The sequence below is a fragment of the Herbaspirillum sp. B65 genome (assembly GCF_000333555.1).
GTDB lineage: Bacteria > Pseudomonadota > Gammaproteobacteria > Burkholderiales > Burkholderiaceae_D > Herbaspirillum > Herbaspirillum rubrisubalbicans.
Genome location: NZ_BADI01000508.1, coordinates 1 through 42,341 on the forward strand (window position 1 = coordinate 1; position 42,341 = coordinate 42,341).

Genomic DNA, 42,341 nt, shown 5'->3' on the forward strand with positions numbered 1-42,341 from the left:
GCACTGGGCATGGATGTGCTGGGGGTGGAATTTGCCGCGCATATCGCGCAACAAGCCACGGCCAGCGGCATCCCGACCATCGGCAAGTTCTTCGAACGTGATCTGGCCAAGGAGATCCTGGCCTCGCAGGGACCGGCACGCGTGATCACGGCCAACAATGTGTTTGCCAATATCGATGATCTGGGCTCCTGGGTCGACGGCATCAACACCTTGCTGGCCGAGGATGGGGTATTCATCTTCGAGAGCTATTACCTGGCCGACCTGATCGAGAACATGGTGTTCGATTTCCTCTATCACGAACACCTGTCATCGTTCTCGGTGCGCCCCATCCAGGCGCTGTTCGAACGGGTCGGGCTGGAACTGACCGCCATCGAACGCGTGGCCACCAAGGGTGGTTCGCTACGCTATTTCGTCCAGCGCCCCAATGGCCCGATACAAAAAGACGGCTCGGTTCAGCAGTTGCTGGATGAGGAACAAAGCAAGGGCATCTACCGCAAGGAAACTTATGTTGCCTACGCGGCCAAGATCGACAGCTTGAAGCAGCAGACCCTCTCCTTCCTGCGCCAGGCCAAGGCCGAGAACAAGACCGTGGCGGGCTTCGGCGCCTCCATCACCGGCACCACGCTGATCTACCATTTCGAGCTGGGGCAATACCTCGACTATCTGGTCGATGACAACCAGGCCAAGCAGGGACGATATAGCCCTGGCTGGCATCTGCCGGTGCTGCCGTCCTCAGCGATCTATGAGCGCAAGCCAGATTACGTGCTGGTGCTGGCATGGCGTTTCGCCGATCCTTTCATCCAGAAACATCAGGCTTACCTCGACCAGGGAGGGCATTTCATCGTGCCCGTCCCCACCTTCAGAATCGTCTGAAATGGGTGAATCACATTACCTGGTCGTCGGCGGCAGCAAAGGGACCGGCCTGGCATTGGTAGAACACCTGCTGGCAGACGGGCAGCGCGTCTCGGTGCTGGCGCGCAGCGCTTGCGCACTGCCGCCGTCACCGCTGCTGACATGGCTGCCGGTGGATGTGACCGATACCGTCGCCTTGCATACAGTTCTGGACGCGTGCGTAGCCGGCCAGGGCAAGATCGATAGTGCCGTCTTCATGCAGCGCCACCGGGCCCGTGACGATGCCTTCGAAACCGACCTGGCAGTGGCACTCACAGCCACCCGCGCCACCATTGACCATCTGGTTGCACAGAAGCATTTCAGCGGTAGCGTGCAAGGCAATGGCATCGTCATGGTCAGTTCGATTGCGGACCACTACATCGCCCCTGAGCAGGATCTGGGCTATCACGTCAGCAAGGCCGGACTGGTACAACTGGCTCGCTTTTATGCCTTGCAGTTGGGGCCGCTGGGGTTGCGTGTCAATGTCGTGTCGCCCTGCGTGGTCATCAAGGAAGCAGCCCAGGAGTATTACCGCCAGAACAGCTGGATCACGGACCGCTTCGAACACTTCATACCGTTACGTCGTGCTGGCTCCTCGCAAGACATCATCAACGCCATCCTGTTCCTGACCGGGGCGCAGAGTAGCTATATCACCGGCCAGAACATCGTGGTCGATGGCGGCCTGACCTTGCGCAGCCATGAATCGATCATCAGGGATTTCCCTCAACACTGACAGCAGCATCAGCACACAGAAGCCGCCCGGCAATGGACCGGATGAGGCAAGGCATCGGAGGATCAATTGGACAGTTCGTCTACCACTGACATCGCAGAAATCAATAAGGCCAGGGCCTTGGCAGGCAAGGACGCGCGCATCGTCTTCGTCGCGGGCAACTTCAACACCGTGCACCCCGGCCACTTGCGCTTGCTCAAGTTCGCCTCCGAGTGCGGTGATTTTCTGGTCGTCGGCGTAGCGGGCGACCATGTTCCCGGTGCTCTGCTTCCGGCCCAACTACGTTTTGACGGCATTACCGCAATCAGTTTCGTCGATCATGCCTTCGTGATGACCTCGTCGCCCGAAGAGATCATTCGTGCGCTCAAACCCAGCATCGTGGTCAAGGGTGACGAACATGAAACCCGATTCAATCCGGAACAAGCTGCCGTGGATGAATATGGCGGCAAGCTCATGTTCAGTTCCGGCGAGATGCGCTTTTCCTCGATTGATCTGCTCAAGCGCGACATCCTGGAGCCCAACCTGTCTTCCATCGTGTTGCCGCGCGATTATCCTGAACGTCATGCGTTGACGATGAAGGATTTGCGCCAGACCATGGAAAAATTCAAAGGCCTGCGGGTGGCGGTGCTGGGCGACCTGATCGTGGATGAATATGTCAGTTGCGAAGCGCTGGGCATGTCGCAGGAAGATCCGACCCTGGTGGTTACCCCGATTCTGCAGGAACGTTTCATCGGCGGCGCCGGTATCGTGGCCTCACATGCCCGCACGCTCGGGGCGCAGGTCAATTACTTCTCGGTAGCAGGCAAGGATGCCGCCGCCGACTTCGCTCGCGAAAAACTCAGCGAATATAAAGTCACGGCCACCATCTTCGAGGATGAGAGTCGCCCGACTACGCTCAAGCAACGCTTCCGCGCTGCCGGCAAAACCCTGCTGCGCGTGAGTCACCTGCGCCAGCACGACATTGAACAGCGTCTGGCCCAACGCTTCGTCGATGCGGTCAAGGCCAAGCTGGATGCCTGCGACCTGGTGATTTTTTCCGATTTCAATTACGGCTGTCTGCCACAGGTGGTGGTGGACCAACTGGTTGCTGCCTGCACCGAACGCGGGATTCCCTTTGTCGCCGACAGCCAGTCATCGTCGCAGATGGGCGATGTCTCCCGCTTCAAGGGTGCCATGCTGCTCACCCCAACCGAACGCGAAGCACGATTGGCCGTGCGGGACTACAGTTCCGGTCTGGTCGTCCTGGCCGAGAAACTGCGCCAACGTTCGCAGGCAGAAAACATCATCCTGACCCTGGGAGCGGAAGGTATCCTGGCGCACGCCCAGTCGGAAGGCGAGTTGGCTTGGCTCACCGACCGCTTGCCGGCCTTCAACAGTTCGCCCAAGGACACCGCCGGTGCCGGCGACAGCTTCCTCACCTGCACCTCGATGGCCATGACGGTGGGCGCAGACATCTGGCAGAGCATGTATCTGGGATCGATTGCCGCTGCCTGCCAGGTCAGTCGCGTCGGCAATATTCCTTTGTCGGCAAGTGATCTGATGCAGGAGTTGGCTGACCAGCTTTGAAGCATCGGGTGATAAGGCTTTGGCGTGCACCTTATACCCTATCAGCGCTGGATCTTGTCAGCCGGCCATGACCCGTAATCTCGGTACCGTCGATACCTGACTTGGGCGTACATCGGCCTTGAAGCGCTGGACGGCCAGAAAGTCGACGATTTCGCGAGCAACGATTTCCTTATCGTTATCAAGCGTAATCATGTGGTAACTATTCTGCAGAATGACTTTCTTGCGGCACTGAGCACCAATCTTTGCCTCTACCAGATCGGCACTTTTGCGGCTGGCTACATCGTCTTGGGCAGCATGAACGATCAGCGTCGGCGTTCTTACGTCGCCCAGATGACGGTCATCGAGATGCTCTCCAGGTTGATCAGTGTACGCGGCGCCACACGCTATCTGCTCAGTGACAACGGCCCGGAATTTTTCAGTGCTGCCTTGCTTAAATGGGTGAAGGGACAAGGGATAGAATGCGCCCTGGTTGATCCGGGCCAGCCCTGGCAGAATGGGACAACAGAAAGCTTCGACGGCAAATTCCGTCACGAATGCCTGACCATGGACTACTTTACTTCACCAAGAGTAGGTAGGGGACCATCACCATCAACCCAGATGTTCTGACTAACGTCGCCGCCGGTACTGGTGTGTTACTGGATCAATGTCCAGCCCTAACTGGTATCCGATGCCCTGTAAGAGCAGGTTTTGCCCCTCTCCGCGAATGCCAAAGGTCTCGCATCTTGCCTTAAAAAGGAAATCCGAATAGGCAACAGCTAAAGCTGCTGCTACCCGAGAGGCATCTGCACATACATCGAGTTTTACTTCACTCCACTGTTGCACCAGACGGGAGCTTTCGAACTCATGCTCTGGGTCATAGAACACCGAAATGATGAGTTGGTCTTGGTGCGTGACAGCGACCATGCCTGAGGGCATCAATGCGTCGTGAACTTCACCTTCGCAAACCGTGGATCCAAACACGTGTGCGAACCATCCGCCCGGAAGGCTGGTTGGCAATACCAGTGTGGAACCCTCACGAGGCACCGGTTCTTCACTGGAAAACCTCTTGAAATCGTTTCTGAAGTCCTCGAGTGTAAAGACCAAGTGGCGAGTATCAAAGTCTCCTGGAGCTTTTGGATGGTGCTTGTTCTGAGCCATACGCCAGTGACAGAGCATCATCCCCACGGAGATCTTCTTTTGCCAAAGATGGAGTTCATCCAGCGACGCCTGCCCTTGCTTGACGCGATTCTCCAGTACGCCGAATGCGCCGTTGGCCGTCAGATCAGCTCGCGTGCGAAACTCTTTTATCACGGCCAGACTTTCCGGCCACCCCATTTCAATGTTCCGATAGTTGAGTTCGTAATCGTCGATCAACCAACGAGGAATTACGTGCTCACCGTTTTTGGTTTTCTTGACTGGCGCGCCAGTGAAGAGACACATCTCATCAAAATCATCACGCTCAAAGTCATCTTTACGCATTACCGAGGGAGTGGTCATATTCTTCCGTTCCTACATTCATTAACAACCAGTAGGCTGCTATGCCATGCAATAATTGCAGCCGCTCTATTTGTAGGGTTTCAGCTGCTTCACAATCTCGGCGAATTGAGACTTCCACTGGAGATGCCCCGACACTAGCTCGGTACAGTCGAAATTGAAGATCTTGTCGTGCTCCAGATGTATCGGCCAATACCCAATCGGCTTGCTCTGCAAGCCATTAGCACCCTGATATAGATATCGAAGTACGGTGTCTTCGCTAGAGTGACAGTTGTATATCTTTCCCTTTACTGCTCGCGCCGCCTGCTCCCAACCTTCATCATCTTTCTCGCCTCCACCAACCGCCCCACCCAGGAGATAGACATTTTCGATGCGTGGCTTGTCCTGAGTCGCGAGAGCCTTCAACGTAAAATACACCGCCCGAGCGCCAAGTGAGTGACCTGCCAAGGTAAACTTCCAACCGGGTGTCCGAGCGATCGCATCAGCCAGCATGACCCCGGTCATTTGGGCTTTTACCATGGTCCGGTGCCAGGGATTTGCCACTAGATCCGTCAAGCTGTTGAGAATAGAAAACGGCGCTATTTTCTTTCCTGCCGTCTTCAACGCCTGCTTGGCTAAACCTTTGGCAAACTCAAGACCTGCTGCCTTCGGTGCAATAGCGACAAGCTGCCCTAGCTTGCGTAATGCATGGGCCTCCCAATCAGTGTGATACCAACTATTTTTGGGGAAAACCATCTGAAGCTGCTCTCTCCAATCGTCAACGTTACTCTCGCCCTGAGATAGAAAACCATTTAAGACAATGATGGCGTGCTTGTTCCCATATTGGATCCGACTAATATCGAAATGCCCTACCTGGCCAAAATAACTGTTGCTCACCACTGCACCTTGATAAGCACCCAAGGCAGCCCCGGCCGCCGAGACAATAATGGTCCCTCCAGCCATCGTTCCTCCACCAATCGCAGCCAATGATGCACTGGTCAACGCCGCGCCCGAAAGGCTACTAATCGCAGTCCCGGTTCCAGCAGCACCAAGTAGACCCGCGCTGCCCAAAGCACTTGCCAGCGCTGGCCCTGCTGCCAATACGGCTGGGGTGAAGACAGCAATGCCACCAGCGACGCCCACCCCAATCTTGGCAGCTCTCGCGACGTTGATAGAACGACGTTCGAATATCTTTTTATATTCGTTGATGTCATTCAATTTGACATTCAAAGACTCGAACGCAGCAATGGCACCGTTATGTTCGGCACATAGATGATCGCTGCTTTCCGAAGAGCTACGCGCCATGTTCTGACAACCCGGCACACGACATTCAATCGAACGATCGCAACAAGTTCCACATTCGTAGACATTGCGACTAATAACATTTCTCTCAGAAAGAAAGTGGTGCGTTTTTTTATAACACCAGGAGCAATAGCGATTATCCAAGCTGGTCATATTTATTCTGCTTCTTATCTATCAAGCATCCCTCGCGCCCCGTGAGGCCCATCTTTTCGCAACCGTTGATGAGACCCAATTCAAGGCACTTTCGGAATTCGAAACCGTATCGCTTGTATTGAGCTTAAGTTCCCTTGTATCACTTTGCGTCTTGTGATTCCCCAGGCCCCTATTTACTCATATTGAGTCTTGGTTAAGCGTCATTATTATGATTGAAAATTAAGTCGAATTGCCAGGACCATGTTGAGGATTGAACGTGTAGCAGCGAATAAGCCTGTGTGGGGGCATCCCCACACTGCCCGCAATTTCGGTCCGGTTTTAGCTTCTCAAGAACGATAGGGAGAGCGTTTAACGCCGCTTTAGCATTGCGACCTAGGTAGATATCAGCATCCTCGCTTGGTCCGAGTTCCCTGTGAAAATGACGGCCATGAGGGCGTTTATTGGCTTCCCATAGAGAAATGAAGAACAAAAGATCACACCATGGTCAGGAATTGATATCGCGCAAAGTATCCATCTCACAACGCCCCCATACTGTTTCCCAGCAGAATGCGTTGCTGTTTTTACAATTTTGTATCTGGCGTGGCGCTGGATTGGTAGAGAAGGGCCGCTCGGCTACTTCCATCCGCTTTGGGCGTGCAAGCCTATTTTTGCCGCAGTGAATAGGAAACATAACGCTGCCAAATGGCAAATTTATGCTTCACTTTTCAGATGGAGTAAGGAAGTCGATAAGAAGTGGCGCGGCTGGCGGGGATCGAACCCACGACCCTTGGCTTCGGAGGCCAATACTCTATCCACTGAGCTACAGCCGCGCTGATGGGGAGAACCCCGGAAAGGCCTGAAGGATACCGTCTTTCCAGCGGGACGTCCATGGTGGCGGCGGTTTTTCCGTGTCAAACGGAAAGCATTGTGACTATAATCAAGAGTTCGGCGAGAGAGCGCAATGAAAGCCCTGCCTGATCCTAGTCCACGCAATGCCAGGCGATAAGGCGATACAAAGGGAACCGACGTTTTCCGCCCCAATTTCGAGGAATCATTACGGAGGGACGCCAATGAGCTCAGCTCAGCATGAACACGAGTCAGCAATCAGGACTCCCAAACAATTGATCGCAGCCGTGGTCGCAGGTTTTATGGTCCCCATCGTGTGCATCGTGCTGCTGGTGCAGTACGTGACCAATGGCCAGAAAACCGGGGCCGGCTCCGATAGCCAGACGCCCGAGATGATCGCGGCCCGCATCAAACCCGTCTCCGACGAAGGCTTCACCTTCCGTGATGCCGCCGGTCCCAAGCAACTGCTCTCCGGTGAAGAAGTCTACAAGACCACCTGCGCCACCTGCCATGGCGCTGGCCTAGCCGGCGCCCCCAAGGTGGGCGACGCTGCTGCCTGGCAGGCGCGCATCGCGCAAGGCTATGACACCCTGGTCTCGCACGCCATCAACGGCCTGCGCGCCATGCCGGCCAAGGGCGGCAACCCGGACCTGGACGATGTGGAGATCCAGCGCACCGTGGCCTACATGGCCAACCAGTCCGGCGCCTCCTTCAAGGAACCGGAAGCCAAGGCCCCTGCTGCCGCCGACGCCGCAGCCAAGTAATCGCTGCCATTGCTGGGCCGGTTGTTCTGGCACGGACAAAAAAATCCCCGAATCGGATTCGGGGATTTTTCATTTCTGGCCTCTGGCCTGGCTTCTGGCGACACGCAACTCAATAACGCTGCGGCGGGGGATAAGCGCCCGGCGCATAGCCACCCGGAGGCTGCTGGGCCGGCGCTGCCGCCTGTTGCTCGGCCACGAAGATTTCCACGCGACGGTTCTTGGCTCGGTTGGCGTCGCTGGTGTTGGGCACCAGCGGTTCATGCGAGCCACGACCCATGATGGTGAAGCGGTTGGCGGCCACGCCGCGCGAGGTCAGGTAATCGCGGGTGCGGGCGGCACGCTCTTGCGACAGCGGGTCGTTGATCGCATCGCTGCCGGTATTGTCGGTGTGGCCCACGATGGTGACGGTGGTGGCCGGATTCTCCACCAAGGTGGCGGCGAAGCGGTCCAGCACCGGTCGCATTTCCGGCTTGATGTCGGCACGCCCCGTATCGAAGGAAATGTCGCTGGGGATTTCCAGCTTCAGGCGGTTGTCGGCGGTCTGAGTGACTTGCACGCCCGTGCCTTGGGTAGCCTGTTCCATGGCGCGCTTCTGGTTTTCCATCCGGTTGGACCAGATGTTGCCGGCCACCGCGCCAATGGCGCCGCCGATGGCCGCACCACCCAGTGCGCGGCCGCCACCGCCGCCACCGGTGGCCGCACCGATGATGCCGCCGATACCGGCACCGATACCGGCGCCAGTGGCCGTGCCGCGTTGCGTCGGGCTCATGTCGGCACAGCCGGAGAGCGCCAGTACGCCGGCGATCGCTGCAATGGAGAGTTTTTTCATGTCATGTCCTTTCTTGCCTTGTCAGTCTTGTTGTCCAGGCCATGGGCCGGTGTCCTTGAGAACGCGATCTGGCCAATATGTTCCTGTCGCGCTTGGTCGATATGCAACAAAGGCACCCGGAACCCGGATGCCTTTGCAGAAAACTTCATACGATCCCATCGGCGGCCGCGCCAGCCCCCATCAGTCGGGGGGCAGCGAATTTTCCTTCATATCCACCTCTTCCGGCGCGTTACCACGCTGGCTGAAGTAGTACGCCAGCCCACCCACCGCCGCCATCACGCCACCCAACAGCATGGGCTTGCGCAACCAGCGGCGCGACAGCAGCGAGGCGCCCGTCATCAGCAGCGGCATGACCGTCTGCAGATTGACGCTGCCCAGGCCGCCGGCGCTGATGGACTTGATCGACTGCACCGTCTTGCCGCCACCGAACAGCGAGACCGCAAAATGGCCCACGCGGCTCAAGGCGCCCTTGGCCAGCGACTCGGCGCTGAGGTTCTCGCGCACCACTTCGCGCGCTTCCATCACGCCCAGCCGGTACAGCGCACCTTGCGCCAGCACCTTGCGCTTGCGTTCCTCGTGGGTCATGCCGTGATCCGGGTCTGTCATGCGATCCTCACTGAAATTGTCCATCACAACAGCGCATCGCGGTCCTTGCGCAGCTCACCCATGGTCTGCGGCAGCGACAGCTTGCCTTGCAGCAGTACCGAGCGGGCGTACCACACCAGTCCTGCCGTGGCCACGCTGAAGATGAAACCCAGCAAGGCCAGGATCTTCCAGCCCCAGGTATCCCAGGCCAGCATGACGATCAACACCGACCAGAAGGCGATGGCAAACCACAGCGCCACCGCTGCCAGCACGAAGATGACGGCAAATCGAACCAGGTTGGCACCGATCTCCGACATCTCCAGCGAGGCCAGCTCGATGCGGCTGATGATCAGGCCCAGCAGGTTCTTGGCCAGGCCCAGCAGGCCCGCCGTCAAGCCCGGATTGGCGTGGGCGGCAGGCGCGGCCTGGTCTTGCTTGCGGGAAGTCGCCATCGACGCGGCGCTTACTTGCTGCGGCCGATGACCAGGCCCACCAGCAGGCCCAGGCCGGCCGAGATGGCCACGGCGCGCCACGGGTTTTCGTGGACGTAGTCGTCGGTCTTGGCGGCCACTTCCTTGCCCTTTTCGATGGCGGCAGCCTGGGCGCTCTGGGCGGCTTCGGCCGCGGCTTCCAGCAGGGTCAGGCCGCGTGCGCGCAGCTCATCGGCCTTTTCACCGGTGGCAGCGGCGGCTTCGGCGAACAATGCCTGGGCGTCCTTGACCAGAGTCTTCATATCGTTGCGAACGGTCTTCAGTGCGGGGGATTGGGGCATTTAAATTCTCCTTTTTGCCGATGATGAAAAAGACAAGCAAGTCGCCACTCCCTGAACGCAGCCCAGCGCGCTGGCTGGTCTTTGCTGCGTTGCGACGACTTTTTGATTCTACAGAGTCCGCCGCCAGGCGGATAGCGCAATGCAGCCGTGCTGCAAGGGCTTTGCAGCTAGCTTGCGCCAGCGCAAAGAGGGTTCGATGACGCTCCCGGCCTTAGGTTCCAGCCGATCAGAAGCGGGTTTCGCGCGCTGCCCTCAGGAAACTGTCGAGAATGGGCGTGCAATCGAGCAGTTCGGCGCCGCCGGCGCGGTGGAATTCCGGGTGCCATTGCAGGCCCATCACGAAGGGCGCCTTGCGATAGCGGATGGCTTCCACGATCTGGTCCGGGCCCGACACCGCCTCCACCGACAAGTCCCGCCCCAGGTCGCGCACGGCCTGGTGGTGGATGGAATTGACCATGGCATTCTCAGTCTTGACCATGCCCGCCAGCGACGAACCCTGCGGGAAATGCAGCGCGTGGTAATTGCTGTCGTATTGCTCGTTGACGTGCGGGATGGCGGTGGGCACATCGGTGGCGATGTCCTGGTAGAGCGTACCACCGAAGGCCACGTTGATCAGTTGGCAGCCGCGGCAGATGCCCAGCACCGGCTTGCCGGCCTCGATGAATTCGTGCAGCAGTTCCAGTTCATACATGTCGCGCACGCGGTCGCCGCTCCATTCGGGACGGGTGGCGGCCTGCGCATAGCTCTGCGGCGAAACGTCGGCCCCGCCCTGCAGCACCAGGCCATCGAGATGCTTGGCATAGTCGCGCAAACGGATATTGCTGGGGTGGACCAGGCCATTGGTATTGACGGTGGGGATCATGAACACCAGCACGTCGCGCGACATGACCCATTGCGCAATCGATTCTTCCAGGTATTGCAGGGTCTTGCTGCGCAAGCCCTTGGCCCCGCTTTCCGGGTGGAAGATGCGGGCCGACACGCCGATCTTCAGGGTGCGTTGCATGACCCGACGCCCGGCCTTGTCAGACATCTGACGTAAGCGCGCAGTGAGGAAGCGCCAGGTCTGCGCCCAGGGGGCGTCGCCGGCATGATGCGGCGGCGGGGGCAGCGAGGAATACGGGCTTTGCTGTGCCTGAGGGGAGGCCTGTGCATGGGCCTGTGCCTGGGTGGCTTCGGCAGCCGGCTGGGCGCCGGGACCAGGCTGCACCGGAGCGGCAGCGGAGGCGGCAACCACCGGGGTCACAGCATGGTCAGCACTGGCCTGCGGCTGCACCGGATTCTGGGAGGCCGCTGGCGCCCCGGAGGCGTCGGCCGATACGGGCTTGGCCGCGCCCGAGGCGGTACTCGTCGGGGTGCGGTCTGGCGGCAGGTTGGCTTCGGAATCTTGGATGTCGGACATGGCTGCAATAAGTGAAGAGGATGGATGAACTGCGGCGAGTGTGAGCGTCGGCACGCAACTCGACAATGACGCGACGGGCCCAGGGAGTGGCTGAGTATAAGCGCATTGCCCAGCTTTGGACACCCGCCGCAGGGCCATGCAAGTAGCTCGATGGCGAGCAGTTTCATCCAAGCCGCCAGGACGCTTTCGTGGCACACTCCTTTGCCTTGCATAGGCAGACAACGCAAATGCCGCGCATGTTCCGCGCAATTTCACCGGGACGTGCGGCGGCCTGCGCCGCCATCACCACCATCACCCGTGCCGCCACCATGTCCAAGGTCCTGATCCTCTACGCCCATCCCGCCGCCGAGCTCTCGCGCACCAATCGCCTGATGCTGCAAGCTGCGGCCCGCCTGCCCGCGGTGCAGATCCACGATCTCTACGAACGCTACCCGGATTTCCATATCGACGTAGAACACGAACAGCAATTGCTCACCCAGGCCGAGCTGATCGTGATGCAGCATCCCATCCACTGGTACTCCATGCCGGCCCTGCAAAAGGAATGGCTGGACCGGGTGCTGGCGCGCGGCTGGGCCTTCGGCCACGACGGTCATGCCTTGCACGGCAAGCGCTTCTGGCTGGTGGCCTCCACCGGTGGCGAGGATGCCTCCTACCGTAGCGACGGTCGCCACGGCCATCCCTTCGCCGACTTCCTGCCGCCCTACCAGCAGACCGCGCGCCTGTGCGGCATGAGCTGGGTGGAACCGCTGATCCTGCATGGCGCCCATCATGTGCCACCGGTGGAGTTCCAGCACCACGTACAACGCTACCTGGAGGGCTTGCAGGCATGAGGCATGACTTCCACCAGCGCGCCGCGCGTCTCCCCTTCACCACTGGACTGAGCCATGGATGAACAACTGCTGATCGCCCTGGTCTACCTGCTCGCCGCAGTCGCGGCAGTCCCCATCGCCAAACGCCTGGGACTGGGCGCGGTGCTGGGCTACCTGCTGGCCGGCATCGTCATCGGGCCGTGGGGACTGGGCCTCATTACCGAGGTCAAGCACATCCTCGAATTCTCCGAGTTCGGCGTGGTGCTGCTGCTGTTCCTGATCGGCCTGGAACTGGACCCCAAGCGCCTGTGGGCCTTGCGCCGCTCCATCTTCGGTTGGGGCAGCGTGCAGGTCGGCGCGGTCTCGCTGACACTGTTTGCTGCCGCACTGGCAGCGGGCGTACCCTGGCGCATCGGTCTGATTGCCGCGCTGGGCATGTCGCTGTCCTCCACCGCCATCGCCCTGGCCACGCTGGGCGAGCGCAAGCTCACGGCCACCCCGGCCGGTGCGGCGGGCTTCTCCATCCTGCTGTTCCAGGACATTGCCGCCATCCCGATGATGGCGGCCGTACCGCTACTGGGCGTGGCCGCCAGCCAGGGCAGTGGCCAGGGCTGGCTCCATGCGGGCCAGGTAGCGCTGGTGATTGCCTTGCTGATCTTCGGTGGCCGCGTACTGATGCGCCCCATCCTGCGCATCATCGCCAAGACCGACATGCGCGAAATCTTCACCGCCTTCGCGCTGCTGCTGGTCATTTCCACCTGCCTGCTGATGCAATCGGTAGGCATGTCGATGGCCCTGGGCACCTTCCTGGCCGGGGTGCTGCTGGCCGATTCCGAATATCGCCACGCCCTGGAAAGCGACCTGGAACCCTTCAAGGGCCTGCTGCTGGGATTGTTCTTCATTGCCGTGGGCATGTCGGTGGACTTCGGCGTATTCCTGGCGCAGCCGTGGCGCATCATCGGGCTGGTGATCGGATTTTTGGCCATCAAGACCACCGTGATGTGGTTCCTCGGCCGCTGCTTCGGCATCCCGCGCGGGCAGCAATTGTTCTTCGCCTTCCTGCTCTCCCAAGGCGGGGAATTCGCCTTCATCGTCTTCGGCGCGGCGGTCACAGCCAAGGTCTTGACGCCCGAAATCTCTTCCCTGCTGGTGGTGGTCGTGGCCCTGTCGATGCTGGTCACGCCGCTGCTGTTGCTGGTGCATGACCGCCTGCTGGTGCGCTGGCTGGAAGGCGGCAAGCGCCGGCCGGAAGACCGGATCGGCCCGCAGGACAATGCCGTGATCATCGCCGGCTTCGGCCGCTTCGGCCAGATCATCGGGCGCCTGCTGGCGGCCAACGACATCAGTGCCACCGTGCTGGATCACGATCCTGACCAGATCGATTTCCTGCGCAAGTTCGGCTTCAAGGTGTTCTATGGCGACGCCACCCGCATCGACCTGTTGCGCACGGCCGGAGCTGACAAGGCCCGCGTGCTGGTGATCGCCATCGATGATGCGCAAGCCGCGCTGGAGATGGTGGACAAGGTACGCGAGGAATTCCCGCACCTGCAGATCGCCGCACGCGCCCGCAATGTCACGCACTACTACGACCTGATGGACCGTGGCGTGACGATACTGGAACGCGAGACCTTCGAAAGCGCCCTGCACATGGGGCGCCAGGTCTTGCAGCAACTGGACTTCGGCGCCTATCGGGCGCGCGAGGCGGCCATGAAATTCCGCGCCCACAATCTCAAGACGCTGGCCGCGCTCTACCCGCACTACAAGGACCAGGCGCAGATGGTATCGATGGCGGTGCAGGCACGCGAAGAATTGCAGGCCATGTTCGCCGGCGACCGCGAAGCCATGCAGCGCGATCATGCCCATGACCAGTGGCGTGGCGAGCCACCACCGTCCTCACCCACATCTGCACCACCGACGACAGAATAAAAAAAGGCCGGACACGCTTGCGCATATCCGGCCAAATCCCTCACTGCTTACTGCTTACCACTTACTACTCACTGCTTACTACTCACCGGTACTACTCACTGCTAAACCTTGCTCGACGGGACTGAGGCGTCGATCATTCAGCTCAATTCAGCGCCAGCGGCACGAAGATCTTTTCGTCACCACGTTCCACCAGCAGCGCCACGTTCTTGCCGGCCTCGCTGGCCAGCTTGCGCAACTGGGCCACGCTGGTCACGGGTGTGCCATTGAGTGCCAGGATCACATCGCCGCTCTGGATGCCAGCCACGGCTGCCGGACCACTGGCGTCTTCCACCAGCAAGCCTTTCTGACCACCCAACTGGGCTTGTTCATCCTTGTTCAGCGGGCGCACTGCCAGCCCCAGACGGCCCTGGTCATCGGACTTGCCCGTCTTGGCATCACTCTTGGCCTGCTTCATCTCACCCACGGTGACATTGATGGTGCGCACCTTGCCAGCGCGCATGACTTGCATCGGCTTGGTACTGCCCGGTGCCGTATCACCCACCAGCGTGGGCAGGTCCACCGAGTGGTCGATGGCGTGGCCGTCGAAACTCAGGATCACGTCACCAGCTTCCAGGCCGGCCTTGTCTGCCGGGCTGCCCTTTTCCACCGAGCTGACGAGCGCACCTTCGGCCTTCTTCAACCCGAAGGATTCGGACAAGGCCTGGTTCAAGTCCTGCACCGAGACACCCAGGCGACCACGGGTCACCTTGCCATGCGTGACCAGTTGCTGCTCCACCTTCATGGCCACATCGATCGGAATCGAGAACGACAGGCCCTGGAAGCCACCGGTCTGGCTATAGATCTGCGAATTGATGCCGATCACCTGACCATTCAGATCGAACAGCGGACCACCGGAGTTACCGGGGTTGACCGCCACGTCGGTCTGGATGAAGGGCACATAGTTGTCGTCTGGCAGGCTGCGCGACTTGGCGCTGACGATACCGGCCGTGGCCGTGTTGTCGAAGCCGTAGGGCGAACCGATGGCCAGTACCGGCTGGCCGACCTTGACCTTGGAAGGATCGCCGATCTGCACCGTCGGCAGGTTCTTGGCATCGATGCGGATGACGGCGATGTCACTCTGCTTGTCGATACCCAGCACCTTGGCCTTGAACTCGCGGCGGTCGGTCAGCTTGACCACCACTTCCTGGGCACCGTCGACCACGTGGGCGTTGGTCAGGATCAGGCCATCGGGCGAGATGATGAAACCGGAACCGAGGCCATGCATGATGCGCGGCTGCTGCGGCATCTGCAGTTGCGGACCGAAATGTTTGAAGAATTCGAAGAAGGGATCGTTGGGATCCATGCCGTTGTCGTCGTCATCGGCCACCTTGCGGGCCTTGCCGGTGACGCTGATGTTGACCACGGCCGGGCCGTAGCGCTGCACGATGCCCGAGAAATCGGTCGCCGCCGCCACCACCGGTCCGGCCGGGGCAGTGGGCGCGGAGTTGGACGCCACCAGCGGGGCGTTGAGCGCGGCCGCGTGCGCCGACGGCAGGTCGGCACCGCGAAAATAGACATAGCTGCCGCCGACCACTGCGGCAATCATGACAGCCAAAGTGTTACGAACAAAAATGATGCGACGGCTCATCTTTTTCTCCTTGATCGAACGGGATATCGATAGTCGGGGCCCTGTTGCAGCGCTTGCGCGGCTTGTTGGCCTCAACCGTTGGAGTGAAGATTAAGCAGTGAAAATTAAGACAAACTTAAGGCAAAAAAAAGAAGCACTTAGCCAGGATTAATCCCGTCCGGACTGGCGTGAGGCGGCCAGCAAGGGGAATTCCACCCTGGCCTGCAAGCCATGACCGGTATTGCGCAAGCTCACCGGCACCCGATGCAGGTCGGCGATCTGGCGCACGATGGCCAGCCCCAGGCCACTGCCGAAGGCGGCGCGCGAGCCGCCCTGGTCGTGCCCACGCTGGGCCCGATAGAAGCGGTCGAACACGCGCGGCAGCTCGCTCTCGGCAATGCCCGGCCCGCTATCCTGGATCACCACCGTGCAAGCGCCCGTGGTGGACAAATCGAATCCCACATCGACCACACCGCCTGCCGGCGTATAGCGCAAGGCATTGTCCACCAGGTTGTTGAAGAGGATGCGCAGGGCATCGGCATTGCCCTGCACGCGCAGCGGGCGGCCATCATCGCCCTGGTCCGACAGCCCCAGATCGATACTTCCATGCTCGGCCACTGACGACAGATCGCCCACCACGCTGCCCAGCAGCGCGCGCAGATCGACCTCCGCAAAGCTCATGGCATCGGGTTCCTGACGGGCCAGCGTGAGCAGTTGGTGCACCAGATGGGTGGCGCGTTCCAGCCCGCTCTTGAGATCGGCAAAGGCGGCCCGGCGCTCGACGTCATCGGTAGCGCGTTCGGCCAGTTGCGCCTGCAACCGCAATGCAGTGAGCGGCGTACGCAATTCATGCGCGGCATCGGCCACGAAGGCGCGCTGGGTTTCGGTGGAATGCTTCAGGCGCGCCAGCAGGTCATTCAAGGCGTGGGTGAGGGGCTGGATTTCCTGCGGCATTCCCACATCCGACAGGGGTTGCAGCGAATTCATGTCACGCGCGGCCACTTCGGCGGCGGCCTTGCGCACCGGCGCCAGGCCGCGGCTGACTGCCACCCAGGACAGCACACCGATCAGGGGGAACAGCAGCAGCAAAGGCACCACCGTCTTGACCGCCATCTGCGCCGCAATTTCATCGCGCGCGCTCTGCGGCTGCGCCACCTGCACCACGGTACTGCCGATCTGGGCGCTGTAGACGCGCCACATGCCATTGGGGCCGCTGACATTGGCAAAGCCCAGTTCAGCCTGGCGCGGCATGGCGCCGCGCGCGTGCGAGTGATAGATGACCGCACCGCGGCTATCCCAGATCTGCATCATGATCTCGTCTTCCAGCTCCGGGAATTGCTGCCCCGGCGAGATCGGCGAGAAGGCCTGGCGGGGCAATGAAGCCGCGATCTGGCGCATCTGGTAATCGAATATCTGGTTGGCCTCGCCACGCGCCTGGAAGTACAGCGCCACACCGGCCAGCACGATGATGGAAAACAAGCCCAGGCCCAGCCACAACAGCAGCTTGTTGCGGATCGATTTCATGCCGGCACCAGGTAACCGACGCCGCGCACGTTCTTGATGAAGTCGCTGCCGACCTTCTTGCGCAGGGCATGGATGTGGACTTCGACGGCATTGCTCTCGATGCTGTCATCCCAGCCGTAGAGTTTTTCCTCCAGTTGCGCGCGCGAGAGCACTACCCCGGGTCGATCCATGAAGGCCTGCAGCAAGGCGAACTCGCGCGCCGACAGGTTGACCGGATTGCCGCCCACGGTGACCTCATGGGTGGCCGGATTCAACACCACCTCGCGCACCTGCACCAGGCTTTCGGCACGCCCGGCCTGGCGCCGCGAGAGGGCACGCATCCGGGCCGAGAGTTCTTCCAGATCGAACGGCTTGATGAGGTAATCGTCGGCCCCCGCATCCAGCCCGGCCACGCGATCTGCCACCGCATCGCGGGCAGTGGTGATGAGCACCGGGATGGTGTTGCCGCGTTCGCGCAAGGTACGCAACACCGCCAGTCCATCCTTCTGCGGCAGGCCCAGGTCCAGCAGCAGCATGGCATAGTCCTCGGTGCGCAAGGCCACGTCGGCCGACTTGCCATCCTGCACCCAATCGATGGTGAAGCCATCCTGGCGCAAACCCTTGCGCACCGCTTCACCCACCATGGGATCGTCTTCTACCAGCAATACGCGCATGTCACAGGCTCCTAGTGGGACTCAGAGAATCTTCGCCAGCAGGAACACCACCACCGAGATCAGGATGGTCGAGGCGAAGGGCAGCGAAAAGATGCGGCCGAACAGGCGGAAGCGCAAGTCTCCCGGCAGCCGGCCGATGCCCAGCTTTTCCAGCCAGGGCAGCAGCGTCGAGAACACGATGACGGCCAGGAAGATGACGATGATCCAGCGTATCAAGGGCGTCTCCTCAGAGCCTGTGGGTGCGGTCGTGGCGCAGCATCCGGGCCGGCCATTGGACATGCTTGCCGATGGCCAGCACCTTGAAGAGCTCGCCCATCTCGGCCGGGGAAATCAGTTTCTGCATCCCGTTGGCCAGCGGCAGGTAACGTGCGCTGTCCTCGGGCGAGGTGCGCAGAAGCAGCTCGCCGATGCCGGCATTGAGCAGGAAGGCGCCCTGGCTGGTATAGGCCAGCACCTCGGCGCCCTGCTCCACCGCGGCCACGGCCATGGCCGTGAAATCGACGTGGGCGGTGATGTCCTGCAAACCCGGCCAATAGAAGGGATCGGTGTGGGCGTGATGACGGTAGTGGCACATCAGCGTGCCCTGGTCGCGGTCGTGCAGATAGTATTCCGCGGCGGGGAATCCGTAATCTGGAAGGATCGCCAGCGCCCCCCGACCATTGGCCACCATGCGACCCAGCGTGCGCATGAAACCGATGGCCACCGGCGACAGTTCGGTGAGATAGCCCGGCGGCAAGTCCTCGGCATCGGGAATCTGCCCCAGTGGCAACTCGGCCACGGCGCGATCCTCGAACCGCAGCTGCCCTGCGCCATCCAGCGCCACGCCGCGTTCCAGCCAGCCCTCGGCGGCCTTCACGGCCAAGCGCACCGGCATGGCGTCCAGCACTTCATTGCCCACCACCACGCCGGAAAAAGTTTCCGGCAAGGCATCGAGCCACTGCACTTTCGGCGCGAAGGCCGCCAGGGTTTCCTGTTGCCGCGCGCGCAGTTGCGCCGAGATTTCCACGATGAAATAAGTCTCGGGCAAGGCATCGCGCGCCTGCAATTCGGTGAGGATGTCATGCGCCAGCTTGCCGGTGCCGGCGCCAAACTCCAGCAACACATTGGCCACCTGGGGACTGGCGGCGATCACTTCGGCGGCCAGGTGGGCCAGCGTGGCGCCATACAAGGGCGAGATTTCCGGCGCGGTTGTAAAATCCCCTTCTTTGCCCAGTTTGGCCGAACCGCCGCTGTAGTAGCCCACTTGCGGCGCATACAGGGCCAGTTCCATGTAACGTTCGAAGGAGATCCAGCCGCCGGCCGCGGCGATCTCGCCGGCGATCAGGTGCTGGAGGGTCTGCGAGGCGGCCTGTGCGTCCTCGCCTGGTTCGGGTAGTTGCAGTTGCATGGGCCGTATTGTATTGGAGTATTGGAAACCAGGAATATGACATCACCCTCTTCTGCAGGCGTTGTGCTGGTCACCGGCGCAGCACGCCGTATCGGTCGTCACATCGCACTGGCCCTGGCGCAAGCGGGCTGGGACGTGGCGGTCCACTACAACCGCTCGCGCCAGGAGGCCGAAGAGCTGGTACGCGAGATCGAAACCCTGGGCCGGCGCGCCCTGGCGGTGCAGGGCGAGCTGGGCGATCAAGCCCAGGTGCGTGCGCTGCTGCCGCAAGCCGCGCCGCTGGGACGCATTTCCTGCGTGGTCAACAACGCTTCGCTGTTCGATTACGATGACGCCGCCAGCTTCGGCAACGAGCGCCTGCTGCGCCACATGAGCGCCAATGTCGGCGCCCCGGTGCTGCTGGCGCAGGCCCTCTTCGAGATCACGCCGGCAGGTGAGCAAGCGGTGGTAGTGAACCTGCTGGACCAGAAACTGTACAATCCCAATCCCGACTTCCTGTCCTACACCCTTTCCAAGGCTGCCCTGCACAGCGCCACCACCCTGCTGGCGCAGGCATTGGCGCCCAAGGTGCGGGTGGTGGGCGTGGCGCCCGGGCTGACCATGGTCTCGGGTGACCAGACCGAGGAACAGTTCGGCAAAGCCCACACTGTCACGCCCCTGGGCCGTGGCAGTACGCCCGAGGACATCGCCGCCGCGGTCTGCTACGTCGCTTCGGCGCGGGCCGTGACGGGCACCACCCTGCTGGTCGATGGCGGCCAGCATTTGCTTCCCCTTTCGCGCGACGTCATGTTCGTGGCGAAATAACCTTTACTCTTTTGATCATGCTCTTCCTGTCCCATCCTTCCCTGCAAGATTGCCGCCGCCTGTTCCTGCGCAACTACGAGGTGTTCATCAACATCGGCGTGCACGAGTTCGAAAAGAAGGGTGAGCAGCGCATCCTGATCAACGTCGACCTCTACGTCCCGCTGGCCGAGACCACGCCCACCGCCGACCACCTGGACGAAGTGGTGGACTACGACTTCATCCGCTCCACCATCGCCGAACGCATGGCACGCGGCCACATCCATCTGCAGGAAACCCTGTGCGACGACGTGATGACGGCCATGCTGGCCCATCCCAAGGTGCGCGCGGTGCGGGTGTCGACCGAGAAGCCGGATGTGTACCCGGATTGTGATTCGGTGGGGGTGGAGACTTTCCGGATCAAGGCTTGATCTCCATTCGACAGATCACTCTGCCCGACTGGCCCCGCTTCATGCGGGGCTTTCTTTTTTCGAGATCTGGCCGAAGTTTTCCCCTTCCATCCTGCTACCAAGGTGGTAGCATGTTACGGTGTGTTGATGCGCATCATTGCCCTCTCCACACTACGGACTTTCTGGACTGCCCATCCTGCCGCGGAGACTCCCCTGCGTGCCTGGCACGCGCTGGCCAGCCGGGTGAACTGGAAAACGCCGGCCGATATCAAGGCGGCCTATCGCAATGCCAGTTTCATCAGAAACAACCGTGTGGTGTTCAACATCAAAGGCAACGACTACCGGCTGGTGGTCGCCGTGCGCTACGACAAGGAATTGATCTCCATCCGCTTCGTCGGCACGCATCGCCAATACGACGCCATCGATGTGGAAACGATTTGAAGGAAGTTCATATGCAACTCAAACTGATACGCACCCGCAAGGATTACCGCGCCGCACTGGCCGAAGCAGAAAGACTGTGGGATGCCCCTGCCCGCTCGGAGCAAGCCGATCAACTGGATGTACTCACCCTGCTGATCGCGCACTACGAGCGCGCACACTTTGCCATCGATGATCCTGACCCCATCGACTTCCTGCTGCACGTGATGCAAGCGCGCGGCATGACGCGCAAAGACCTGGAACCCTATCTGGGCCCACGTAGCCGCGTCTCCGACATCCTCAATCGGGTGCGTCCGCTGACCCTCGACATGATCCGCAAGCTCAGTGCAGGCCTGAATCTACCTGCTGACCTGCTGATCCAGCCCTATCCCGTGAGAACGGCCAGCAGCGAACTTCTGAGCGCCTGAAGCCCCCAAGAAAAATGCCGTTCAGTCTGCACCGAACGGCATTCATTTCTCCAAGACGCCCCAGCGTCTCTCCTGCTACATCCCCATATACCTTCCGGCCCGGTGATTCAAGGCAATCACCAGATTGGCCGTCACCGCCCCCAGGATCGAGGCCAGCAACACGCGCGGCGTCACCACGAACAGCGAGCACAGCACGATCACCACATCCACGCCCATCTGCAGCTTGCCGGCGCGCAGGCCGTAGCGGTCCTGCAGGAACAGCGTGACCACGTTGATGCCACCCAGGCTGGCGCCGTGACGGAACAGCATCACGAAGCCTACCCCCATGAGCAAGCCACCCAGCACGGCGCTGTAGAACAGGTCCAGCTTGGCATAGCCGATGAAATGCGGATGCATCAGCGAAAAGCCCGACACCAGCGCCACCGCGCAGAAGGTCTTGCCGGTGAAGCGCAAGCCCATGCGGCGAAAGGCGAAGTAGTAGAACGGGATGTTGATGGTAAAAAACACCACGCCAAACGGCAGGCCGGTGAGGTAATGCGTCAGGAAGGCCAGACCGGCCGTGCTGCCAGTCAATAGCCCCACCTGGCTATACATGTTCACCGCCAGCGAGACGAAGAGCGTACCGGCCACCAGGGCCAGCACGTCTTCATAGCTCTTGTGCCGCAGGTCGGCCGAGGGAAGTACGGCCTTGCTTGCCACTTCAGCCACGCAAAACCTCGGCCATGGTTTCGGCCACGCGTGCGACGTTGCTGTCGTTGAGGCCAGCCACGCAAATGCGGCCGGTGCCCACGGCATAGACGCCGAACTCTTCACGCAGGCGATCCACCTGGGCCGAGGACAGGCCGGTGTAGCCGAACATGCCGTTCTGACGCAGCAGGAAGGAAAAGTCCTGGTCCGGTACCGCGCTCTTCAATTGCGAGGCCAGCTTGACGCGCATGTCACGCACCCGCACGCGCATCTCTTCGACTTCGGCGCGCCATTGCGTGGCCAGCTTGTCGTCGCCCAGCACGTGCGCCACCAGCAATGCACCATTGCGGGCCGGGCTGGAATAGTTGCGACGCACGGTCAGCTTCAACTGGCCCAGGACGTTGGCGGCCTGGCCCGGCTGCGGGCAGAACACCGACAAGGCACCGATGCGCTCGCTGTAGAGCGAGAAGATCTTGGAGAAGGAGTTGGAGAGGAAGAACGGGATCTGGCGACGTACCGCTTCGCGCACCGGCCAGATATCTTCATCCAGGCTCTCGGCAAAGCCCTGGTAGGCCAGGTCGAAGAAGGGCAGCAGGCCGCGCTTTTCGACCACGGCGATGATCTCTTCCCACTGCGCGCGGGTCGGATCGACCCCGGTCGGGTTGTGGCAGCACGGGTGCAGCAGCAGTATCGCGCCCTTGGGCAGGGAGTCGAGCTTGGCCAGCATGGCCGGGAAGTCCAGGCCCTTGGTCTGGGCATCGTAGTAGGGATAACGCTCGGTCTTGAAGCCAGCGCCTTCGAAGATGCCGACGTGGTTGTCCCAGGTGGGATCCGGCAGCCAGATGGTGGGTTGCGGGAAGAAGCGCGCGATCAGGTCGGCGCCCACCTTCAAGGCCCCCGAACCACCCAGGGTCTGGACGATGGCCAGGTGCTCGGCCGATGGCAGATCGGCGCCGAAGAGCAGCTTGGCCACCGCCTGGCGATAGGCGGCATGGCCTTCCATGGGCAGGTAGACATAGGGCGCGCCGGCTTCGGCCACTGCCGCCGCAGCGGCGCGCACCGTGGGCAACACCGGTACCACGCCCCGGCCATCGGTGTAGATGCCGATGCTCAGGTTGACCTTGTTGCTGCGCTCATCGCGCTGGAATTGTTCCATCAGGCTCAGGATGGGATCGCCGGCATACGGCGGGAGATGCGAAAACATGTGGACCTCTTAGGATGGAGAAACGCCGCTGCCGGCGCAGTCGCGCTTTGCCGGCAAAACCGCAATGGTAGCGCGGCGCGGGGAAAATTTCCTGTCCCGCGTGCGCAGCTGTGGGATTTTAAATGCGCCACACCATGAGGCGTCCATGCCACGCTGACAGGCTGCCCGGCCACGCGAAAATGGCAGGAACCGGCGCTGCATGAGAAAATGCCGCTCCTCCGCCCGCACGCAGCCTCCCGTCCATCACCTGATTTTTGTTGATGTATGGCAATATTGCTGATCCGGCAGCAACAGCATACCGATTGAAGGAATTCCCCATGAACGACATTGCGGCCGCAGTGCAACTGTCCGACCTCGCCGAACTCGACGACCTGCCCACCCAGGGCGAGAGCGGCCAACCCGAAGTGAGCGCCCGCGGTTCGCGCCGCTTCGAGATCCTGGAAAAAGGCATCCGCCGCCTGACCGGCCGCGCCATCGCCGATTTCGACATGATCCGCGACGGCGACGTCATCATGGCCTGCATGTCGGGCGGCGCCGACAGCTACACCATGCTCGACACCCTGCGCTACCTGCAGACGGTGGCGCCGGTGAAGTTCGAGATCATCGCCGTGAACCTCGACCAGAAGCAGCCGGGCTTCCCCGAGCACATCCTGCCGGAGTATTTCGAGCGCATCGGCGTGCGCTACCGCATCGTCGAGGAAGACACCTACAGCATCGTCAAGGAAAAGATCGCCCCCGGCAAGACCACCTGCTCGCTGTGCTCGCGCCTGCGGCGTGGCATCCTGTACCGGGTAGCCAAGGAACTGGGCGCCACCAAGATCGCCCTGGGCCACCATCGCGACGACATCCTGCATACCTTCATGCTCAACATGTTCTACGGCGGCAAGATCAAGACCATGCCGCCCAAGCTGATCGCCGACGATGGCCAGAACGTGGTGATCCGCCCGCTGGCCTACGTGCGCGAACCCGACATCAAGAAGTACGCGGCGGCCATGCAATTCCCCATCATCCCCTGCAACCTGTGCGGCTCGCAGCCCAACCTGCAGCGTCAGGCCATGCGCGAAATGCTCAACCAGTGGGAAAAGACCAATCCCCTGTGGATCAAGAGCATGTTCACCGCCATGGCCAACATCGCGCCCTCGCACATGCTGGACCGCAGCCTGTTCGACTTCAGCAGCTTCAAGCCGGGTGCCGGCAAGGAAGCCACCGGCGACACCCTGTTCGACCGGGATGACAAGCTGGACCAGGGCCAGTCGGTGATCAACCTGCTCTGATTCCCGAAACCGGCTGCCACATTCTCGTCAAATCGAAAAACTTAGTCTGACGAGACACATCGTTTCACCTCAACAGTTCGAAAGCCCGCTTACAGCGGGGCTTTCGCGGCCCTGGATAGTCTTCAGGCACTGATGCAAAAGTAAATTTTTGTTGTCATATGGCTATAGTCTGGGATTGGGCATCAAATACCCTCCTCTTCCACGCTTGAAGGCGAAAACACGCATGTTCTAATCTGTCCCATCGCAGTGAAGCGCCGCGAGGCCACACCGCCAGGAAAGAAAAAACATAACCATGCAGTCGTGGTTTCGCAGGGAAGCGTGATCCCGACAGGAACATCAATCAGTTGGGCCGCCTGGTAACGCCATGTGAGTCAATGATCGACTTCGCGCCTCTGCCCCCGAACGACTCTCTGCCATACGTGTATGAGGCTGCCTGATGGCTAACTTTTGGCGCGACAAGCGCGTTTTCATCACCGGTCATACCGGCTTCAAGGGGAGCTGGCTGACCCTGTGGCTGCACCTGATGGGTGCCAGGGTGAGCGGCTACGCCTTGCCGGCTCCGACCAATCCCAGCCTGTTCCACCTGGCTCGGCTGCACAACTGCGTGCAGACCACCACGGGCGACGTGCGCGATCCGCGCCACCTGGCCGAAACGCTGGCGGCCGTGCAACCGGACATCGTGTTCCACCTGGCAGCCCAGCCGTTGGTGCGCGACTCCTATGCCACGCCCGTGGATACCTACGCTACCAACGTGATGGGCACCGTACACCTGCTCGAAGCCGTGCGTCATACGCCCAGCGTACGTTCGGTCGTGGTGGTGACCAGTGACAAATGCTACGAAAACCGCGAGTGGCTGTGGGGTTATCGGGAAGATGACCCGATGGGGGGACACGATCCCTACAGCAGCAGCAAGGGCGCTGCCGAACTGGTGACCTCGGCCTATCGCCGCTCCTTCTTCGCCAACCGACCGGACAACCAAGTAGGCATTGCCAGCGTGCGCGCCGGCAATGTGATCGGTGGGGGCGACTTCGCCGCCGACCGTCTCATTCCCGACTTCATCCGCGCCCTCGAAAAAGAGGAATCGGTAGTGATCCGCAATCCGCACGCCGTCCGCCCCTGGCAATTCGTCCTGGAGCCGCTGTCGGGCTATCTGCAGGTCGCGCAACTGCTCTACGAGCAGGGCGGTGCCTATGCCGAAGGCTGGAACTTCGGCCCGGCCGATACCGACCTGCAGACCGTGAGCCAACTGTGCGCCACCTTCAACCACTCCCTGCAGAAGAACGACGTGGGGCAAGTGGAAGTACAACTGGAAAGCCAGGCCCGTGGTCCGCATGAAGCCGCGTTGCTGCGCCTGGATATCTCCAAGGTGCGCCAGCGCCTGGACTGGATTCCCAAGATGGAGCTCTACACCGCCTTGGAACTGACCGCACAATGGTATGCGGGCTACCTGAACAACGAGGATCTGCGCGCGCTCTCGGAAAGCCAGATCGCGTTCTACCAGAGCCTGAACTGAAGCCACCCACTGCGCTGCCGCCCGGTACATACGCACCCGGGCGGGTCGCAGCGCTCAATGGCTCAATGGCTCAATGGCTCAATAGCCCATCTTGCGGATCTCGGCCATGGTCTGGGTACGCAGCACCAGGCGCTCGAACTCCTCTGACCACTCCCGTGTGAGATTCTTCAACAGCAGGCTCTTGCCGGCACGGGTCACGCGGCGCCGCACGTCTTCGTTGTGCAGCACCATCTGCAGGTTCGAGGCCAGCAGATCGATATTGCCCACCGGGTGCATCAGGGCATTGACCCCATTCTTCAGACCGATATGGCGATAGGTCTCCAGGTCCGACAGGCAGACCGGCACATCCAGCTCGAAGGCTTCCCAGATCGTCAGCGGCTGTGATTCGCTGGAACTGGCCAGCACATAGGCATCGGCCGAGGCCAGGTAACGCAGGACTTCATCATTGGGCAGCTCGCCCAGGAAACGATAGCGCTCCGGCAGCGCCTCGGAGAGCTTGCGTGCGCCCTCGCCCAGTTGCAGGTACTTGCCGATGAACAGGCATTCGGTGTTGGCACGTTGCTCGGCGCTCATGGCGTTGACGGCCATGATGGTGTCTTCCATGCGCTTGCGCGGCTCGATGGTACCGATGCAGACGATGCGCTTCTTGTCCTTGGGCTTGGCCTGCAGATCCTGCTGGCGATAGATGGCGTCATTCCAGAACGGCAGCACATGCACCATGGCCGGGCTGTCGAACAGGAAGCTGCCATAGACCAGGCGCTGGAATTCGGTCTGGAACACGATGTGCGAAGCGCTCTTGAAACCCTGCGCCATCTGCGGATAGCGCAGCAGCAGATCGCGCCCGATCTCGGCCTCGTGGATCCACCAGATCACCGGGCAGCGCGGCGCCAGTTCGCCCACCAGCGAACCCGAGAGAATGCAGTTGGAGATCACTACATCGGTCCCGGCGGGCAGGTCCTTGACGATGGGAATGCCCATCGCCTCGAATTGCTTGCGCACCTCGCCCTGACCATCGATACGCGGCAGCACCGACACCTCATGGTTCTGTACCAGACGTTCGGCCAGGCGCAGCATCGCAATGCTGGCGCCGGTGGTATAGAACTCATCGTTCAACAGAAGAATCTTCATGCACTTTCCAAGCGGGTTGGGCCACAGTCGCAGCAGTGGTTGTCATGGGACAAAGTCCCGGTAGCTTCTCATGGTAAAGGCCGGCGCCGCGCATAAAAACCGGATTACAGCGGCAAAGGCCCTTCAGCTTCATATTTTGGCAGCGGGAGCAGGCAAATCGGGAGATGCGCCATGCTAGACTTTTGTTCTTTGGCCGATCCATTCCCTCATCACCTCATGAACATCGTCATCCTCGCCGCCGGCATGGGCAAACGTATGCAATCCTCGCTGCCCAAGGTCTTGCATCCTCTGGCCGGCAAGCCCCTGCTGGGCCACGTCATCGATACCGCGCGCGCGCTCGCCCCCACGCAACTGTGCGTGATCTATGGCCATGGTGGCGATGCCGTGCCCAAGGCCTTCGCCGGCCAGGGTCTGTCCTTCGCCCTGCAGGAACCGCAACTGGGCACCGGCCACGCCGTCATGCAAGCCCTGCCGCACCTGAACGATGCGGTGCCCACCCTGGTGCTGTACGGCGACGTGCCCCTGACCAGCGCGAGTTCGCTGCAACGCCTGCTGGCGGCCGCCGGCCAGGACAAGCTGGGCGTGCTCACCGTGACCCTGGACAACCCCACCGGCTATGGTCGCATCGTGCGCGAAGACGGGCGGATCAAGCGCATCGTCGAACAGAAGGACGCCAGCCAGGCCGAGCTGGCCATCGGCGAAGTCAATACCGGCATCATCGTGGCCCCCACCGCGCGCCTGCGCCAATGGCTGGCCAAGCTCTCCAACCACAATGCCCAGGGCGAGTACTACCTCACCGATGTGATCGCCGCGGCGGTCGCCGATGGCGTGGAAGTGGTCTCGGCCCAGCCCGACGATGTGGCCGAAACCCTGGGCGTGAACAGCAAGGTGCAACTGGCCGAGCTGGAACGCATCCACCAGCGCAGCATCGCTCATCGCCTGCTGGAAGCCGGCGTCACCCTGGCCGACCCGGCCCGCATCGACGTGCGCGGCAGCCTGGAATGCGCACGCGACGTCAGCATCGACGTCAACTGTGTCTTCGAAGGCCAGGTCAGCATCGGCGAGGGCAGCACCATCGGCGCCCATTGCGTGATCCGCAATGCCCGCATCGCTGCCGGCGTGGACATCAAGCCCTTCACCCACATCGAAGACGCGGTGGTCGGTGCCGGCAGCAAGATCGGCCCCTACGCGCGTCTGCGCCCCGGCACCGAACTGGCGCAGGACGTCCACATCGGCAACTTCGTCGAGGTCAAGAACAGCATCGTCGGCGTGGGCAGCAAGGCCAACCACCTAGCCTATGTGGGCGATGCGGATGTGGGCAGCGGCGTCAATGTCGGCGCGGGCGTCATCACCTGCAACTACGATGGCGCCAACAAATTCCGCACCATCATCGAGGACGAGGTCTTCATCGGCAGCGACAGCCAACTGGTGGCCCCGGTGCGCGTGGGCAAGGGCGCCACCATCGGCGCCGGCACGACGCTGACCAAGGACGCACCAGCCGGCCAACTGACGCTCTCGCGGGCCAAGCAACTGTCGCTGCCGGGGTGGCAACGGCCGGTCAAGATCAAGAAGTAGGCTTGGAGATTTCCCCCTGTGGACAACTTAAGTCCCAGGAGGGGTGGTTCTGAGGCGATATGAAGTAAAAAGCAAGTAAAAAGCACATATCACCGCTACCAATTGACTTATCCACAGACAGGAACGGCCGATATATGAACATATCGGCCGTTTTTCATGAAGCGTCGTCGGTGTCGAGAAGGATCGCGGTCTCGAACTTGCTGCGATGGATGGAAAAATAGCTGCGCACATTGCGCACATTGCGCTGCGAAGCAAAGAGCCGATGCGCCAGCGCGTGATAGGCCGGCATATCCCGCACCAGCACCACCAGCACGAAATCCGGCCCCGGCGAGACGCGATAGCACTGCTGCACCGCCGCCTCCCCGGCCACCAGCGCCTCGAAGTGCTGCTGTTCTTCTTCCCCCTGCCGATCCAGCGTGATCTCGACAATCGCCGTCAAGGTTGACGCCAACTGTGCCGCATCCAGCAAGGCCACCTGGCGCGCGATCACGCCCGCCTCCACCAGCCGCTTGACCCGCCGCAGACAGGTCGGCGGCGAAGCATGGACCCGTGCGGCCAGCTCCTGGTTGGTCTGGCTGGCATCGGTCTGCAAGGCTTGCAGGATGCGACGATCGAGGTCGTCCAGCACGATGGAAGGTTTCATGGGTAGCAAGGGGAAGGTGGCAGCGCTTGAATCTGCTCAAGCAGCATTGCCATTAAAATTCAAATATCTTCGTTTTATTAAATTTTATTTCACCATCTATCACATGAGCAATAATAGTTCATAAATAGATATTTTTAGAAATCATATTTCACATCGCCTCCCCTAATATGCTCACACATCTTTTCCTGTGAGGCATTCCATGTGCGGCATCGTCGGCGCAGTAGCGCAACAAAACGTCACCCCCATCCTGCTCGAAGGCCTGAAGCGCCTTGAATACCGCGGCTACGATTCCTGCGGCGTAGCGCTGCACGTGGACGGCAAGTTGCAGCGCTCGCGCAGCACCTCGCGCGTGGCCGACCTGCAGCAGCAAGTGGCGCAGACCGGCTTGGCCGGCTTCACTGGCATTGCCCACACCCGCTGGGCCACGCACGGCGCCCCGGCCACCCACAATGCGCACCCGCACTTCTCGCGCGAGCGCATCGCCCTGGTCCACAACGGCATCATCGAGAACCACGACGAACTGCGCGCCGAACTGCAAGCGGCCGGCTACGTCTTCGAAAGCCAGACCGACACCGAAGTGATCGCCCACCTGATCGACCACATGTATGACGGCGACCTCTTCCACACCGTACAGCAAGCCGTGCGCCGCCTCACCGGCGCCTACGCCATCGCCGTCTTCTGCGCTGACGAACCGCACCGCGTGGTGGCGGCACGCCAGGGTTCGCCGCTGATCGTGGGCGTGGGCGAAGGCCAGAACTTCGTCGCCTCCGACGCCATGGCCCTGGCCGGCACCACCGACCAGATCATCTATCTGGAAGAAGGCGACGTGGTCGACCTGCAGATACAGAAAGTATGGATCGTCGACGCCGCCGGCAGGCCCGCCGTGCGCGACGTGCGCACCGTCCAGGCCTACACCAGCGCCGTCGAACTGGGCCCGTACCAGCACTACATGCAAAAGGAAATCTTCGAGCAGCCGCGCGCCATTGCCGACACCCTGGAAGGCGTGGTCGGCATCATGCCCGAGCTCTTCGGCGACAAGGCCTACAAGATCTTCAAGGAAATCGACTCGATCCTGATCCTGGCCTGCGGCACCAGCTACTATGCCGGCCTGACGGCCAAGTACTGGCTCGAATCGATTGCCCGCATCCCGGTCAATGTCGAGATCGCCAGCGAATACCGTTACCGCGACAGCGTCCCCAATCCCAAGTCACTGGTGGTCACCATCTCGCAAAGCGGCGAGACCGCCGACACCCTGGCCGCCCTCAAGCACGCCCGCAGCCTGGGCATGTTGCATACGCTGACCATCTGCAACGTAGCCACCAGCGCCATGGTGCGCGAATGCGAACTGGCCTACATCACCCGCGCTGGGGTGGAAGTAGGGGTGGCCTCGACCAAGGCCTTCACGACTCAATTGGCCGCCCTCTTCCTGCTCACGCTGGCCCTGGCGCAAAGCCGCGGCCTGTTGACCGAAGAACAGGAAGCCGAGCATCTCAAGGCCATGCGCCACCTGCCGGCCGCCCTGCAAAGCGTGCTGGCACTGGAGCCTTCCATCGTCGCCTGGGCCGAAGCCTTTGCCCGACGCGAAAATGCGCTGTTCCTGGGCCGTGGCCTGCACTACCCGATCGCACTGGAGGGTGCGCTCAAGCTCAAGGAAATCACCTACATCCACGCCGAAGCCTATGCCGCTGGCGAACTTAAGCATGGCCCGCTGGCGCTGGTGACCGAGCAGATGCCGGTGGTCACTATCGCGCCCAATGACGCGCTGGTGGAAAAGCTCAAGTCCAACATGCAGGAAGTACGTGCGCGGGGTGGCCAGTTGTATGTGTTTGCCGATGGCGATTCACGCATCACCTCGGCCGAGGGCGTGCATGTGATCCGGATGCCAGAACACTATGGCGTGCTGTCGCCGATCCTGCATGTGGTGCCGTTGCAGTTGCTGTCTTATCACACGGCATTGGCGCGGGGGACGGATGTGGATAAGCCGCGTAATTTGGCTAAGTCGGTGACGGTGGAGTGAGGGATTGGTGGGCGGTTGACTATGGTGTCCACGAACAATTAAGTTCGACACAACACAATTAAGTCCGACACAAAACAATTAAATTTGACACATGCACAGGCACTGCGGCGGTAACCATACTCTGCTTCTGACAACAATGAATAAAGTCGATCAGAATTGATACCGCTGTGCCACTTCATAAGCCACCTATGTAGGTGGCTTTTCTTTTTTAACACTAGCAACATTCTGTCCGCTATCGGCCGAGGCTGTGTAAAAACAGAGCCTCAGCCTACTTTACTCAGTTCTTGGCCGACTGACCTACGCGAACCACTTATCCCTGACCAAACAGCGTCACTCCGCCCCTGCTTCTTCAGATGAATTTGACTCATCGGGAATTTCGAAGCCGAATCGTTGTGCCAATAAAATTCCTCGCCCTCGCCCAGAAGTCCCTTCTTCCACCGAAGCCAAGGACAAAACAGCTTCTTCAAATGCGCCTCGCGCCTCTTCAGAGGCGCTTTCGGTAATCCCCCCATTTCTAACGTTTGCCAGAAGTAGAAACGTCAAGCAGCCATGGCCAGCCGCTGTTTCGGGGTAAATCCGCCCAAGGCCATGTTAGGGCGCTCATGGTTGTAGGTCCACATCCAGTTGGTTGCGAATTGCTGAACGTGTTCCAAATCATGCCACTGATACTGAGATAGCCATTCATAGCGCACGGTCCTGTTGAACCGTTCCACATAAGCGTTCTGCTGAGGTTGGCCTGGCTGGATGTATTGCAGCTCAATGCCCGTCTGCTGCGCCCAATGGGTAATCGCGGCATTCAGATACTCGGGGCCGTTGTCGCATCGAATGGCGCTGGGTTTACCGCGCCATTCGATGATTTGCTTCAGGCTACGAATCACTCGCTCCGATGGCAGCGAGAGATCCACTTCGATGCCCAGTGCCTCTCCGTTAAAGTCGTCGATCACATTGAACAAGCGGATGCTTCGCCCATCTGCAAGTTGGTCGTGCATGAAGTCCATCGACCAGGTCTGGTTGCAGCCACTGGGTACAGCAAGCGGCTTAGGTACTTCGCGGACCAACCGCTTGCGCGGTTTGATACGCAGGTTCAACTCCTGTTCGCGATAGATACGGTAGACGCGCTTATGATTCCAGCCAAAGCCACGGACGTTGCGCAGATACAGGAAACAGAGGCCAAAGCCCCAACTGCGGTGGTTATCGGTCAGCCGCAGCAACCAGTTTGCGATCTCTTCATTCTCTGGCTTACGCTTGCTGATGTAGCGATAACAGGCTTCGCTTACCTTAAACGCCTCACAGGCAAGCTTGATCGGCACGCCACGTTCTTGAACAAAGCGCTTGGCCATCTCGCTGCGACGAGATGGCCTTACCAGTTTTTTTCGAGCGCCTCGACCACAATCTCGGCCTTGAGCTTTTCCTCGATGTACATTTTGCGCAACCGGGCGTTCTCCGCTTCGAGCTCCTTCATGCGCGCCATCATCGATACGTCCATGCCGCCGTACTTCGAGCGCCATTTATAGAACGTCGCTGTGCTGATGCCTAGTTCGCGGCAGATGTCCGGAACGCCAAGGCCGGCCTCAACACGCGTGATTGCTCGATAATCTGGCTATCCGTGAATTTCGATCTCTTCATTTGTAGAACTCCTCTGTGAGAATATTCTACTTCTGACGGCGCTGGTTTTAAGGGGGGATTACCCAAGGAACGATTTAAAGTTCTTGATACTGAGCATTCTCGATGTCGAACTTATATTGCGGGCAATATTATGAGCAGTGACGAGTTGAATTTGATTCGTGATGTTTGTGAAAAATGGTATGGCTTCTTTCCCGAGATGGTTAGCGAGGTAATTCACGGCGTCAACCACACATTTCGAATTGACCGTGACGGAACCATTTGCTATGCCAAATTATATTCACACAGTCAAACTACCGAGCACATTCAACTTACTCATAAGCTACTGCTTGAGTTTAACGATACAGAGCGAGCATCCGTTAGCAAGCCGCTTATTGCTTCCGACGGTTCATCGTTTCGCTGGATTCCCGTTAATTCACAGCTTCGCTTGTTGAGTATATACAGCGAGGCGAGGGGCGCGGCTGTCACATTAACGGAGGAGGAAATGCGTATTGTCGGATTGGGGGTTGCTGAAATTCATAGGCAATTCTCCCGGTCTGGCGCGAGGGCATCTCGCCTTGACATTTCCCATATTATAAACTCATCGCTTAATTTTATTATTAAATCTGACATACCTGATGAATTTAAAATTTTTCTCAAAGAGACGTCAAAAAAGTATGCGGAATCCATTGAAAATAGGCCGCTAGAATGTGGAATAATCCATGGGGACTTGGATATTCTAAATATTCACCTCCATGGGAAAGTGTGTTCTTTTTTTGATTTTGAGATGCTTTTTCACGGCCCGCTAGTGTTCGATATCGCAGCCGTTTTGCTGTCAATCTTCTCAAACGAAAGCAGCTGTGAAATTTCAAGGCCACTGGTACTAAGCGTCCTTCACGGCTATCAAGATTACAAAGCGTTGGGTAACGCTGAGGTTGCCGTTCTGCCAAGCGCCGTGTTTGCGAAGTGTATACGATCAATCGCATTTCTTTCTGAGAATTGCCTCATTCCGTCGGAGATGTGGCCAGCAGTTTTTATTCGGACAAGCGAAGTATTGGGAAGAATGAGTAAAACATTGCTCAGCTTGTAATAAAGATTATATGTCCTGCCCACATGCATAGCGTGGTTGGGCAGTAACTCGGCGCAGACCTCCGGTGCCTGCAATCGAGCGGGTAGGCGTGACGATTTCAGTGTTGAGCAGTGTCCGCAGCGGACCGATTTTAGTTAGTCGGGTCTGAATAATTCGTTTTCGGCGACGACGTCGTTCATGGTGGCGAAGCGGAAGCCGCGGAGCGGTTGAGCACCTACACTACACGCCCGACGAAACAGACTTTAGCAAAAATAGTGACTTCTATCTCGTCTAAGAACATAGAATACAGACTATAACGAGATATTCACATAAAGCATAAGTCACGCTCCACAAGGGTATCCAGAACACCTGTGATACAGACTTTATTCTGTTCTGCCACATGTGTCTGCCAGAAATGAAAGGCTTCCTTTTTTAGGGGAAGCCTATTTTTTCGGCTAGTTATTTTGCTCTCAAAGCCGCCTCTGCACTCAAAAGAACTTCTTTCATTTCTGAGCACCATGACTGAAAAAGCAAGGCTTTGAGCACTGCCGATGACGTCACGTAGCTGGTTCTTCAGGAAGTCTAAAGGTGCCTTAGAAAGGATGCTGGGCGCCTTACATCTCTCAAAATTCCCCGGTCTGCTTGAGCTTTGATTCGTCCAAGCATTCCAAAAGATGAACCATCGAATTTCTGAAAATATTTAGTTCTGGAGTGCGTAGAAAATAAAATTTTTCATTTGTAACTCTGGAATTCTTTAGTATCTCTTCAAGGTCCGTGATCATGATCGATCCGGCATGCATGTTAGCGATCGCCTTCTTGAAATCATCAAGCTTCCCACCGAGGTTGGATTTTATTCGACCATTTATACGTCCATGGTTATGAACATATATATTTCTCATCTCCGTAAAAAATAGCCATATTTTTTGGATATTGTTGATGTCGACATCAGCGTCACCGGAGAATTCTTCAAATTGATCCAATACCTCTGTAAGCAAATCTTCTTCTCTCGTTTGGCCTTCTTTCTTCAAGATTTCTTTGAAAGCCGACTCAACTGCGCCATAGAGAAATATAAACTCCCATACATTCAATAAGCCACTAATTAGCTCATACCAGTTTTTTGATGTGGTCGCATTTAATAACTGATTCTGGTCAATGTTTATTTCTTTTTTTTGATGGTCCCGAGCGGTAAGTCCCATGGCAGTTAGATACATCTCAGTCTCATCTTGATTACAGAGAAAAACGCCCTCGATAATCCGATTAATCGTATCTTCAATATGAAGGGATTTTAGTTTCTCTTCTTTCAGAATTTGAACGCCGCCAGTTTCTACATTTTTCCGAACTATTTTGGCTTGAATCAGTTCACGCTCCAATTCCGCAATCATCTCTTTCTTGTCATTCTCTATTCCAGACTCTAGATAACTAGTAAAGAGCTGGCTCGTCAGTTGCGAAAGATAAAAAACACTGTGAAACCGGTTATACCAGGGGGCAGAGTTTGCAGACGGTCTTCTCAAGATAGGGGTGTATGCGGAGATCATTAAGATTCCTTGATAGTGAGGTTTTTGAAAAAATAACGACTTTCTCTTGAAATGGCTGGCGACACTTTCGTGATTAATGACGAGCTCGAACGCGAAATGCTCCAAGATTTCTTTGAGTATTCGGGAATGCTGCGGCACTGCAAATGGCTGCACTGGAACATGCGTGATGCAAATTACGGTTTTGAGGCGCTTGAGAATCGATTCAGAGCATTAGGCCGCACAGGAACTGCTGTTCAAGAACAAAATCGATATGACCTGTCTCGTATATTGATTGGAATTTACGGCGTGGCATACATTGGTCACCCCAGGCTGGGGAACTTGATGCTGGAGAACAAAATCGCATCTAGGGACTTTTTAAATGGCCAAGGCGAGGCGGACGCGTTCGAGAGAAAAGCTTTTTTACGATTACATCAATCAACGCTGCGCAAAGTCGATGTGTTGGCAAATATTCTCGAACGTGCTCATCGCGGATGAGCTTGCTACGCGTGCGACCTGGTGGCAACAGAATGGAACTTCAATAATGGCGGTCGGTGAATGGCTGAAGGAGCACTGGTTTATCAGTGCTGCGGTAGCAATCATCGGTGTCGCCAGCGCCATTGCACGAGCATGGGGGCCAATATCTTCGTTGTTCTCTGGCGGCTGACCAGGGTTCAGGCATCTCCCTTCGTCGGCAGGCCGAGCTCATTCATTTGAATTGCCTTCTCCTGAGTCAGGTCGTGCCGATACGCAGTAAAACCATTGCTGCCTCCAGCAATTGAATAGCCTAGCGCAGCTACCGTATCCTCTGGGATTCCCGTTGCCTTGGAAATTTCGTGCCAGTCATAGACGCGAACTGGTTGTGTCTGCTTTAACAGCATTTCGTTGATAACACGCTCCATCTCTGCTGCATCAGCGTTAGCTTCCGAAGTTTTCTGCCGCTTGCGTTTGTCGTTGCCTCGGTAGTAGTCGCGACGCACGCTAATTGGATACTTGACCATTTACGACTCCTGGTTTGCATTCAGAATGGGGCCTCAGTCTCACGACCGTTTGCAAGGTCTACAAAATAGATAATCTGCGAAGCGCACACGGCGAGCACGAATTCAGCAACTTCTTGAGTTGCAACTCCGCCTTCAGAGGCGCCATGACCGACACCCTCTCCACCGTTACGGAAAGCGTAGATGCCGGTCACTACTTGCAGTAGGCCCGGCGGGACTGAGATTTCCTTAGCTTTCTGCAGCCACTTGATAACGTCACCCAATGTTGACGCCTTTGCAGAGGGAAACAGCAGCTTGCCCGCTGCTTCGACTGCACACACCGCCTCCTTCACGCAGTTTTCATAGTCGGGCGCTGCGCGATTGCGGAAGAACTGTAGCGCCTTATCGTAATGTTTTCGAGCAAGCATTAACGCTGGGTCACCAAGCACTACTTGAGCCCTGGTCGTTAAGTCCACAGTGTGTTTTCGTCCGCCCCGTCGAACTAGCCCATCGGAGTATTCGAAAGCAAAACCTTCCTCCGCGAAAAGGCGCTGAATTTCGGTCCCAATGTATTCCTGTACTTCGGTTTTGCTGACGACTTCCTCATAATCATTGTTGTAGCCACCGGTATGTTCAGTGACATTGGTCGCCAGCCTGCTGTGTAACCTTTCGCAGAAGTCATATACCCGGTCCCAGGGCATGTCCTGAAGAACGTCGTTCGCATCGGAGCGCGCTTTCTCTATATCAGCAGTCCTCGAGCTGTCGTAATTGATGGGTGGGCGCCGAGCAATTCGCTGTAGTTCTCTTGTGACGTTGACCCACCCGTCTACATACCGTCGCTCGACCAAGTCCATCAGCAGATAAAAGAGTCCCGTTCGAGCTGACGCTGGAAAATCAGCGTCGATTTTTTGGTGAGTGCCTTTAATACGGGCCGAGAATGGCGCTACTGGCGAGTCGCTCATGGTCTGTTTGTTGAGGGAGTTGTTGTTCTGAATTTATAGCTTGGCCGTCTCGGGCGCCCACTGGTCAAAATAAAGAGCCGGTTTCCGGGCAGTCCTTTTTTCCCTTGGTATCGGCTCCCTTCGTGGCTGACGGCCGTTTTGCAGTTACGGATTTCGGCCGTGGTGCCGGCCATGCCTTCATTAATTCTGCGGGATAAAGCGAAAGTATCATCCGCGCGACCTCTTGGGCTTTCACGTTTAACCACGTCTCATACTCAGACCGCGGCACAATCACGAGACTACGCTTCTCATCGCCAGGATTGTGAAAGCGCTTCATCAGTGGGTGGTCATCGGCATTGATGGTCAGCTGCGTGAAGGAGAACGAGAAGGAACCTTGTTCTTCCTCCCAGGCCTTCCAGAGGCCGGCGACACAGAATGGCTCATCATCGGCCGTGCCGATAGCCCATCGCTCTGGGGTACCTGCTTCCCAATTCGGTTCAAAGAACATAGACATGGGTAGAAGGCAGGTTTGGGTCTCCCGCCACTGCTTGGAGAAAGTGCGCTTCTGTCCGACGGTTTCGGGGCGTGCGTTCATTGTCGAAAGTCGTAAGCCCTCCCGCATTTTCCGCTTTGGGACCATGCCGTAGGTGCCAACGATGAGTTCAGGTTCACCCTCCTGGCCTGCACCGACTATCGGAGCTTCGTAGTCCTGCCAGACTTCCTCAGACCAATCAGGAGTACCGGAGGTGTCTACGCCTGTGAGGGACGCAACAACCTCCTTTGCAGCTGGTTTGTAGTTGACGCACATAAGTGCTCTACATACTCAATGTTTCAGAGAACTTCATGGATGCGAATGAAGAGCCGTTCAAAGGGGGCGAGGTCCGCTTCTGACATAGTCGTGCCTGTCAGCTTCTGAACTACGCCTTGAGCTACACGATAGTGATTGTAACCACCGCCCGTCGTCAGAGTGATTTTCTTATCCTTCAGCCAGAGATTGATGCGCTCTATTATGCGCGGATGAGGGACCAGCTCCTCTGCCTTTACCGCTTTGCCTTCGAGCTCGTTCGCGTACACCTCGTTGAAAGCATCGATATAGAGTGCCTGCGGGAGCAAATCCTCCAAATCGGCCTCAGTAGGATTACCATCCAAGAACATAGAAAAATCTAGCACTCGCTTCTTGCCGATGAGTTTCTGCTGAATAAGCTCGTCCAACTTCTGATGCGGATTCTTTGCTCTGTCATGCAATACGGCGATATCCAGCTTGCTCGCCCCCAGCAATGCCACGAATGTGGCCAGCTTATCGAGACCGCCGACGGGTACCAAGGTGATGTTGTCGATTCCACGCTTGCCGAGACCTTCCAGAAGAGCCGCCATGTGCTGCAGCACTATCAGGTCTGCCGGCCCCTCAATCAGCAAATTCTTCTTCGAGATGAAAAGATTCTGAGCGATGGAGTAGCCCAGTGCTGCTTGGAGTGGGAAGATGCTTTCGTCGGAGGAGCCAGCCAAGTCACTGGTTACTTTAGTCCCTTCCTTGATGACGTCTTCTACAACACGCACGTTTTCCAGCTTTGCACTGTCCACCATGAAGGGGGAGTGTGTGGTGAAGAGAATCTGGTGATTCTCGGCCAGACTGCCGATGTATTTCAGGAAATCGGCCTGAGCAAGAGCATGCAGATTGAGCCCTGGTTCGTCCAGAAGCAGGATGAGTTGCTCATCTGTTTTCATCCGACTTGCGATGGAATCAAACCAGACCAAGAAGCTGAAGAACCAAATGAAGCCCTTGCTACGCTGGTCAAACGGAACGGTGACACCATGCCTACGGTTTTTGATGCGGATGTAAAGATTTGGGCCATTATTGAATGGCGGCTCAGCCTTTGAATCGGCTTTAATGTCGAACTCCACGTCCAGCTCGGAATTCTGCTTCCAGAATTTGAAAATCTTACGGGTAATGCTAAGACTGATTGCTTCTAGTCGTATCTTGCCTGCCTCGTAGCCTTCATCCTTTAAGAGCTCAGGAACATCAATGTCGGCAAGCTGTAGCAGCCCTTGGACTGTTTCATCCGCATCCGTCATTGTGTTGCCGGCGATACGTTGTTGAAGGGCGGCCAAGTTGGTCCTCCCGCTCAGCAGTCGATAGTCGTCGAAATACAGGAATTTCGGGAGTGCTGGCTTTAAATAGGCTTCCCAAATATAGCCGTCAATGAGTCCCCAGCCAGATGCCTTAGCTACACGAGTTCTCCATGCGGCTGCGAATTTAGCTAGTGGTTCTTCCGCTGGCAGGCCCAGCGCTTCAATTGCATCGAGAACGCTGGTCAGACTGGTCGCACCGTTGAAGACTTGATTTCCTTGCTCTGATTCAGCGAACGGTTTAGCAAGTGCTTTGATTGCCTCAACCTCGGGGACGTGAAATCCCAGGACGCTCTTGTTGGCCATATTCGTGGTACGCGATAACGTCTCTCCCTCTTCAATAATCTCCACTGAGTTAAAGACTTCGCGATTGATTCTTTCTGCGAGTTCTTTTTCGATTCGGAAATAGAGTCGCGTGACGTCCGAGTATTCCTCTTTTTCGTGCTTCTTCTTGTAAGTGAATACTTCTAGCCGAGGATAGTCTTCGATGAACTCATACTTCGCTTTACCCAATGGCATCGCTTTATGAAGTGCCTCAAGGAAGCCGGTTTTACCCGACTCATTTTTTCCAACAAGTACGGTGACATCGTCAGCGATGTCAACCGGGGTGGAATCTTCAATGGATTTGTATTTCCAGACCTGCGCGTTCACCAACGTCAGCACGATACCCCCTGTTGTTTATTGTGTGGGAAGCTATGAGCCTATCACATAACTGAGACAGCTCATCCGGCTGAAGTCAATGCCGGCCACCGCCAGATTCCTTGAAGAAACGTTCTCGGGATGTCATTGGAAGCGGCATTCCTGCCTGAACACACAGCCATTGCTGCGCGTACTCCCGCTCGCAGTCATAAGTAGGATTGTGGTCTAAACATGGGCCAATTTTGGATGCAATTTTCCTGGGAAAGTGGGTCAGTTTTCAATGCAAATCAACAATACATCGATTATTACAACAACCAACGTATCAAACTGAAACTGAAAGGCCTGAGTCCAGTGCAATACCGGACTCAGGCCTTCAGGTAGCAAATTTACTGTCCAACTTTATGGGGTCAGTTCAATCCGCGGGCTTTTTCTCTTCGAAGCGAAGCTGTCTTCATTTGGTCAATTTCTGCCGTTCGAGGATTATTCGATAGTGGCGCAGCCCGGTAAATGGTGGGGCTTTTGAATTGCAAATACTTGGTGCTTCTAGGCGCAATTTGGAAGACATATGAGAGAAACTATTCAGGTAAGTTCCATTTCGAATTTAAACAGTGACTCCGGCCTACTAGCGTCATGCCCTGGAAAATGAGCAGGGATCGAATATTCCCAAGGTTTATTGCCTACTCTCTGTTTGCTCGCAACGACAAACTTGCCGTCACGGTCCCGCTCGACCACAGCCTCGCATATCGCTGTATGGTTCAGCGCAGATAACTGAATAAGGCAACGACAGCGGTCCTGCCCGTTTGCAAGCCACGGAATCAGTGCTCGTAGAGTGCCTGGCCAGATGATCTCTTCATGAACACGTATCGCCGTTCGCCAAGGCTCTACTGCGTCGATGTCTTGCACAACTATGTCAACGCTACGTATGGCAAAATCGCCTTCAACACGAGCGGCAAAGTTAATATTGCCGCTATCGCTATCGACATGTGGATAGACCTTAATATAAGAGTCACCACCAGTAGCGTGCCCGGTAATCATCCTCAACTGGACATCCAGCTTCTCGCTCAATGTGGTGAACCTATCTATTGTGTCCTTTACCGAATCTTTGCGTTCTATCTCCCGTTTAATGCGAACAATTTGGCCAGTAAACCAAGCCAGCATCAAGAACCCGAAGAAATATCCTTGAAATTTACGTAATTCGTCGCCAGAAACGCCCCATAAAGCAAAGCCCGCAGCGAGAACTGAAGGAAGCCAGAACTCCTTTATCACCGTGGTGAAAATACGCCACGCGTTAGCTGACATAGCACTCCTATAAGTGGTCTTGTTGTGGAAATTATAGTTTAGAGCCGTCGGCAATCATTCGTTCGCGTTACTCTAAAACGGGCGCCCCGTTTCTCAAGGGGGGATCGTTCGGATATCCTGTGCTGCGGCCCGCCCTGCCGATGATGAATAGCGTACCCAATGGGGGCGGTTGCGATGTGTCGGGCAGCTTCACGCCAGAAGCAGGGCGGGACTACGAGGTCAGAGCGCAGATGGAAAAAGGCGGCAACTACTGCTCCATGAAGCTGGCAGAACTCGCACCAATCCCTCGACCACTGCCTCTGAAACGCGCTAAGGTCTGCAAGAAGTCGCCCTGAAGAATATAAGATCTAGCGGCATGATTAGAACTCATTTCATAAATAGGAGTGAGATGCGAAAGTCCTTATCCCATATCTCGCTCTCAATCCGTCGTGGATGAACGCTTCGACCAGAACTTCCAGAAGGCCGGACTTTTGCCTTGAGCCGCTGGAGCTTCCCCTTCGTCCTTGTCATGCGCCAGCTTGTACAACAGCGGCAGCACCAGCAAGGTGAGCGCAGTCGAAGACAGGATGCCGCCGATGACGACGGTCGCCAGGGGGCGCTGGACTTCCGCACCGGTTCCGGTGGCAAGAGCCATGGGGACAAAACCGAGGGACGCCACCAACGCCGTCATCAAGACCGGGCGCAAACGGGTCACGGCCCCCTCGTGAATGGCGTCATCCAGCGAACGCCCGTCCTCGCGCAGACTGCGGATGAAGGAGATCATCACCCATCCATTGAGCACCGCTACGCCTGACAAGGCGATGAAAACCACAGCGGCCGAGATCGACATGGGAATGTCGCGCATGGCCAGCGCGAAGATGCCACCGGTCAGTGCAAACGAAATCCCGGAAACACCAGCATTCCATCCTTGACGTTGCCAACATCGCA

The 42,341-nt window shown here is 58.2% G+C and carries 39 protein-coding genes, 1 tRNA gene and 4 pseudogenes; 18 read left to right on the top strand and 26 right to left on the bottom strand.

All coding sequences use genetic code 11. The features are described from left to right. The 3 genes from I5W_RS12135 to I5W_RS12145 all read left to right on the top strand — a co-directional run. Positions 1-873 (top strand): class I SAM-dependent methyltransferase (locus I5W_RS12135; protein ID WP_044529415.1); only part of this gene is annotated, 873 nt, incomplete at its 5' end. Between the two features lies 1 nt (position 874). Further along, the gene (locus tag I5W_RS12140; RefSeq protein WP_044529416.1) at positions 875-1,624 is read left to right on the top strand and encodes an SDR family NAD(P)-dependent oxidoreductase; all 750 of its coding nucleotides are present in this window, start codon (positions 875-877) and stop codon (positions 1,622-1,624) included. A 117-nt stretch (positions 1,625-1,741) separates the two neighbouring features. Then, complete coding sequence (locus I5W_RS12145; RefSeq protein WP_252717001.1) at positions 1,742-3,187, top strand: PfkB family carbohydrate kinase; 1,446 nt, start codon at positions 1,742-1,744, stop codon at positions 3,185-3,187. A 57-nt stretch (positions 3,188-3,244) separates the two neighbouring features. On the opposite strand, the gene I5W_RS33865 is transcribed toward I5W_RS12145, so the two are convergent. Beyond that, positions 3,245-3,379 (bottom strand): hypothetical protein, encoded by a 135-nt coding sequence (locus tag I5W_RS33865; protein WP_256380775.1) that lies wholly within the window; start codon positions 3,377-3,379, stop codon positions 3,245-3,247. A 144-nt stretch (positions 3,380-3,523) separates the two neighbouring features. Here I5W_RS33865 and I5W_RS29075 point away from each other — a divergent pair. Beyond that, positions 3,524-3,742, top strand: a pseudogene (locus I5W_RS29075) (integrase core domain-containing protein); the annotation flags it as partial. A 51-nt stretch (positions 3,743-3,793) separates the two neighbouring features. Here the strand turns inward: I5W_RS29075 and I5W_RS12155 are convergent. The 3 genes from I5W_RS12155 to I5W_RS12170 all read right to left on the bottom strand — a co-directional run bounded on the left by I5W_RS12155 (position 3,794) and on the right by I5W_RS12170 (position 6,903). Next, entirely contained in the window at positions 3,794-4,663 is an 870-nt protein-coding gene (locus I5W_RS12155) for a hypothetical protein (protein ID WP_044529417.1), read from the bottom strand. Positions 4,664-4,729: 66 nt separating this feature from the next. Then, on the bottom strand, positions 4,730-6,094 hold the full coding sequence (locus I5W_RS29080) for a DUF726 domain-containing protein (RefSeq protein ID WP_148289096.1): 1,365 nt from the start codon (positions 6,092-6,094) through the stop codon (positions 4,730-4,732). A gap of 733 nt (positions 6,095-6,827) precedes the next feature. Next, positions 6,828-6,903, bottom strand: a tRNA-Arg gene (locus tag I5W_RS12170). A 240-nt stretch (positions 6,904-7,143) separates the two neighbouring features. Here I5W_RS12170 and I5W_RS12175 point away from each other — a divergent pair. Beyond that, positions 7,144-7,683 carry a c-type cytochrome gene (locus tag I5W_RS12175; RefSeq protein WP_044529418.1) on the top strand — a complete coding sequence of 180 codons (540 nt, stop codon included), beginning with the start codon at positions 7,144-7,146 and terminating at the stop codon, positions 7,681-7,683. Positions 7,684-7,792: 109 nt separating this feature from the next. Here I5W_RS12175 and I5W_RS12180 read toward each other — a convergent pair whose 3' ends face one another. From I5W_RS12180 to I5W_RS12200, 5 genes are all read right to left on the bottom strand, one after another. Next, complete coding sequence (locus I5W_RS12180; protein WP_044529419.1) at positions 7,793-8,512, bottom strand: OmpA family protein; 720 nt, start codon at positions 8,510-8,512, stop codon at positions 7,793-7,795. A 180-nt stretch (positions 8,513-8,692) separates the two neighbouring features. Beyond that, complete coding sequence (locus I5W_RS12185; protein WP_017449848.1) at positions 8,693-9,142, bottom strand: hypothetical protein; 450 nt, start codon at positions 9,140-9,142, stop codon at positions 8,693-8,695. After that, positions 9,142-9,549: a phage holin family protein gene (locus tag I5W_RS12190; RefSeq protein ID WP_044529420.1), complete on the bottom strand. Its 408-nt coding sequence runs from the start codon at positions 9,547-9,549 to the stop codon at positions 9,142-9,144. The genes I5W_RS12185 and I5W_RS12190 overlap by 1 nt, the downstream gene beginning before the upstream one ends. A gap of 11 nt (positions 9,550-9,560) precedes the next feature. Further along, on the bottom strand, positions 9,561-9,869 hold the full coding sequence (locus I5W_RS12195; protein ID WP_013236311.1) for a DUF883 family protein: 309 nt from the start codon (positions 9,867-9,869) through the stop codon (positions 9,561-9,563). A gap of 226 nt (positions 9,870-10,095) precedes the next feature. Continuing rightward, a complete protein-coding gene (locus I5W_RS12200) occupies positions 10,096-11,268 on the bottom strand; it encodes a gamma-glutamyl-gamma-aminobutyrate hydrolase family protein (protein WP_044529421.1) in 1,173 nt (390 codons plus the stop codon). Between the two features lie 236 nt (positions 11,269-11,504). On the opposite strand from I5W_RS12200, the gene kefF reads away from it, so the two are divergent. Then, the gene (kefF, locus tag I5W_RS12205; RefSeq protein ID WP_252717002.1) at positions 11,505-12,098 is read left to right on the top strand and encodes a glutathione-regulated potassium-efflux system oxidoreductase KefF; all 594 of its coding nucleotides are present in this window, start codon (positions 11,505-11,507) and stop codon (positions 12,096-12,098) included. Positions 12,099-12,152: 54 nt separating this feature from the next. Next, a complete protein-coding gene (gene kefC / locus I5W_RS12210; protein ID WP_044529423.1) occupies positions 12,153-14,003 on the top strand; it encodes a glutathione-regulated potassium-efflux system protein KefC in 1,851 nt (616 codons plus the stop codon). Positions 14,004-14,145: 142 nt separating this feature from the next. Here kefC and I5W_RS12215 read toward each other — a convergent pair whose 3' ends face one another. From I5W_RS12215 to I5W_RS12235, 5 genes are all read right to left on the bottom strand, one after another. After that, positions 14,146-15,630 (bottom strand): DegQ family serine endoprotease, encoded by a 1,485-nt coding sequence (locus I5W_RS12215; RefSeq protein WP_017449853.1) that lies wholly within the window; start codon positions 15,628-15,630, stop codon positions 14,146-14,148. A gap of 147 nt (positions 15,631-15,777) precedes the next feature. Next, complete coding sequence (locus tag I5W_RS12220; protein WP_017449854.1) at positions 15,778-17,133, bottom strand: ATP-binding protein; 1,356 nt, start codon at positions 17,131-17,133, stop codon at positions 15,778-15,780. Beyond that, entirely contained in the window at positions 17,130-17,786 is a 657-nt protein-coding gene (locus tag I5W_RS12225; RefSeq protein ID WP_017449855.1) for a response regulator, read from the bottom strand. Before I5W_RS12225 ends, I5W_RS12220 begins: the two co-directional genes overlap by 4 nt. Before the next feature lie 21 nt (positions 17,787-17,807). Further along, a complete protein-coding gene (locus I5W_RS12230) occupies positions 17,808-18,002 on the bottom strand; it encodes a DUF2905 domain-containing protein (protein WP_017449856.1) in 195 nt (64 codons plus the stop codon). 10 nt (positions 18,003-18,012) lie between these two features. Beyond that, complete coding sequence (locus I5W_RS12235) at positions 18,013-19,173, bottom strand: class I SAM-dependent methyltransferase (protein ID WP_044529424.1); 1,161 nt, start codon at positions 19,171-19,173, stop codon at positions 18,013-18,015. Between the two features lie 36 nt (positions 19,174-19,209). Here I5W_RS12235 and I5W_RS12240 point away from each other — a divergent pair, with 36 nt between their 5' ends. From I5W_RS12240 to I5W_RS12255, 4 genes are all read left to right on the top strand, one after another. Continuing rightward, positions 19,210-19,977, top strand: coding sequence for an SDR family oxidoreductase (locus I5W_RS12240; protein WP_044529425.1), 768 nt, complete (start codon positions 19,210-19,212; stop codon positions 19,975-19,977). A 17-nt stretch (positions 19,978-19,994) separates the two neighbouring features. Further along, positions 19,995-20,384: a dihydroneopterin aldolase gene (locus I5W_RS12245; RefSeq protein WP_008333021.1), complete on the top strand. Its 390-nt coding sequence runs from the start codon at positions 19,995-19,997 to the stop codon at positions 20,382-20,384. A 126-nt stretch (positions 20,385-20,510) separates the two neighbouring features. After that, positions 20,511-20,804 carry a type II toxin-antitoxin system HigB family toxin gene (locus tag I5W_RS12250; RefSeq protein ID WP_044529443.1) on the top strand — a complete coding sequence of 98 codons (294 nt, stop codon included), beginning with the start codon at positions 20,511-20,513 and terminating at the stop codon, positions 20,802-20,804. Positions 20,805-20,815: 11 nt separating this feature from the next. Beyond that, positions 20,816-21,208, top strand: coding sequence for a helix-turn-helix domain-containing protein (locus I5W_RS12255; RefSeq protein ID WP_017449861.1), 393 nt, complete (start codon positions 20,816-20,818; stop codon positions 21,206-21,208). Between the two features lie 75 nt (positions 21,209-21,283). Here I5W_RS12255 and I5W_RS12260 read toward each other — a convergent pair whose 3' ends face one another. After that, the gene (locus I5W_RS12260) at positions 21,284-21,916 is read right to left on the bottom strand and encodes a YitT family protein (RefSeq protein WP_017449862.1); all 633 of its coding nucleotides are present in this window, start codon (positions 21,914-21,916) and stop codon (positions 21,284-21,286) included. Next, positions 21,909-23,099, bottom strand: coding sequence for an amino acid aminotransferase (locus I5W_RS12265; RefSeq protein WP_044529426.1), 1,191 nt, complete (start codon positions 23,097-23,099; stop codon positions 21,909-21,911). The genes I5W_RS12260 and I5W_RS12265 overlap by 8 nt, the downstream gene beginning before the upstream one ends. A 317-nt stretch (positions 23,100-23,416) precedes the next feature. Here I5W_RS12265 and ttcA point away from each other — a divergent pair, with 317 nt between their 5' ends. Next, a complete protein-coding gene (gene ttcA / locus I5W_RS12270) occupies positions 23,417-24,373 on the top strand; it encodes a tRNA 2-thiocytidine(32) synthetase TtcA (protein WP_017449864.1) in 957 nt (318 codons plus the stop codon). A gap of 436 nt (positions 24,374-24,809) precedes the next feature. Next, positions 24,810-25,886 (top strand): CDP-glucose 4,6-dehydratase, encoded by a 1,077-nt coding sequence (gene rfbG / locus I5W_RS12275; protein ID WP_199901735.1) that lies wholly within the window; start codon positions 24,810-24,812, stop codon positions 25,884-25,886. Between the two features lie 78 nt (positions 25,887-25,964). Here rfbG and I5W_RS12280 read toward each other — a convergent pair whose 3' ends face one another. Next, positions 25,965-27,014, bottom strand: coding sequence for a glycosyltransferase family 4 protein (locus tag I5W_RS12280; RefSeq protein ID WP_017449866.1), 1,050 nt, complete (start codon positions 27,012-27,014; stop codon positions 25,965-25,967). A 216-nt stretch (positions 27,015-27,230) separates the two neighbouring features. On the opposite strand from I5W_RS12280, the gene glmU reads away from it, so the two are divergent. Next, positions 27,231-28,589 (top strand): bifunctional UDP-N-acetylglucosamine diphosphorylase/glucosamine-1-phosphate N-acetyltransferase GlmU, encoded by a 1,359-nt coding sequence (glmU, locus tag I5W_RS12285; protein WP_044529428.1) that lies wholly within the window; start codon positions 27,231-27,233, stop codon positions 28,587-28,589. Between the two features lie 154 nt (positions 28,590-28,743). On the opposite strand, the gene I5W_RS12290 is transcribed toward glmU, so the two are convergent. Next, positions 28,744-29,232 (bottom strand): Lrp/AsnC family transcriptional regulator, encoded by a 489-nt coding sequence (locus I5W_RS12290; protein ID WP_044529429.1) that lies wholly within the window; start codon positions 29,230-29,232, stop codon positions 28,744-28,746. Positions 29,233-29,431: 199 nt separating this feature from the next. Between I5W_RS12290 and glmS the strand changes: the two genes are divergently transcribed. Beyond that, entirely contained in the window at positions 29,432-31,249 is a 1,818-nt protein-coding gene (gene glmS / locus I5W_RS12295; protein WP_044529430.1) for a glutamine--fructose-6-phosphate transaminase (isomerizing), read from the top strand. 539 nt (positions 31,250-31,788) lie between these two features. Here glmS and I5W_RS12300 read toward each other — a convergent pair. Then, positions 31,789-32,875 (bottom strand): annotated as a pseudogene (locus I5W_RS12300) (IS3 family transposase). A 130-nt stretch (positions 32,876-33,005) separates the two neighbouring features. On the opposite strand from I5W_RS12300, the gene I5W_RS12310 reads away from it, so the two are divergent. Beyond that, the gene (locus I5W_RS12310) at positions 33,006-33,941 is read left to right on the top strand and encodes a phosphotransferase enzyme family protein (RefSeq protein ID WP_044529432.1); all 936 of its coding nucleotides are present in this window, start codon (positions 33,006-33,008) and stop codon (positions 33,939-33,941) included. Between the two features lie 602 nt (positions 33,942-34,543). On the opposite strand, the gene I5W_RS12315 is transcribed toward I5W_RS12310, so the two are convergent. Further along, on the bottom strand, positions 34,544-35,455 hold the full coding sequence (locus I5W_RS12315) for a hypothetical protein (protein ID WP_044529433.1): 912 nt from the start codon (positions 35,453-35,455) through the stop codon (positions 34,544-34,546). A gap of 69 nt (positions 35,456-35,524) precedes the next feature. On the opposite strand from I5W_RS12315, the gene I5W_RS12320 reads away from it, so the two are divergent. Next, positions 35,525-35,929, top strand: a complete 405-nt coding sequence (locus tag I5W_RS12320; RefSeq protein WP_159106121.1) for a hypothetical protein — start codon at positions 35,525-35,527, stop codon at positions 35,927-35,929. Positions 35,930-36,105: 176 nt separating this feature from the next. Here the strand turns inward: I5W_RS12320 and I5W_RS12325 are convergent, their stop codons facing one another. The 4 genes from I5W_RS12325 to I5W_RS12340 form a co-directional block, all read right to left on the bottom strand. Further along, the gene (locus I5W_RS12325) at positions 36,106-36,432 is read right to left on the bottom strand and encodes a hypothetical protein (RefSeq protein ID WP_044529434.1); all 327 of its coding nucleotides are present in this window, start codon (positions 36,430-36,432) and stop codon (positions 36,106-36,108) included. A gap of 20 nt (positions 36,433-36,452) precedes the next feature. Further along, positions 36,453-37,370 carry a hypothetical protein gene (locus tag I5W_RS12330; protein ID WP_044529435.1) on the bottom strand — a complete coding sequence of 306 codons (918 nt, stop codon included), beginning with the start codon at positions 37,368-37,370 and terminating at the stop codon, positions 36,453-36,455. A gap of 64 nt (positions 37,371-37,434) precedes the next feature. Then, on the bottom strand, positions 37,435-38,157 hold the full coding sequence (locus tag I5W_RS12335) for an SOS response-associated peptidase family protein (RefSeq protein WP_044529436.1): 723 nt from the start codon (positions 38,155-38,157) through the stop codon (positions 37,435-37,437). Positions 38,158-38,180: 23 nt separating this feature from the next. Further along, positions 38,181-40,139, bottom strand: coding sequence for an AAA family ATPase (locus I5W_RS12340; RefSeq protein ID WP_050010667.1), 1,959 nt, complete (start codon positions 40,137-40,139; stop codon positions 38,181-38,183). A 267-nt stretch (positions 40,140-40,406) separates the two neighbouring features. Between I5W_RS12340 and I5W_RS31235 the strand changes: the two are divergent. After that, positions 40,407-40,496, top strand: a pseudogene (locus I5W_RS31235) (IS3 family transposase); the annotation flags it as partial. A gap of 198 nt (positions 40,497-40,694) precedes the next feature. Here I5W_RS31235 and I5W_RS12345 read toward each other — a convergent pair. After that, entirely contained in the window at positions 40,695-41,414 is a 720-nt protein-coding gene (locus I5W_RS12345; protein ID WP_044529437.1) for a hypothetical protein, read from the bottom strand. 418 nt (positions 41,415-41,832) lie between these two features. After that, a pseudogene (locus I5W_RS12350) lies at positions 41,833-42,341 on the bottom strand (efflux RND transporter permease subunit); the annotation flags it as partial.

Coding starts and splice junctions, on each gene's coding strand:
- I5W_RS12255 (WP_017449861.1), top strand. CDS start 20,816: ATGCAACTCAAACTGATACGCACCCGCAAGGATTACCGCGCCGCACTG.
- I5W_RS12245 (WP_008333021.1), top strand. CDS start 19,995: ATGCTCTTCCTGTCCCATCCTTCCCTGCAAGATTGCCGCCGCCTGTTC.
- kefC (WP_044529423.1), top strand. CDS start 12,153: ATGGATGAACAACTGCTGATCGCCCTGGTCTACCTGCTCGCCGCAGTC.
- I5W_RS12290 (WP_044529429.1), bottom strand. CDS start 29,232: ATGAAACCTTCCATCGTGCTGGACGACCTCGATCGTCGCATCCTGCAA.
- I5W_RS12280 (WP_017449866.1), bottom strand. CDS start 27,014: ATGAAGATTCTTCTGTTGAACGATGAGTTCTATACCACCGGCGCCAGC.
- I5W_RS12175 (WP_044529418.1), top strand. CDS start 7,144: ATGAGCTCAGCTCAGCATGAACACGAGTCAGCAATCAGGACTCCCAAA.
- I5W_RS12215 (WP_017449853.1), bottom strand. CDS start 15,630: ATGAGCCGTCGCATCATTTTTGTTCGTAACACTTTGGCTGTCATGATT.
- I5W_RS12310 (WP_044529432.1), top strand. CDS start 33,006: ATGAGCAGTGACGAGTTGAATTTGATTCGTGATGTTTGTGAAAAATGG.
- rfbG (WP_199901735.1), top strand. CDS start 24,810: ATGGCTAACTTTTGGCGCGACAAGCGCGTTTTCATCACCGGTCATACC.
- I5W_RS12225 (WP_017449855.1), bottom strand. CDS start 17,786: ATGCGCGTATTGCTGGTAGAAGACGATCCCATGGTGGGTGAAGCGGTG.
- I5W_RS12345 (WP_044529437.1), bottom strand. CDS start 41,414: ATGTCAGCTAACGCGTGGCGTATTTTCACCACGGTGATAAAGGAGTTC.
- I5W_RS12315 (WP_044529433.1), bottom strand. CDS start 35,455: ATGATCTCCGCATACACCCCTATCTTGAGAAGACCGTCTGCAAACTCT.
- I5W_RS12140 (WP_044529416.1), top strand. CDS start 875: ATGGGTGAATCACATTACCTGGTCGTCGGCGGCAGCAAAGGGACCGGC.
- I5W_RS12235 (WP_044529424.1), bottom strand. CDS start 19,173: ATGCAACTGCAACTACCCGAACCAGGCGAGGACGCACAGGCCGCCTCG.
- I5W_RS12155 (WP_044529417.1), bottom strand. CDS start 4,663: ATGACCACTCCCTCGGTAATGCGTAAAGATGACTTTGAGCGTGATGAT.
- I5W_RS12325 (WP_044529434.1), bottom strand. CDS start 36,432: ATGGTCAAGTATCCAATTAGCGTGCGTCGCGACTACTACCGAGGCAAC.
- I5W_RS33865 (WP_256380775.1), bottom strand. CDS start 3,379: ATGATTACGCTTGATAACGATAAGGAAATCGTTGCTCGCGAAATCGTC.
- I5W_RS12180 (WP_044529419.1), bottom strand. CDS start 8,512: ATGAAAAAACTCTCCATTGCAGCGATCGCCGGCGTACTGGCGCTCTCC.
- I5W_RS12190 (WP_044529420.1), bottom strand. CDS start 9,549: ATGGCGACTTCCCGCAAGCAAGACCAGGCCGCGCCTGCCGCCCACGCC.
- I5W_RS12195 (WP_013236311.1), bottom strand. CDS start 9,869: ATGCCCCAATCCCCCGCACTGAAGACCGTTCGCAACGATATGAAGACT.
- I5W_RS12335 (WP_044529436.1), bottom strand. CDS start 38,157: ATGTGCGTCAACTACAAACCAGCTGCAAAGGAGGTTGTTGCGTCCCTC.
- I5W_RS12185 (WP_017449848.1), bottom strand. CDS start 9,142: ATGGACAATTTCAGTGAGGATCGCATGACAGACCCGGATCACGGCATG.
- I5W_RS12330 (WP_044529435.1), bottom strand. CDS start 37,370: ATGAGCGACTCGCCAGTAGCGCCATTCTCGGCCCGTATTAAAGGCACT.
- I5W_RS12250 (WP_044529443.1), top strand. CDS start 20,511: ATGCGCATCATTGCCCTCTCCACACTACGGACTTTCTGGACTGCCCAT.
- I5W_RS29080 (WP_148289096.1), bottom strand. CDS start 6,094: ATGACCAGCTTGGATAATCGCTATTGCTCCTGGTGTTATAAAAAAACG.
- glmS (WP_044529430.1), top strand. CDS start 29,432: ATGTGCGGCATCGTCGGCGCAGTAGCGCAACAAAACGTCACCCCCATC.
- glmU (WP_044529428.1), top strand. CDS start 27,231: ATGAACATCGTCATCCTCGCCGCCGGCATGGGCAAACGTATGCAATCC.
- I5W_RS12200 (WP_044529421.1), bottom strand. CDS start 11,268: ATGTCCGACATCCAAGATTCCGAAGCCAACCTGCCGCCAGACCGCACC.
- I5W_RS12240 (WP_044529425.1), top strand. CDS start 19,210: ATGACATCACCCTCTTCTGCAGGCGTTGTGCTGGTCACCGGCGCAGCA.
- I5W_RS12220 (WP_017449854.1), bottom strand. CDS start 17,133: ATGAAATCGATCCGCAACAAGCTGCTGTTGTGGCTGGGCCTGGGCTTG.
- kefF (WP_252717002.1), top strand. CDS start 11,505: ATGTTCCGCGCAATTTCACCGGGACGTGCGGCGGCCTGCGCCGCCATC.
- ttcA (WP_017449864.1), top strand. CDS start 23,417: ATGAACGACATTGCGGCCGCAGTGCAACTGTCCGACCTCGCCGAACTC.
- I5W_RS12265 (WP_044529426.1), bottom strand. CDS start 23,099: ATGTTTTCGCATCTCCCGCCGTATGCCGGCGATCCCATCCTGAGCCTG.